Origin of the sequence: Pseudomonas sp. GLN_2, assembly GCF_043106005.1 — a bacterium.
Taxonomy (GTDB): Bacteria; Pseudomonadota; Gammaproteobacteria; order Pseudomonadales; family Pseudomonadaceae; genus Aquipseudomonas; species Aquipseudomonas alloputida.
On the sequence record NZ_JBICMC010000048.1, the window covers coordinates 1 to 41,982 of the forward strand.

35 protein-coding genes are annotated in these 41,982 nt (G+C 62.7%); 13 read left to right on the forward strand and 22 right to left on the reverse strand.

Annotated features, from left to right (window positions below; translation table 11 throughout):
* The 3 genes from preA to hydA form a co-directional block, all read right to left on the reverse strand.
* A partial coding sequence (gene preA, locus ACF8Q6_RS13000; RefSeq protein ID WP_392498907.1) for an NAD-dependent dihydropyrimidine dehydrogenase subunit PreA occupies positions 1 to 1,262 on the reverse strand: 1,262 nt, incomplete at its 3' end.
* Positions 1,263 to 2,630: an NAD(P)-dependent oxidoreductase gene (locus tag ACF8Q6_RS13005; protein WP_392490199.1), complete on the reverse strand. Its 1,368-nt coding sequence runs from the start codon at positions 2,628 to 2,630 to the stop codon at positions 1,263 to 1,265. It abuts the gene before it with no gap.
* Between the two features lie 181 nt (positions 2,631 to 2,811).
* The gene (gene hydA, locus ACF8Q6_RS13010; protein WP_392493524.1) at positions 2,812 to 4,251 is read right to left on the reverse strand and encodes a dihydropyrimidinase; all 1,440 of its coding nucleotides are present in this window, start codon (positions 4,249 to 4,251) and stop codon (positions 2,812 to 2,814) included.
* A gap of 343 nt (positions 4,252 to 4,594) precedes the next feature.
* Between hydA and ACF8Q6_RS13015 the strand changes: the two genes are divergently transcribed.
* Entirely contained in the window at positions 4,595 to 6,085 is a 1,491-nt protein-coding gene (locus ACF8Q6_RS13015; RefSeq protein WP_392493526.1) for an NCS1 family nucleobase:cation symporter-1, read from the forward strand.
* Between the two features lie 49 nt (positions 6,086 to 6,134).
* Positions 6,135 to 7,418: a Zn-dependent hydrolase gene (locus tag ACF8Q6_RS13020; RefSeq protein ID WP_392493527.1), complete on the forward strand. Its 1,284-nt coding sequence runs from the start codon at positions 6,135 to 6,137 to the stop codon at positions 7,416 to 7,418.
* Here ACF8Q6_RS13020 and ACF8Q6_RS13025 read toward each other — a convergent pair.
* The 3 genes from ACF8Q6_RS13025 to nhaB form a co-directional block, all read right to left on the reverse strand.
* Entirely contained in the window at positions 7,415 to 8,374 is a 960-nt protein-coding gene (locus tag ACF8Q6_RS13025) for a ribonuclease Z (RefSeq protein ID WP_392493528.1), read from the reverse strand. The two genes, ACF8Q6_RS13020 and ACF8Q6_RS13025, sit on opposite strands and share 4 nt — an antisense overlap.
* Before the next feature lie 87 nt (positions 8,375 to 8,461).
* Complete coding sequence (locus ACF8Q6_RS13030) at positions 8,462 to 9,007, reverse strand: lipocalin family protein (RefSeq protein ID WP_003251256.1); 546 nt, start codon at positions 9,005 to 9,007, stop codon at positions 8,462 to 8,464.
* Between the two features lie 146 nt (positions 9,008 to 9,153).
* On the reverse strand, positions 9,154 to 10,656 hold the full coding sequence (gene nhaB / locus ACF8Q6_RS13035) for a sodium/proton antiporter NhaB (RefSeq protein WP_003251254.1): 1,503 nt from the start codon (positions 10,654 to 10,656) through the stop codon (positions 9,154 to 9,156).
* 150 nt (positions 10,657 to 10,806) lie between these two features.
* Here nhaB and ACF8Q6_RS13040 point away from each other — a divergent pair, with 150 nt between their 5' ends.
* On the forward strand, positions 10,807 to 11,619 hold the full coding sequence (locus tag ACF8Q6_RS13040; protein ID WP_004576977.1) for a crotonase/enoyl-CoA hydratase family protein: 813 nt from the start codon (positions 10,807 to 10,809) through the stop codon (positions 11,617 to 11,619).
* Positions 11,620 to 11,655: 36 nt separating this feature from the next.
* On the forward strand, positions 11,656 to 12,486 hold the full coding sequence (nudC, locus tag ACF8Q6_RS13045; RefSeq protein ID WP_392493530.1) for an NAD(+) diphosphatase: 831 nt from the start codon (positions 11,656 to 11,658) through the stop codon (positions 12,484 to 12,486).
* 68 nt (positions 12,487 to 12,554) lie between these two features.
* On the opposite strand, the gene ACF8Q6_RS13050 is transcribed toward nudC, so the two are convergent.
* The 12 genes from ACF8Q6_RS13050 to ACF8Q6_RS13105 all read right to left on the reverse strand — a co-directional run bounded on the left by ACF8Q6_RS13050 (position 12,555) and on the right by ACF8Q6_RS13105 (position 27,081).
* On the reverse strand, positions 12,555 to 13,334 hold the full coding sequence (locus tag ACF8Q6_RS13050; protein ID WP_012051814.1) for a TSUP family transporter: 780 nt from the start codon (positions 13,332 to 13,334) through the stop codon (positions 12,555 to 12,557).
* Positions 13,335 to 13,467: 133 nt separating this feature from the next.
* Positions 13,468 to 14,331, reverse strand: coding sequence for an RHS repeat-associated core domain-containing protein (locus tag ACF8Q6_RS13055; RefSeq protein WP_392493532.1), 864 nt, complete (start codon positions 14,329 to 14,331; stop codon positions 13,468 to 13,470).
* A gap of 202 nt (positions 14,332 to 14,533) precedes the next feature.
* On the reverse strand, positions 14,534 to 15,364 hold the full coding sequence (locus ACF8Q6_RS13060) for an alpha/beta fold hydrolase (protein ID WP_161775005.1): 831 nt from the start codon (positions 15,362 to 15,364) through the stop codon (positions 14,534 to 14,536).
* Between the two features lie 173 nt (positions 15,365 to 15,537).
* The gene (locus ACF8Q6_RS13065; RefSeq protein ID WP_392492726.1) at positions 15,538 to 16,827 is read right to left on the reverse strand and encodes an NAD(P)/FAD-dependent oxidoreductase; all 1,290 of its coding nucleotides are present in this window, start codon (positions 16,825 to 16,827) and stop codon (positions 15,538 to 15,540) included.
* 146 nt (positions 16,828 to 16,973) lie between these two features.
* Positions 16,974 to 18,935 (reverse strand): DNA topoisomerase III, encoded by a 1,962-nt coding sequence (locus tag ACF8Q6_RS13070; RefSeq protein WP_392492727.1) that lies wholly within the window; start codon positions 18,933 to 18,935, stop codon positions 16,974 to 16,976.
* Between the two features lie 210 nt (positions 18,936 to 19,145).
* Positions 19,146 to 19,574, reverse strand: a complete 429-nt coding sequence (locus ACF8Q6_RS13075) for a GNAT family N-acetyltransferase (protein ID WP_003251237.1) — start codon at positions 19,572 to 19,574, stop codon at positions 19,146 to 19,148.
* A complete protein-coding gene (locus ACF8Q6_RS13080; protein ID WP_012051819.1) occupies positions 19,567 to 20,733 on the reverse strand; it encodes a cupin domain-containing protein in 1,167 nt (388 codons plus the stop codon). Before ACF8Q6_RS13080 ends, ACF8Q6_RS13075 begins: the two co-directional genes overlap by 8 nt.
* 82 nt (positions 20,734 to 20,815) lie before the next feature.
* The gene (purB, locus tag ACF8Q6_RS13085; RefSeq protein WP_392491633.1) at positions 20,816 to 22,186 is read right to left on the reverse strand and encodes an adenylosuccinate lyase; all 1,371 of its coding nucleotides are present in this window, start codon (positions 22,184 to 22,186) and stop codon (positions 20,816 to 20,818) included.
* 215 nt (positions 22,187 to 22,401) lie between these two features.
* Entirely contained in the window at positions 22,402 to 23,028 is a 627-nt protein-coding gene (gene hflD / locus ACF8Q6_RS13090) for a high frequency lysogenization protein HflD (RefSeq protein WP_003251232.1), read from the reverse strand.
* Entirely contained in the window at positions 23,025 to 24,149 is a 1,125-nt protein-coding gene (mnmA, locus tag ACF8Q6_RS13095; RefSeq protein WP_003251230.1) for a tRNA 2-thiouridine(34) synthase MnmA, read from the reverse strand. The genes hflD and mnmA overlap by 4 nt, the downstream gene beginning before the upstream one ends.
* Before the next feature lie 59 nt (positions 24,150 to 24,208).
* Positions 24,209 to 24,649 (reverse strand): NUDIX hydrolase, encoded by a 441-nt coding sequence (locus ACF8Q6_RS13100; RefSeq protein ID WP_003251227.1) that lies wholly within the window; start codon positions 24,647 to 24,649, stop codon positions 24,209 to 24,211.
* 206 nt (positions 24,650 to 24,855) lie between these two features.
* Positions 24,856 to 27,081: an NADP-dependent isocitrate dehydrogenase gene (locus tag ACF8Q6_RS13105; protein ID WP_014755961.1), complete on the reverse strand. Its 2,226-nt coding sequence runs from the start codon at positions 27,079 to 27,081 to the stop codon at positions 24,856 to 24,858.
* A gap of 414 nt (positions 27,082 to 27,495) precedes the next feature.
* Between ACF8Q6_RS13105 and icd the strand changes: the two genes are divergently transcribed.
* The gene (icd, locus tag ACF8Q6_RS13110) at positions 27,496 to 28,752 is read left to right on the forward strand and encodes an NADP-dependent isocitrate dehydrogenase (protein WP_161775001.1); all 1,257 of its coding nucleotides are present in this window, start codon (positions 27,496 to 27,498) and stop codon (positions 28,750 to 28,752) included.
* Between the two features lie 71 nt (positions 28,753 to 28,823).
* Here icd and cspD read toward each other — a convergent pair whose 3' ends face one another.
* A complete protein-coding gene (gene cspD / locus ACF8Q6_RS13115; protein WP_012051825.1) occupies positions 28,824 to 29,090 on the reverse strand; it encodes a cold shock domain-containing protein CspD in 267 nt (88 codons plus the stop codon).
* A 230-nt stretch (positions 29,091 to 29,320) separates the two neighbouring features.
* Here cspD and clpS point away from each other — a divergent pair, with 230 nt between their 5' ends.
* Positions 29,321 to 29,683: an ATP-dependent Clp protease adapter ClpS gene (gene clpS, locus ACF8Q6_RS13120; protein ID WP_003251220.1), complete on the forward strand. Its 363-nt coding sequence runs from the start codon at positions 29,321 to 29,323 to the stop codon at positions 29,681 to 29,683.
* A 30-nt stretch (positions 29,684 to 29,713) separates the two neighbouring features.
* Positions 29,714 to 31,984, forward strand: a complete 2,271-nt coding sequence (gene clpA, locus ACF8Q6_RS13125; protein ID WP_064491929.1) for an ATP-dependent Clp protease ATP-binding subunit ClpA — start codon at positions 29,714 to 29,716, stop codon at positions 31,982 to 31,984.
* An 86-nt stretch (positions 31,985 to 32,070) separates the two neighbouring features.
* Here clpA and infA read toward each other — a convergent pair whose 3' ends face one another.
* From infA to aat, 3 genes are all read right to left on the reverse strand, one after another.
* Positions 32,071 to 32,289 carry a translation initiation factor IF-1 gene (gene infA, locus ACF8Q6_RS13130; protein WP_002553999.1) on the reverse strand — a complete coding sequence of 73 codons (219 nt, stop codon included), beginning with the start codon at positions 32,287 to 32,289 and terminating at the stop codon, positions 32,071 to 32,073.
* A gap of 101 nt (positions 32,290 to 32,390) precedes the next feature.
* Positions 32,391 to 33,098: an arginyltransferase gene (locus ACF8Q6_RS13135; RefSeq protein ID WP_003251215.1), complete on the reverse strand. Its 708-nt coding sequence runs from the start codon at positions 33,096 to 33,098 to the stop codon at positions 32,391 to 32,393.
* A 56-nt stretch (positions 33,099 to 33,154) separates the two neighbouring features.
* The gene (gene aat, locus ACF8Q6_RS13140) at positions 33,155 to 33,835 is read right to left on the reverse strand and encodes a leucyl/phenylalanyl-tRNA--protein transferase (RefSeq protein ID WP_003251213.1); all 681 of its coding nucleotides are present in this window, start codon (positions 33,833 to 33,835) and stop codon (positions 33,155 to 33,157) included.
* Positions 33,836 to 34,242: 407 nt separating this feature from the next.
* On the opposite strand from aat, the gene ACF8Q6_RS13145 reads away from it, so the two are divergent.
* The 6 genes from ACF8Q6_RS13145 (at position 34,243) to cysG (ending at position 41,839) form a co-directional block, all read left to right on the forward strand.
* Complete coding sequence (locus ACF8Q6_RS13145) at positions 34,243 to 36,741, forward strand: DNA translocase FtsK (RefSeq protein ID WP_167398634.1); 2,499 nt, start codon at positions 34,243 to 34,245, stop codon at positions 36,739 to 36,741.
* Positions 36,742 to 36,803: 62 nt separating this feature from the next.
* Positions 36,804 to 37,427 (forward strand): outer membrane lipoprotein chaperone LolA, encoded by a 624-nt coding sequence (gene lolA, locus ACF8Q6_RS13150; RefSeq protein WP_003251209.1) that lies wholly within the window; start codon positions 36,804 to 36,806, stop codon positions 37,425 to 37,427.
* 12 nt (positions 37,428 to 37,439) lie between these two features.
* Complete coding sequence (locus ACF8Q6_RS13155; protein WP_010954809.1) at positions 37,440 to 38,765, forward strand: replication-associated recombination protein A; 1,326 nt, start codon at positions 37,440 to 37,442, stop codon at positions 38,763 to 38,765.
* A complete protein-coding gene (gene crcB / locus ACF8Q6_RS13160) occupies positions 38,762 to 39,136 on the forward strand; it encodes a fluoride efflux transporter CrcB (protein WP_003251205.1) in 375 nt (124 codons plus the stop codon). The genes ACF8Q6_RS13155 and crcB overlap by 4 nt, the downstream gene beginning before the upstream one ends.
* A 30-nt stretch (positions 39,137 to 39,166) precedes the next feature.
* A complete protein-coding gene (gene serS / locus ACF8Q6_RS13165; protein ID WP_010954808.1) occupies positions 39,167 to 40,447 on the forward strand; it encodes a serine--tRNA ligase in 1,281 nt (426 codons plus the stop codon).
* Positions 40,448 to 41,839, forward strand: a complete 1,392-nt coding sequence (gene cysG, locus ACF8Q6_RS13170; protein WP_392492679.1) for a siroheme synthase CysG — start codon at positions 40,448 to 40,450, stop codon at positions 41,837 to 41,839. It abuts the gene before it with no gap.
* Positions 41,840 to 41,982 lie beyond the last annotated feature (143 nt).

The window sequence follows — 41,982 nt, forward strand, 5'->3', positions numbered from 1 at the left end:
CGGTAGGGGTTACGCGGATCCTGCGTCCAGTTCAGGTATGGCTTGCCGGTGTCCTGTGCCTCCATTTCGATGCAGTTTTCCACCGGGCAGGTGATCTGGCACAGGTTGCAGCCTACGCACTCCTCTTCGATCACACTGTAGGCATGCGTGCCGTCAGCCTTCAGCGTGCTGGCAATCGCCTGGTGCGAGGTGTCCTCGCACGCAATGTGGCAGCGCCCGCAGCCAATGCACGCCTCCTGGTCAATGTGCGCGACCGACTTGTAGTTGATGTCCAGGTATTTCCAGTCGGTGGTATGCCCCACCGCCTGCCCGCGGAACGCTTCGATAGTGGGGTGCCCATGCTGGTCCATCCAGCGTGCCAGGCCGTCCTGCATGTCCTCGACGATACGGAAGCCATGCAGCATCGCCGCCGTGCACACCTGCACGGCGCCACTGCCCAGGGCCATGAACTCGGCGGCGTCACGCCAGTTGCCGATGCCGCCAATGCCACAAATCGGCAAGCCCCGCGTTTCCGGGTCGCGGGCGATTTCCGCCACCATGTTCAAGGCGATCGGCTTCACTGCCGAACCGCAGTAACCGCCATGGGTGCTCTGGTCTCCGACAATCGGGTGGGCCACCATGCGGTCCAGGTCGACGCTGGTGATCGAGTTGATGGTGTTGATCAACGACACCGCATCGGCCCCGCCCCGGTGCGCGGCACGGGCCGACTGGCGGATATCGGTGATGTTCGGCGTAAGCTTCACGATCACCGGCAGCGCGCAGTACGTCTTGCACCAGCGGGTGACCATTTCCACATATTCCGGCACCTGGCCGACGGCCGCCCCCATGCCGCGCTCCGGCATTCCGTGCGGGCAACCGAAGTTCAGCTCGATGCCATCAGCCCCGGTGGCTTCCACCAGCGGCAGGATGAACTTCCACGATTCCTCTATGCACGGCACCATCAGCGACACGATCAGTGCGCGGTCGGGCCAGTCCTTCTTCACCTGGGTGATTTCACGCAGGTTGATTTCCAGAGAGCGGTCGGTGATCAACTCGATATTGTTGATCCCCTGTACCTGACGGTTGGGGCCATAGTGCGCCGAGTAGCGCGACGACACGTTGACCGCCGCAGGGTCTTCGCCCAGGGTCTTCCAGACCACGCCGCCCCAGCCGGCCTCGAAGGCGCGGACCACGTTGTAGGCCTTGTCGGTTGGCGGTGCGGAGGCCAGCCAGAAGGGGTTGGGTGCCTTGATGCCGGCAAATACGATAGACAAGTCGGCCATTTACGCTGCCTCCACGTTGAGCATGAGTTGGGCATGGATGGCTTCGGCGGCCAGCTTGCCGTGTTGCACGGCCTGCACGGTAAGGTCCTGCCCCAGCGCGGTGCAGTCGCCGCCTGCGTACACGCCCGGCAGGCTGGTCTGCAGGTGTTCGTCCACGCGGATGCGCTCACCCTCGCGGGCCAGTTGCGCAGCCACCGGGTCGCCGAGGCTGGCATCGTCAAAGCGTTGGCCAATGGCCTTGAAAATGGCGTCCGCAGCCAGCTCGAAGGTTTCGCCGGTATCGCGCAGGCGGCCTTCCGCCAGCTCGGTGCGGGCAAAACGCATGCCGCGGACCTTGCCGGTGTCATCCAGCAGCACGGCATCAGGGCGGGCCCAAGTGTGCAGGCGCACCTGGTTGGCTTTGGCAATGTCCTGCTCGTGGCCGGTAGCGCCCATGTCGGCGTGGCCACGGCGGTACACCAGGTTGACGTCGCGGGCCCCCAGACGGCTCATCTGCACAGCCATGTCGATGGCCGTGTTGCCAGCACCGATCACCAGGCAGCGGTCGGCCAACGGTAGCTGGCTCAGGTCATCGGCCTGGCGTAGCTCGCGGATGTATTCGGTGGCGGCGAGCACGCCGGGTGCTTCCTCGTGGGGCAGCCCTAGCTGGCGCACGGCATTCAGGCCGAGGCCCAGGAACACCGCGTCGTACTGATCGCGCAGTTCGCCCAGGCTGAGGTTGCTACCCAAGCGCTGGCCATGGCGGACTTCGATACCGCCAATCCCCAACAAGAAATCCACTTCACGCTGGGCATAGTCGTCTACCAGCTTGTAGCGGGCGATGCCGTACTCGTTGAGGCCACCGGCTTTGTCGCAGGCCTCGAACACCACCACGTCATGGCCGTGCATGGCCAGGCGGTGGGCGCAGGACAGCCCTGCCGGGCCGGCGCCGACCACGGCGATACGCTTGCCGGTGGTTGCCGAGCGCTTGAATGGGTGTGCGCTGAACTGGGCGTTGTCCAAGGCGTAACGCTGCAACTGGCCGATCAGCACCGGCGCGCATTCCTGGGCATTGTTGCGCACGCAGGCTTGCTGACACAGGATTTCGGTGGGGCACACGCGGGCGCAACTACCGCCCAGAATGTTGGCCGAAAGAATGCGCTCGGCGGCGCCTTGCAGGTTTTCGTCACTGATGCGGTGTATGAACGAGGGGATGTCGATCTCGCTGGGGCAAGCGTTGACGCAGGGGGCGTCGTAGCAGTACAGGCAGCGTGCACTTTCCAGGGCGGCCTGGCGCGCGGTGAGGGGTGGGGCCAGGTCGCTGAAGCGCTCGGCCAACTGGTCGGCGCCGGCCCGGGGGCGCGGCAAGTGGTTCAGGGCGTTGGTCACGGTTGTAGCCTCTCTATTTTTTTTGGTGCAGGCGACAGGTATTGCGGTCGATTCTGGGGCCGCTCCCACAGGCGATCGCGGTCCTTGCGGGAGCAACTGTCTTGCTCAATTTCTAAAAGCTGGCGCGATCCCTGTGGGAGCGGCCTTGCGTCGCGATGGGCTGCACAGCAGCCCAGTGGCTTCAGCGCTGTACAGGCATCGGCCGCTGATGCTCGGCCCGGCGCCCCAGCACCTCATACACCGACGGGTACGCCGGCCGTTCCACATACCGCCCCGCGCCCGGCTCGGCGCGCAGGTCGCCATCGGCCCAGAGCACCTTGCCCTGGCTGATGGTGTGGCTTGGGATGCCGCGCACGGTGCGGCCTTCGAAAATGTTGAAGTCCACCTGCTGGTGGTGGGTTTTGGCGGAGATGGTGCGGGTGCCCTGCGGGTCCCACAGCACCAGATCGGCATCGGCACCCACGCGGATAGCGCCCTTGCGCGGGAACAGGTTGAAGATTTTCGCCGTGTTGGTAGAGGTCAGCGCGACGAATTCGTGCATCGACAGACGCCCGCTGTTGACCCCGGCATCCCACAGTACTGCCATGCGATCTTCGATGCCGGCGGTGCCGTTGGGTATGCGGCTGAAGTCGTCGCGGCCCATGGCTTTCTGCTCGGCGCAGAAGCAGCAGTGGTCGGTGGCGGTGGTGTGCAGGTTGCCTGACTGCAAGCCGCGCCACAGCGCCTCCTGGTGCTCGCGTGGGCGGAACGGCGGGCTCATCACATAACCGGCGGCGGTGGCCCAGTCCGGGTCACGGTAGACACTGTCGTCCAGCAGCAGGTGGCCGGGCAGCACCTCGCCATACACCGGCTGGCCCTTGCCCCGGGCATAGGCGATTTCATCCAGTGCCTCGCGGCTGGAAATGTGCACCAGGTACAACGGCGTGCCGAGGGTTTCGGCAATGCGGATGGCGCGGCTGGCCGCTTCGCCTTCCACCTGCGAGGGGCGCGACAGCGGGTGGGCTTCCGGCCCGGTCATGCCCTGGGCGAGCAGTTTTTTCTGCAGGTGGTACACCAGCTCGCCGTTTTCAGCATGCACGGTGGGCACCGCACCCAGTTGCAGGCAACGCTCGAAGCTGGCCACCAGGGTATCGTCGGCGGCCATGATCGCATTTTTGTAGGCCATGAAATGCTTGAAGCTGTTCACCCCGTGCTTGGCCACCAGCTCGCCCATCTCTTCGGCCACCTGCTCGCTCCACCAGGTGATGGCGACGTGGAAGCCATAGTCGCTGGCGCTTTTCTGCGCCCAGCCACGCCACGTGTGGAAGGCCTCCAGCAACGACTGCTGCGGGTTGGGAATGACGAAGTCGATGATCGAGGTGGTGCCGCCAGCCAGGCCCGCAGCGGTGCCGCTGAAGAAGTCCTCACTGGCCACCGTGCCCATGAACGGCAACTGCATGTGGGTGTGCGGATCGATGCCCCCGGGCATCAGGTACTGGCCGCTGCCTTCGAGGATCTCGCAGTCGGTGGGCGGTTCGAGGTTTTGCCCGATGGCACGGATCAGGCCATCGGCACACAGGACATCGGCGGGATAACGCTCTTCGTGGGTAACCACGGTGGCGCCTCGGATCAACAGGGACATGCCGTTTTCCTCGCAGGCTGACCGGTCTTGGCCGGTTCTTTGCATTGTCGTGGATGCAGGCGGGCAGGGCGGTCAATCCTGTCAGGCCTGACAAGATTCGAGGCTAGATGCTGATTCTGGATTCAGCAAGAAAATTTTCCCATTAAATTTGTGGTTTTTAAGTTGTTGATATAAATAGAAAAAAATTAACGCGCGAATGGGCGACGGGGTTTTCCGGGTATTTGACTAACTTGACAAGATGAAAATCTGGTCGAGATTTCTAAGCACAATTCCGCGTGCGAACTCCGGTCATCGAATCAGCCTGATGAGCGAAAAAATAGAAAAAAAAACTGGAGAAGGGCCTATGCAACAGAGCAGATCGGAAGTGGTCGAGCAAGATGGCCTGTTCGAGCTGTCCGAGGGCAGCGACGTTCTCGACAGCCCGCGCTACAACCCCGACATAGCACCGACCAAGGTGCACCAGCGCACCTGGAACAAATGGCACATCACCGCCCTGTGGGTGGGGATGTCCATCTGCGTACCCACCTACACCCTCGGCGGTGTCCTTACCGCCTACTTCGGCCTCAGTGTTGGCGAAGCGCTGCTGGCGATCCTGCTGGCCAACGTTATCGTGCTGATACCGCTTACCCTCAATGCCTTTCCCGGTACCAAGTACGGCATTCCGTTTCCGGTGCTGCTGCGTTCGTCGTTCGGCATTCTTGGCTCCAACGTACCGTGCCTGATCCGCGCGGTGGTGGCCTGTGGGTGGTTCGGTATCCAGACCATGTTCGGCGGGCTGGCCATTCACCTGTTCCTGGGTTCGGTGTTCGACGGCTGGAAGGCGCTGGGCGGGACAGGCGAGGTGATTGGCTTCATGATCTTCTGGTGCCTGAACCTGTGGGTGGTGCTGCGCGGCGCCGAGTCGATCAAGTGGCTGGAAACGCTGTCGGCACCGCTGCTGGTGGCGGTGGGCGTCGGTCTGCTGTTCTGGGCCTTGCCGCACATGTCGATGACCGAACTGTTGGCACAGCCGCCCAAGCGCCCGGAAGGGGCGAGCGTGGTCAGTTACTTCTGCGCCGGGCTTACGGCCATGGTCGGCTTCTGGGCCACACTGTCGCTGAACATTCCCGACTTCAGCCGCTACGCCCGCAGCCAGAAGGATCAGATTCTCGGGCAGATCTTCGGCCTGCCGCTGACCATGTTCCTGTTTGCTGCGCTGGGTGTGGTGCTGACCGCCGCTTCGGCGTCGCTGGTGGGCGAGACGGTGTCCGACCCGGTCAGCCTGATCGGCAAGATTCAAAGCCCGTTCTGGGTGGCCCTGGCCATGGCGCTGATCGTGATTGCCACGCTGTCGACCAACACCGCGGCGAACATCGTGTCGCCCACCAATGACTTCCAGAACATTGCCCCACGCCTGATCGGCCGAAGCCGCGCGGTATGGCTGACCGGCTTTATCGGCCTGGCGCTGATGGGGCATGAACTGCTGAAGAAACTGGGCCTGATTGTCTCCGACCTTAGCCTGGAAAGCGTGTATTCCAACTGGTTGCTGGGCTATTCCAGCTTGTTGGGGCCCATTGCCGGCATCATGGTGGTGGACTACTTCCTGATCCATCGGCAGAAGCTGGACCTGGCCGGGCTATACCGCGACGACGTGTATCCCGCGTGGAACTGGGCCGGTTTTGCCGCCTTCGCCTTGCCAGTAGGGCTGACGGTAATGGCGATTGGCAACAGCAGTTTCAGCTGGTTCTACGACTATGGCTGGTTCACCGGCTCGTTGCTGGGCGGTGCACTGTACGCCGCGCTTGGCGGTTTGGCGGCACGCAACCCGGTGCGGTTGGTCAAACCCTTGCCTTGAGGCCTCGAAGAGGCCCGTACAAACAATAAGAAGCCTGAAGGAGAAGCCCGTGACCCCCGTCAAAGAGATCCTGAAGACCAACGCCCGTCACGTCGACAGCACCCGCCTGTGGCAGTCGCTGATGGACCTGGCCCGGCTCGGCGCCACCGCCAAGGGGGGTGTCTGCCGCCTGGCCTTGACCGACCTCGACCGCCAGGCCCGCGATCTGTTCGTGCAGTGGTGCGAGGCGGCCGGTTGCTCGGTCAGCATCGACGCTGTCGGCAACATATTCGCCCGCCGTCCGGGCCGTAACCCCAAGCTGCCGCCGGTGATGACCGGTAGCCATATCGACACCCAGCCCACCGGCGGCAAGTTCGATGGCTGCTTCGGGGTGATGGCCGGGCTGGAGGTGATCCGTACCCTCAACGACCTGGGCGTGGAAACCGACGCGCCGCTCGAAGTGGTGGTGTGGACCAACGAAGAAGGTTCGCGTTTTGCGCCGTGCATGATGGGTTCAGGGGTGTTCGCCGGCAAGTTCACCCTGGAAGACACCCTGGCCAAGCGCGATGCCCAGGGTGTCAGCGTTGGCGAAGCGTTGAACACCATTGGCTACGCCGGTCCGCGTGCCGTGTCGGGGCACCCGGTGGGGGCGTATTTCGAAGCGCATATCGAGCAGGGTCCTATCCTTGAGGACCAGGCCAAGACCATCGGCGTGGTCCTCGGCGCCCTGGGCCAGAAGTGGTTCGACCTGACCCTGCGCGGTGTTGAAGCCCATGCCGGCCCTACGCCGATGCACCTGCGCAAGGACGCCCTGGTGGGGGCAGCCGCTGTGGTAGAGGCGGTCAACCGCACGGCGCTTGCCCATCAGCCCCACGCCTGTGGCACGGTGGGTTGCCTTCAGGCGTACCCGGGCTCGCGTAACGTGATCCCGGGCGAAGTGCGCATGACTCTCGACTTCCGCCACCTGGAGGGCGAGCAGTTGAATGCGATGATTGCCGATGTGCGCGGGGTGATCGAGGCGACCTGTACCAAGCATGGCCTGAGCCATGAGCTGGTGCCCACGGCAGACTTCCCGGCACTTTACTTCGACAAAGGCTGTGTCGACGCCGTGCGCGAGTCGGCCAAGGCGCTGGGCCTGCCGCACATGGACATCGTCAGTGGCGCGGGGCATGACGCGATCTTCCTGGCCGAGCTGGGGCCGGCGGGGATGATTTTCGTGCCGTGCGAAAACGGCATCAGCCATAACGAGATCGAGAACGCCACGCCCGATGACCTGGCGGCGGGCTGCGCGGTGTTGTTGCGGGCGATGCTGGCGGCGTCGGAGGCAATTGCCAACGGGCGCCTGGCGGCCTAGGCACTGGCCTCAAGACGGCCGTTACGGCCAAGGTGATAGCGCTGCAGGTCCTGCGCCAGGGTCAACTGCCCGCTGTAATGGGCGAGGGCCTCGTCGCGCACGGTGTCGATGTGCGGGCTGCGTCGCGGGTCGTTCTGGTAGCGGGCGCTGAAATGCGTCAGTACCAGGTTGCGCACGCCAGCGGCCTCGGCGAAGCGTGCCACCTCAGCGGCGGTGCTGTGGCCGAACGTGCCCCCGGTGCGTTCGACCACCGCCTGGGTGAAGGTGGCTTCGTGCACCAGTACATCCGCACCCCTGGCGACGGCTGCCAGCAGCGCTGGTTTGTCGTTGTCCCCGCACACGATCACCCGCTGGGGCGGACGCGAAGGGCGCAGGTAGTCGTTGCCGTTCAGCAGTTGCCCATTGAACGTCACGGTCAACCCCTTGGCCAGCTCGCCCCACAGCGGACCACGCGGTATGCCCTCGGCGTCCAGGCGCTGGATGTCCAGGCGTGGCTCAGGGTTGATTTCAGTGAATACGAAACCCACGCTGGGCACCCGGTGCGACAGTTGCACGGTGGTCACCTGCAGTGTCGCGTTGCGCCATGCGATCAGCTCTTCCACGGGCAACAGGCGCAGCTCGAACGGCAGGAAGGTGTCGCTGGCAACCAGGCCCTGGCGTACCCAGTCGTGCAGTGCAGCGGGCAGGATCACTTCCAGCGGCTGGGTGCGCCCGCTCATGCCCGCGCTGGCCAGCAGGCCGGGCAGGCCGAAGCAATGGTCACCATGCACGTGGGTGATGAAGATCGCGCACAGGTCGCGGATCGAAAGCGGGGTGTGCAGCAGGCGGTGCTGGGTGCCTTCGCCGCAATCGACCAGATACCAGTGGCTGCCACTGGCTTCGATCACGGCCGTGGCGCTGACATTACGTGCCTTGGTGGGCACCCCGGCGGAGGTGCCGAGGAACAGCAGGTCCATGCTCAGGCTCCTGTTTCAGGCCAGAAGCGGCCAAGGTGATACGGGGCGCACACCTTAGCCGGATTGCCACCCGCCGTCGACGGCCTGCTAGTTATCCTGTCGCCAGATGAGCTTGCTGGTGTCATACCCTTGCTCTCGGGCGATTGTCAGCAGTTGCTCGCGCTGCTGGTCGGTGACCGCTGGCGTGCGCGACAGCAGCCACAGGTACTCGCGGTTGGGGTGGCCGACCAGTGCCACGCGGTAGTCCTTGTCGTGGTACAGCACCCAGTACTCGCCCTTGGTCAGGCCCGGTGCCAGGCGGCTGAACCAGTTGTCGAAGCGCACCCACAGCTTGTCGGTGCTGCCCGGTTGCTGAGCCTCGGCGATGCCCTTGGCTTCATTCCACTGGCCGTCCTTTTCCTGGCAGCGGTTGGTTACATCGATACGGCCGTCCTCGCGCAAGCCGTAGCGCGCCTCGGACTTCACACAGTTACGCTGGAAGAACATCGGCAGTCGCGCCAGTTCGTACCAGGTACCCTGATAGCGTTGCAGGTCCACCTGCTGGGTACGCGGCGGTGCCGGGTGATCGTTGCCGGCGCAGCCGAGCAGGGCCAGGGTCATGCAGGAAAGCAGCAGTGTAGTGCGCAGCGCCATGGGTGACCTCCTTGGAGCGGATGGGGCGTACCTGTGTTTCGACGCCTGTGCGGGGAAAAAGTTGTAGGCGATATTGCCTGCGGGTAAACCCGTGCAGGAGCGGGTTTACCCGCGAAAGGGCCCGCACAGGTCCGCACAGGCCTGCCTCACAGCCAGTACGTCACCGCCCACCATCCCAACCCGCCCATCACCACGGTATAGGGCAGCGCCATCCACACCATCCGCCCATACGACAGCCGGATCAGCGGCGCAATGGCCGAGGTCAGCAGGAACAGGAACGCCGCCTGCCCGTTAGGCGTCGCCACGCTTGGCAGGTTGGTGCCGGTGTTGATCGCCACCGCCAGTGTTTCGAAATGCTCGCGGCTCATGCTGCCGTTGAGAAATGCCTGCTTCACTTCGGTAATGTAGATGGTGGCAACGAACACATTGTCGCTGATCGCCGACAGCAAACCGTTGGCCAGATACAGCATGCCCGGTTGCTGTTCGGCCGGCAGCGTCAGCACCCAGCTGATCAATGGGCTGAACAATTGTTGCTGATGAATCACCGCGACCACGGCAAAGAACACCACCAACAGCGAAGTGAATGGCATGGCGTCCTGGAAGGCGCGGCCCAGGCGGTGCTCGTCGGTGATGCCGGTGAAGGCCGTGATCAGTACGATCACCATCAGGCCGATCAGGCCGACCTCGGCCACATGCAGCCCCAGGCAGATGATCAAAATCAGGGCAGCGAGCCCTTGTACCCACAGCGCGATGCGCTGGGCCTGGGTACGTGCGGCATCGTCCTCGGCGGCATAGGCAGCCAGTACCTGGCGCACTGTCTCAGGCATCAGCGTGCCGTAGCCGAACAGGCGCAGCTTCTCCAGCAACACGCAGGTCAGCAGGCCGGCACCCAGCACCGGTATCGACACGGGCGCCACCTTGAGGAAGAAGTCAGCGAAGTGCCAGCCCATCTCGTGGCCGATCAGCAGGTTCTGCGGCTCGCCCACCAGCGTGCATACGCCACCCAGGGCGGTACCCACTGCGCCGTGCATCAGCAAGCTGCGCAGGAACGCGCGGAACTGGTTCAGGTCGTCACGGTGTAACTGCGCCACTTGCTGGTCGCTGTCCAGTGCGCTGTCTTCACGCGGGTTGGCGCCGGACGCCACGCGATGGTAGACCGCATAAAAGCCGACCGCGGCGCTGATGATCACGGCCGTCACCGTCAACGCATCGAGAAACGCCGAAAGGAATGCCGACAGTACGCAGAACAGTAGCGACAGCATGGCTTTCGAGCGCACACCCAGCAGAATGCGCGAGAACAGGAACAGCAGCAGTTCCTTCATGAAATGGATACCGGCGACCATGAACATCAGTAGCAGGATTACCGGGAAGTTGTGCTGCAGTTCTTCGTACAGTGCCTGCGGCGTGGTCATCTGCAACAGCAGGGCTTCGATCAGCAACAATCCCCCGGGCATCAGCGGGTAGCACTTCAGCGCCATGCCCAGGGTGAAGATGAACTCGATTACCAGCGCCCACCCGGCTGCAGCCGGGCCAATGGTTGCCAGTAGAAGCGGATTGAGCACCAGGAACAGGCAGATGACCGCTTTGTACCAAAGCGGCGACTGGCCCAGGAAACCGTGAGCGAGGGCGCCGGTCAGGGAGCGCGACATGAATATGTATCCTTATGATTCAGCGATGGCGCACGGTGCCGGATCATCGCGCCTTAGGCAAGGCATACAGTCCCGTTTTTGGCACAAGTACGGTCATCGGCATGAGTTAACATCCGGACCATGAACTTTTCGCCCGCAGGAGTGCCGCCCGTGACCGAGTACAGTGCATTAAAGGTCGAACTGACCGACAGCGTCGCCCATGTTCAGATCAATCGCCCAGAGAAGGTCAACGCGATGAATGCGGCCTTCTGGGAGGAAATCGTCGACATCTTCCAGTGGATCGATGACACCGATGCCGTGCGCGCGGTGGTGATCAGCGGCGCTGGCAAGCACTTTTCCGCCGGTATCGACCTGATGATGCTGGCCTCGCTGGCTGGGCAGATGGGCAAGGACGTGGGCCGCAATGCACGCTTCCTGCGCAAGACCATCCAGCGGCTGCAGGCCTCGTTCACCGCTGTGGACACGTGCCGCAAACCCGTACTGGCGGCCGTGCAAGGCTACTGCATCGGCGGCGCCATCGACCTCATCTCGGCGTGCGACATGCGCTACTGCAGCAGTGACGCGCAGTTCTCGATCAAGGAAATCGACATGGGTATGGCGGCCGATGTCGGCACATTGCAACGTTTGCCACGCATCATTGGCGACGGCATCATGCGGGAGCTGGCGTTTACCGGGCGCAATGTCGAGGCCGACGAGGCGCTGCGCATCGGCCTGGTCAACCGAGTCTATGATGATCAGGCCGCACTGATGGACGGCGTCTTTGCCATCGCCCGCGAGATTGCCGCAAAATCGCCGATCGCTGTGGCCGGCACCAAGGAAATGCTCAGCTACATGCGTGACCATCGCATCGACGATGGCCTGGACTACATTGCCACCTGGAACGCCGCAATGCTGCAGTCCGAAGACCTGCGCGTGGCGGTGGCGGCGCACATGAGCAAACAGAAACCGACGTTCGCCGACTGATCGGGCCGGGGGACGCGCAGTAAAGGAACCCCCGACATGTCAGCACGCTGGACTACCGCAGTACTCGACCCACAGATGACCGGGGGGCTGGCCGTGGCCCGCAGCCCTGAAGGGTTTCTGGTGGACGCCAACGGCGCGCTGTTCCCCCGCGACTGGCTCAAGCGCCAGGACCTCGACGTGCTGTGCGAGCACGGCATCGGTCACTTTGACGGCCAGCCGGTGTTCCTGCTGGAGCTGCGCAGCGCCACTGATGTGCCGGGCTGCAGCTGGCGCGGCCTGCGTGCGTTCATGCTCGAAGGCGACTTCGACACCTACAAGGTGCTGGGTTATGCCGCACAAATCGGTACCTGGGCGCGCGAGCATCGCTTCTGCGGCAGTTGCGGCCAGGCGATGACGCAAATTCGCTGGGAGCGGGCGATGTATTGCCAGCCCTGCGACCTGCGCAGCTATCCGCGCATTTCACCCAGCATGATCGTGCTGGTGACCCGCGGTGATGAAATCCTGCTGGCGCGTTCGCCACGCTTCGTCACCGGGGTGTACAGCACCTTGGCAGGTTTCGCCGAACCGGGTGAATCGGCTGAAGACTGCCTGGTGCGCGAAGTGCGCGAAGAAGTGGCGGTGGAGGTGCAGAACATCCAGTACGTCGGCAGCCAGTGCTGGCCGTTTCCGCATTCGATGATGTTGGGTTTCCATGCCGAGTATGCCGGGGGCGAGATTGTCATGCAGCCGGACGAGATCGAGGACGCCAAGTGGTTCAGCGTCCACGACCTGCCGCCGCTGCCGGCCGGGCGGTCCATTGCCCGTTACCTGATCGATCTGTATGTTGCGCGGCGGCTGGGCTGTGATATCCCTGCTTTCCCGTCCTAGCTGCAGTGAACAATGTGCTCCGACTAGGCGCAGGGCGCAGGCAATGGTCATTCCATTGCCAAAGTCCCTCAGGCCTGCCCGAACCAGTGTTGCCACGCTAAGCGCACGGTCAACGCCAGCACCACGGTGATGAACACCGGGCGGATGAACTTGCTGCCGCCGCTGATCGCCGTGCGTGCGCCGAAAAAGGCGCCGACCATCACCGACAGGCCCATGCACAGGCCGACGATATAGTCCACCTGCCCGGAAATGATGAACACCGTCAGCGCCGCGATGTTGCTGACGAAGTTCATGCTGCGCGCCACGCCGCTGGCGCGTACCAGGTCGATGGGGTACAGCAGCAGGGTACTGACCGTCCAGAACGCCCCGGTACCCGGGCCGGCTACGCCGTCGTAGAAGCCCAGGGTGAAGCCTTGCGGCACTTGCCACTTTTTCTTGATCGGTGCATCGGCATCCAGCGGCGCCTTGGGCGTGCCGCCGAACAACAGGTAGATGCCACAGGCGAAGACGATCACTGGCAGCATCTTGTTCAGCCATTCGGCTGGCATGTAGTGGGCGATGACGGCGCCGAGCAACGCCCCGGTCAGGGTGGCGAACAACGCCGGGCGCCACTGCGCCGGATGGAACAGTTTGCGTTTATAGTAAGTGAAACTTGCGGTGGCCGAGCCGAAGGTGGAACTGAGCTTGTTGGTGCCCAGCACCAGGTGTGGTGGCATGCCGGCGGTGAGCAGGGCCGGGGTGGTGAGCAGGCCGCCGCCACCGGCGATGGCGTCGATGAAACCGGCGACGAAGGCGACCAGCGCCAGGATGAGTAGGGTTAGGGGTTCTACGGTGAGTTCGAAGGGCATGGGGTTTGGGCGCAGGGAGAAAGGCAAAAGGTGAGCAAAGGTCGCTCTGAGGCTGAGATGGTAATACTCACCGGTTAGGCTTGCCAGTGCCAGGTGTTTGCGAGATTGCCCTTGCGCTTTAACCTCTGGCAGTTCACTTGGTTTTACCCCTCACGTTCGATTGTTCGGGCTGAAATGAAAAATTCGCAGGGGGTGATGGTAGCTTATGAATGACGACTGCCTCTTCTGGAGGGGTATATACTTTTTCAATGAGTTTTGCGGTTTTATTGATCTTCTTCATATAAATGGTGGTTATGTTGTCTGCTTGCGCCTCATCGTTGAGCAGATACCTGGCATCGTTATTAGGCTCCCAATTTTCTAGCGTCTCTTTGTATTTGATTAGGTTTGCAGCTTTCTCTAAATGTTTTCCTTGGGTGTGTGGGCTATCATACCACTTGGGGAATTTGGCCAGCGCAGGGAAGGTTTCAGTAGCCTTGACAGCATCGTTGTAGTACGGGTTTTCATTGTTCGGTGAGAGCGTCGAGGTGTCGCGTTTTATCTTGAAGAAATCCAAAATTCCCCTCAGCATCTGGCCGGATGGGTCCAGATTGTTCGTTGGGTCGCCCTCGCAATAGGCATATGCATTTCGCCCCCCCTTGCCAAAAGGGCTGAGGCTGTCAGGCGAATAAAAGCGCATGAGATAAGGGCTATATGCACGGTGGCCGTTGCCAAGGAGGTACAGTTTCGTGAAGCGATCACAACGTTGCCCGGTGTATCCCAGGATATGCTCAATGTGGCTGTGCCCATAAGCGCTGTAGGTCAGACTTTGAATGCGGTCACGATGTAAGCTGTTGGTTATGGAGTTCTGCGCATTTACTGCCGTTATCAGCGTTTCGGCAGCGCGCTCCGCGAGTGGAGTGCCTGTGGCTGAAAACAGTGTAATAGATTGGTTGATGCCAACTGCTGTTGATAACTGGTCGATATTATAGAATAAGTGCTGCTTTAGGTTCTGTTGCATGATCAGCCTGCCGGCAATGTAATGTATTGATGCTACCTTCGGATAATTTAGCCATGCGTGCAACTGGTATATTTGCCAGTTGCATGCAGGCACTCTATATGTGTTGCCAGTGCCGACCCTTTCGCGGGCAAGCCCGCGCCTACGAAGATGGCGTAATCCCGGATCGGGTTTACCCGCGAAAGGGCCGGTACAGGCGAAAACATCAACTACGGATAAACGCCAGCAAATCCGCATTGATCACATCAGCATGGGTGGTTGGCATGCCATGCGGGTAGCCTTTGTAGGTTTTCAGCGTGCCATTGGGCAACAGCCTGGCCGACAGTACCCCGGAATTTTCATAGGGCACGATCTGGTCATCGTCGCCGTGCATCACCAGCACCGGCTGCTGGATGCCCTTCAGGTCCTCGGTGAAATCGGTCTGGGAAAACGCCACGATGCCATCGTAATGGGCCTTTGCACTGCCGATCATGCCTTGGCGCCACCAGTTGCCGATGATGCCTTCGCTGGCTTCGACCCCAGGGCGGTTGTAGCCGTAGAACGGCCCTGTTGGCACATCCCGGTAGAACTGCGCCCGGTTGCTGGCAACCTGGGCCTGGAAGCCGTCGAATACCGACTTGGGCAGGCCACCGGGGTTGCCGGGGGTTTGTACCATCAAGGGGGGTACGGCTGCGATCAGCACGGCCTTGGCCACCTTGTCTTCAGGGTACCGGGCCATGTAGCGCACCACCTCCCCACCGCCGGTCGAGTGGCCGACATGCACGGCACCCTGGGTGCCCAGGTGGGCGACCACGGCGGCTACGTCGTCGGCATAGTGGTCCATGTCGTGGCCGTCCCATACCTGGCTGGAGCGGCCATGACCTCGCCGGTCGTGGGCGACCACGCGGTAGCCTTCAGCGAGGAAGAACAGCATCTGCGCGTCCCAGTCATCGGCACTGAGCGGCCAGCCGTGGTGGAAGTGGATCACCGGTGCATCGCGCGGGCCCCAGTCCTTGTAGAAGATCTGTACGCCGTCCTTCGTGGTTACATAGCTCATGGTCGTGTCTCCTGGGTGCAGGAAGCGAAGGGAGCTATTGAGAATAGGAGGGATTTTGGCGGGTATCAGGAAGTTGTGTTGCCTGTGTGGGCCTCTTCGCGGGTGAACCCGCTCCTACACTGTGAGGTCCCTTTCACCCGCGAAGAGGCCCGCACAGGCAACACTGATGCCCTTCAGACACGGTCGCGCATGCGGTACCAGGCCTTTGCCGCAGCTTCCAAAGGCGCAGCCAGCAGGTCGCCGCCGGGGAAGCGGCCGTTGTCGATGCCTTGGTACAGCGCCAACAGGTCTTCATCGCCGAGAATGGCATCGCTGACCGCACGCGCCGCCGCCAGGGTCGGCAGAACGCCATGGCCGGAGAAACCCTGCAGCCAGTAGCGCTGGCCCTCGCGGCCGACGTCCGGGGTGCGCTTGATGCTGCAATCGATGTGGCCGCCCCAGGCATAGTCGATGGCCACCCCGGCCAGTTGCGGGAACACCCGCTCCAGGTACGGGCGGGTGGCGCTGGCGACGTCCTTGGGAATGCCGCCCAGGTAGGTGCAGCCACCGCCGAACAGCAGGCGGTGGTCTGGGGTGAGGCGGAAGTAGTCGGGTACGAACTGGTTGTCGATCACGCAACTGTTGCGAGGTAGTAACGAATGGGCCAAGTCGGCATCCAGAGGCGCAGTGGCGACCTGATAGGAACCGACTGGCAACAGGCGACGCGACAGGCTGCGGTCAAGGCGGTCGATGTAGGCGTTGCAGGCCAGCACCAATACCTGGCAGCGAACTTCGCCACGGTCGGTACGGGCGACATAGCCGTCGCGAGCCTGCTGGTAGCTGAGCACCTGGCTCTGTTCGTAGATTTGCCCGCCGGCAGCCTCAATGGTACTGGCCAGGCCCTGTGCCAGTTTCAGCGGGTTGAGGTGGGCACCTTTGGCGTCGTACAGCGCGGCCTGGTAGCGCGGGCTGTCGATCCATTGCGGCAACTCGTCCCGGCCGATCAGGCGCAGGGCGTCGTAACCCCATTTATGCTCGGCATCATGCAGGGCCTCTTCGAGCATTTTTACCCGGCGCGGCAATACTGCAGTCCACAGGCTGCCCGGCCGGTAGTCGATGTCGAAGCCGTGGCGCTGGGGCAGTTCGCGCATCTCGTCGGCGGCCCAGCACATGCTGGCCCATAGCCGTTGGGTGCGTTCGATGCCAAGGGCCTGCTCCAGCGGCGGCATGTCGCACGACCAGCCCAACAGCGCCTGGCCACCGTTGCGTCCGGAGGCCGCCCAGGCTACCCGGCTGGCTTCCAGCAGTGTTACGCGCTTGCCGGCCTGGGTCAGCCGCAGGGCAGTGTGCAGGCCGCTGAAACCGGCGCCGATGATCAGCACATCGGTGTCGTGAGTGCCTTGCAGGGTAGGGCGTAATGGGATGTTGGCGGGGTAGGTCTGGGCGTAGTAACTGGCGACGTGCTGGGCGGATTGTTTGAACATGCCGGATTTTCCGTGAAAATTATTATGTTTATTTTCATGAAAAGTTAGCAGTTAAATTTCACGCTGCCAATGTGTCGGTTGGGTTTTGTGGTTTGCCTTTGGTTAATGTGTTGCCTGGGCTGGCCTCTTCGCGGGTGAACCCGCTCCTACAGGGGCGCTCGCTTTTTCCGCGCCTGGCGTGGCTTGCTCGGGGTCGCCTTGCTTCCAGTCGCTTTGCTCTTCCCGCCACCGCGACGTTTCTTTTTCCAGGGCGGGGCCGCCCCGGCCGCTGGCCCGCTGATGGTCATGCGCATGCCGCTGCAACGCTCCACCAGCTTGCCCATCCACGCCGACTGCCGGGCAACGAACTCTTCCAGGGGCATCTCGCCGCTTTGCACCATGTCCAGCGCCTGCTCCCAGATCGCCGTGGTGCCGGGATCAGCAATGGCGCGGGGAACGGCGTCGATCAGGCTGAAGGCCGCAGGTGTGGCCGACAGCGCCTTGCCGTTCTTCACCAGGTAACCGCGGTCGAGCAGACCCTGGATAATGCTGGCGCGGGTGGCCTCGGTGCCGATGCCGGTGGTTTCCTTGAGTTTCTGCTTCAGCCGAGGGTCATCCACCAGCTTGGCCACGTTTTTCATCGCCTTGATCAGGTCGCCTTCGGTAAAAGGTTTGGGTGGCTGGGTCCACAGGTCTTTCAGTTGCAGGCCGTGTACGTTGCAGTCCTGGCCTTCGCGAAGCGCCGGCAGCACCTGGGCCGGTGGTGCCTCGCGGCCTTTGGCCGGGGTGAGCGCCTCGGGCAAGGCGCGGCGCCAGCCCGGCTCGACGATCTGCTTGCCTACAGCACGCAGCGCATGACCGGCGCAGTCGAAGTCGGCCTGGGTGCGGTCGTACTCATGGTTGGGCAGGAACTGCGCCAGATAGCGGGCGCGGATCAGGGTATACACGGCCTTGTGCTTGGCCGGCAGGCGTGAGGGGTCGCTGGCGGCGGCGGTGGGGATGATGCCATGGTGAGCGCTGACTTTGGCGTCGTTCCACGCCCGCGAGCGGCGTTGCGACTCCAGGTAGGGCTGCAGCGGCGCCAGGCTGGCATCGGCCCGTTGCAGGGCGGCGAGGATGGCGGGTGCCTCGGCGTGCTGGCTTTGTGGCAAATAGCCGCAATCGCTGCGCGGGTAGGTGATCAGCTTGTGTGTTTCGTACAGTGCCTGGGCAATGTCGAGGGTTTCCTGGGCGCCGAGGCCGAACTTTTTCGAGCACAGCTCCTGCAGGGTGCCAAGGTCGAAGGGCAGCGGTGCTGCTTCGCGCACACGCTCGGTCGCTACCTTTACCGCTCGGGCAGTGCCGGCATGGCCGATGTCGGTGGCGGCCCGCTGTGCCAGGTCTTGCTTCAGGCAGCGGCCTTGGTCATCGCAGGCGTCTTCGGGGGCGCGCCATTGGGCATTGAAGTGTTGGCCGGCGTGTTCCAGCTGGACGTCGATGGCCCAGAACGGCACCGGCACGAAGTTGGCGATGCTGCGGTCGCGGTCGACCACCAGGCGCAAGGTCGGCGTTTGCACGCGGCCTACCGGCAGCACGCCCTGGTAGCCGGATTGGCGGCCCAGCAAGGTGAACAGCCGGCTCATGTTCATGCCGATCAGCCAGTCGGCACGCGAGCGGCCCAGCGCCGAGTGGTACAGGTTGAACGTCTCGTGGCCTGGCAGCAGGCGCGCCAGGGCCTTGCGGATGGAAGCGTCATCCAGCGCCGACAGCCACAGGCGCTGCACCGGGCCTCGGTAGCGGCAGTGCTCGACCAGCTCGCGGGCAATCATTTCGCCTTCGCGGTCGGCGTCGGTGGCAATCACCAGCTCCCGCGCTTCACCGAGCAGGCGCTTGACCGCCTTGAACTGGCTGGCGGTCTTGGGCTTTACCAGCATCTTCCACTTGTCTGGAATGATCGGCAGGTCGGCCAGGTTCCAGCGCTTGTAACGTTCGTCGTAGCTGTCGGGCGGGGCGGTTTCCAGCAGGTGGCCGATGCACCAGGTTACGCAGATGTCGGTGCCTTGCCAGCAGCCGTCGCCTTTGCGGTTGGCGCCGAGCACTTTGGCGATGTCTTTTGCCTGGGAGGGTTTTTCGCAGAGAAACAGGCGCATGGCCGGGGACGCTTCATCGGGGTGGTGGGCCATAGGATGCGCAAGCGGGGGCGCAGAGGCAAGTTTTATCTGGATGGATGTACAGGTTTTTTGTCAGCGGGGATGTATATGGCCAGTGCCGGCCTCTTCGCGGGTAAACCCGCTCCTACAGGGACGCGTGGTACTTGTAGGAGCGGGTTTACCCGCGAAGAGGCCGGCACAGCTGATGGATCAGGCGCGCGAGTCGCGCACCATGTCGACATGCGGGATGCCAGCTTCGAGGAATTCCTCGCTGACTACGCGAAAGCCCAGCCGCTCATAGAACGGCGTGGCGTGTACCTGGGCGCTGAGCATCTGCTGTTTCAGGTCGCGGTTCTGCGCTTCGACGATGACCGCATTGACCAACGCATCGCCCACCTTCAGGCCGCGCCAGTCCTTGAGCACCGAGATGCGCCCGATGGTGCCGTCGGCCAGCAGGCGCGCAGTACCGATCGGATAGTCGCCTTCCAGGGCCAGGAAGTGCAGGGCATCCTGGTCTTCAGAATCGAACTCCAGCTCTGGCGGAATGTGCTGCTCGGCGACGAACACGGCTTCACGGATACGGCGGATGTCGGCGTTGTCTTTGTGCCAATCGGCGAGGCGAACGCTGATCTTATTCATTGGCGAATCCCAGGCTCCCTTGTTTGACCAGCTGCTGTACCAGCATAAGGCCATCTTCGTCCTGCAGCCACTCGGCCAGGTTGTCGATGTGCAGGGCGTCGGCCGCACATACCAGCTTCAGCAGCTCTCGCAGTTTGCCGGGCAGTGGGCAACTACGGCCGCTGGCGAACAGCAGCAGGTCGTCTTCGAATTCCGACCAGGCCAGACGTGCGCTGGGGTTGCGGATCAGGATGGCGCCCTGCTCAAGGGCGTCGATCAGCTCTTCCTCGCTCAGCTCTTCGCCAACGATCTGCTCGGGGTAGCGCGGCTCGGTCATGAACTGGCCGAACCAGGTCAGCAGCAGGTCCTTGTCGCCCATGTGCTTGTCGAGCAGCGCCTTGAGGCGGTCGAGGGCATCGTGCTGGATCTGGTGCGGGTCGCTGACCGGCTGGGCGTCGGCGTCGCTGTAGCGCTCTTCGTCGGGCAGGAACTGGCCGAGGAAGTCGGTGAAGTGGGTCAGCACTTCGGCAGCGCTCGGTGCGCGGAAGCCGACCGAGTAGGTCAGGCAGTCATCCACGGCTACGCCGTAGTGAGCCAGGCGCGGTGGCAGGTAGAGCATGTCGCCGGGCTCCAGGGTCCACTCTTCACTCTGCTCGAACTCGGCCAGGATACGCAGGTCGGCGTGCTCCAGCAGCGGGCTGTCACTGCTGCACATCTGGCCGATCTTCCAGTTGCGCTGGCCGTGGCCCTGCAGCAGGAACACGTCGTAGTTGTCGAAGTGCGGGCCGACGCTGCCACCCGGGGCGGCGAAGCTGATCATCACGTCATCGATACGCCAGCTGGGCAGGAAGCGGAAGTTTTCCAGCAGTTCGGCCACTTCCGGAACGAACTGGTCAACGGCCTGTACCAGCAGGGTCCAGTCTTTTTCCGGCAGTTCGGCGAAGGTGTCTTCGCTGAACGGGCCGCGGCGCAGTTCCCACGGGTGCGCGCCGTGCTCCAGCACGATACGCGATTCGACTTCGTCTTCCAGGGCCAGGCCGGCGAGCTCATCGGGGTCGATCGGGCTGATGAAGTCCGGGAAGGCCTGGCGTACCAGCAGCGGCTTCTTCTGCCAGTAGTCGCGCATGAATTCGCGGGCCGAGATGCCGCCGAGCAGCTGCAGTGGAGTATCAGGATTCATGTTCAACCTATTGAAAAAAACGTAATTTTCGTACGGGAATAAAAACGCCCGGCCAGGCCGGGCGTTGTACGCGACGCTGAGCTTAGATGCGTTTGGCCTGGGCCGCCGCGTTACCGATGTAGGTAGCGGGGGTCAGCTGCTTGAGCTCGGCCTTGGCTTCGGCTGGCATGTCCAGGCCGTCGATGAAGGTCAGCAGCGCTTCTGGGGTGATGCCCTTGCCACGGGTCAGCTCTTTGAGCTTCTCGTAGGGGTTTTCGATGTTGAAGCGGCGCATCACGGTCTGAATCGGCTCGGCCAGCACTTCCCAGCAAGCGTCCAGGTCGGCGGCGATGCGAGCTTCGTTGACTTCCAGCTTGCCGATGCCTTTCAGGCTGGCCTCGAAGGCGATCACGCTGTGGGCAAAGCCCACGCCCAGGTTGCGCAGCACGGTGGAGTCGGTCAGGTCACGCTGCCAGCGCGAGATCGGCAGCTTGCTGGCCAGGTGCTGGAACAGCGCATTGGCGATACCCAGGTTGCCTTCGGAGTTTTCGAAGTCGATCGGGTTGACCTTGTGCGGCATGGTCGACGAACCGATTTCGCCGGCAACGGTCTTCTGCTTGAAGTAACCCAGCGAAATGTAGCCCCACACATCACGGTCGAAGTCGATCAGGATGGTGTTGAAGCGGGCGATGGCGTCGAACAGCTCGGCGATGTAGTCGTGCGGCTCGATCTGGGTGGTGTACGGGTTGAACTGCAGGCCCAGTTCGTCTTCGATGAAGGCGCGGGCGTTCTCTTCCCAGTCGATCTGCGAGTAGGCCGACAGGTGGGCGTTGTAGTTGCCCACGGCGCCGTTGATCTTGCCCAGCAGTGGCACGGCGGCAACCTGGGCGATCTGGCGCTCCAGGCGGTACACGACGTTGGCCAGTTCTTTACCCAGGGTGGTCGGCGAAGCCGGCTGACCATGGGTACGCGACAGCATTGGTACTTCGGCGTGGGCGTGGGCCAGGGCGCGGATGGCGTCGGCGACCTGGCGCATCAGCGGCAACAGCACTTCGTCACGGCCGGCGCGCAGCATCAGGGCGTGGGACAGGTTGTTGATGTCCTCGCTGGTGCAGGCGAAGTGGATGAACTCGCTGACCTTGGCCAGCTCAGGCAGCTTGGCGGCCTGCTCCTTGAGGAGGTATTCAATGGCCTTGACGTCGTGGTTGGTGGTGCGCTCGATTTCCTTGACGCGCTCGGCGTGCTCCAGCTTGAAATCGTTGGCCAGGCTGTCCAGCAGGGCGGTGGCTTCGGCGGAGAACGCCGGCACTTCGCCGATTTGCGGGTGGGCGGCCAGGCGCTGCAGCCAGCGCACTTCGACCAGGGCGCGGAAACGGATCAGGCCGAATTCGCTGAAAATGGGGCGCAAGGCCTGGGTTTTGCCGGCATAACGGCCGTCTACAGGGGAAACCGCAGTGAGCGAAGAAAGCTGCATGGGGTGTTCTCGGACAGTCAGGCTTTTGGAAGGGCGCATATCATACATGAAAAATGCGCCTGGGTCGGGTGGCTGACCAAAGGTCGGCCCAATTTGGATCTGGTGGCAGACCCTGTGGGAGCAGGCGTGCCCGCGAACACCGGCGTAGCCGGTGCCATACACCGCGTCGCCTGCTTCGCGGGCACGCCCGCTCCCACAAAGGGCAGCCCAGCCCGTCAGGTGGGGCTGCGCATCATGTCGTACAGTTCGTTCAGCAACTTGCGCCGGCTGAACACCAGCTGCCAACGGTGCCCGCCCAGCTGCCGCCACAGTCGCGCGGCGCGGATGCCGGCCAGCAGCAGGGCGCGGATCTTCGAGGCATTATTGGGCTGCTGCAGGAAGCGCATGTCGCCATGCACCTGGATGCGCTGGCGCAGAGTGCTCAGGGTGTCCTGGTACAAGGCTCCACTGGAAGCGATGACGTTTTCGTGAACCAGGCCGAAATGCTCGGCCTGCGACTGGATTTGCGGCAGGCGGTTGCCGATGGTGTCCAGCAGGTCACCTCGCTTGTTCAGCTGGCGTTCCAGGCCCAGCATCGACAGGGCGTAGCGCAGTGGCTCGCGCTGCAGGCTGTTGGGGTCGCGCTCGAGGGCGCCGATCAGCGCTCGGTAGCCGTCGCGCAGGTTCAGGTCGTCACCGCCGAACACCTCCAGGGTGTCCTTGGGGTCACGCACCAGCAGGCTGCCCAGCATGCAGCCGATATTGGCTTCACTGGCCTGGCCGGTGCGGGCGATACGGTCGACAAGCACGGCGGCCTGGAACACACCGCCCAGCGCGATCAACTGCTCCTGCAGGTTGCTCATGCGCGCGGGCTCCACGGCTCGGCAGCCTCGATCACGCCGCCGCCCAGGCACACTTCGCCGTCGTAGAACACCACGGACTGGCCCGGCGTCACGGCGCGCTGAGGCTCGTCGAACACGGCGCGGTAGCCGCTGGCGGTGCGTTCCAGGGTGCATCGCTGGTCGCTCTGGCGATAGCGCACCTTGGCAGTCAGCTGGCGTGGGCTGCCGAGGTCGACCGGGTTGACCCAGAAAATGTCCGAGGCCAGCAGGGCGCGGGAGAACAGCCATGGGTGCTCGTTGCCCTGGCCGACCACCAGCACGTTGCGGGCCAGGTCCTTGTGCAGCACGTACCACGGCTCGTCACTGGCATCTTTCAGGCCGCCAATGCCCAGGCCCTGGCGCTGGCCGATGGTGTGGTACATCAGGCCATGGTGGCGGCCGATCACTTCACCTTCGGTGGTTTCAATGTCGCCCGGCTGGGCCGGCAGGTACTGCTTGAGGAAGTCGCTGAAGCGGCGCTCGCCAATGAAACAGATGCCGGTGGAATCTTTCTTCTTGGCGGTGGCCAGGCCGTGTTTTTCGGCGATGGCGCGTACTTCGGGCTTTTCCAGTTCGCCGACCGGGAACAGCGTGCGGGCGATTTCCTGGCCGCCGACGGCGTGCAGGAAGTAGCTCTGGTCCTTGTTCGGGTCCAGGCCCTTGAGCAGTTCGGTGAGCGCGCCAGTATCGCGGCGGCGCACATAGTGGCCGGTGGCGATCAGGTCGGCACCCAGCGACAGGGCGTAGTCGAGGAACGCCTTGAACTTGATTTCGCGGTTGCAGAGGATGTCGGGGTTGGGTGTGCGGCCGGCCTTGTATTCCTCAAGGAAGTGCTCGAACACGTTGTCCCAGTATTCGGCGGCGAAGTTGGCGGTGTGCAGCTTGATGCCGATACGGTCGCACACGGCCTGGGCGTCGGCCAGGTCTTCACGGGCGGTGCAGTATTCGGTGCCGTCGTCCTCTTCCCAGTTCTTCATGAACAGCCCTTCCACCTGGTAGCCCTGCTCGATGAGCAGAAGGGCTGAGACGGAAGAGTCCACGCCGCCGGACATGCCGACGATGACGCGGGTCTTGGCGGGGTCTTTAAGTGCTGGGCTGGTCATGGGTACCGGTGTGTATCAAGGGGGAAAAACGCCGATTCTATCAAACCCGCGGCGCCGCGTCAGTCGCGTAGCAGGTCGAGGCTGTGCAGCGGGCCTTTGAGGTAGTCATCCAGGCAGCGCGGCACCAGCTCGCTGCGCCAGCGAGTGGGGTCGGCCAGCAGTTCGTCGCGGGTCAGCCACACGGCGCGGACGATGTCGCTGTCCAGTGCCAGGTCGGCGTGATGGCGCACGGGGCGGGCGGCGAAGCAGATGCGCTGGTAGGTCACGCCGTTGCTGGGGGCGGTGTACAGGTAGATGCCGACCACGCCGGTCAGCTCGACTTCCCAGGCAGTTTCCTCCAGGGTTTCGCGCAGGGCGGCCTGGGGCAGGGTCTCGTTGGGCTCGAGGTGGCCGGCCGGCTGGTTGAAGACGTGCTGGTTGGCTTTGAACTCCTCGACGAAGAGGAACTTGCCTTCGTGCTCGACGATGGTCGCTACGGTGATGTGGGGTTGCCAGGTCATTTGCCATGTCCTTTCAGAGTGCCGGGACCGCCTTGCGGTCCTTCGCGGGCAAGCCCGCTCCCACAAGGTGCAGCGCAGGTCTCACAAACTGCACCTCTCCTGTAGGAGCGGGCTTGCCCGCGAAGGGCCGCAGAGCGGCCCCATTTTCCCAGAAAGCACAAACCCCGGTGCGTGGCCGGGGTTTGTGCTGTTACTTCAAGCGAACCTTACAGGGCAGCGATGGCGCTGTTCAGGGTCTGGCTTGGGCGCATCACCTTGGCGGTCAACTCGGCATCCGGGGCGTAGTAGCCGCCGATGTCGGCTGGCTTGCCCTGAACGGCGTTGAGCTCGGCGACGATGGTCGCTTCGTTCTCGGCCAGGGTTTTTGCCAGTGGTGCGAAGCGTGCCTGCAGGGCAGCGTCGTCCGTCTGAGCAGCCAGGGCTTCGGCCCAGTACAGGGTCAGGTAGAAGTGGCTGCCGCGGTTGTCGATACCGCCGACTTTGCGCGACGGCGACTTGTTGGTGTCGAGGAACTTGCCGGTAGCCTGGTCCAGGGTGTTGGCCAGAACCTTGGCGCGCGGGTTGTCGTAGGTGTTGCCCAGGTGCTCCAGGGAAGCGGCCAGGGCCAGGAATTCACCCAGCGAGTCCCAACGCAGGAAGTTCTCTTCAACCAGCTGTTGCACGTGCTTCGGAGCCGAGCCGCCGGCGCCGGTTTCGAACAGGCCACCGCCGTTCATCAGCGGCACGATCGACAGCATCTTGGCGCTGGTGCCCAGTTCCATGATCGGGAACAGGTCGGTCAGGTAGTCACGCAGCACGTTGCCGGTCACCGAGATGGTGTCCTTGCCTTCGCGGATGCGGGCCAGGGAGAACTTGATCGCGTCGACCGGCGCCAGGATGCGGATGTCCAGGCCGGTGGTGTCGTGATCCTTCAGGTACTTCTGCACTTTCTCGATCATGACGCCGTCGTGGGCGCGAGCCGGGTCCAGCCAGAACACCGCCGGGGTGTTGCTCAGGCGGGCACGGTTGACGGCCAGCTTGACCCAGTCCTGGATCGGCGCGTCCTTGGTCTGGCACATACGGAAGATGTCACCGGCTTCGACGTTCTGCTCCAGCACGACGTTGCCCTTGCCATCGACTACGCGAACCACGCCATCAGCCTTGATCTGGAAGGTCTTGTCGTGGGAGCCATACTCTTCGGCTTTCTGCGCCATCAGGCCAACGTTCGGTACGCTGCCCATGGTGGTTGGATCGAAGGCTCCATTGACCTTGCAGTCTTCAATGGTGGCCTGGTAGATGCCGGCGTAGCAGCGGTCCGGGATCACGGCCTTGGCGTCTTGCAGTTCGCCTGCGGTGTTCCACATCTTGCCCGAGTCACGGATCATGGCCGGCATCGAGGCGTCGACGATCACGTCGCTCGGCACGTGCAGGTTGGTGATGCCTTTGTCGGAGTTGACCATGGCCAGGGCCGGGCGCTCTGCGTACAGGGCCTGGATATCGGCTTCGATCTCGGCCTGCTTGTCGGCTGGCAGGTCCTTGATGCGGGCGTACAGGTCGCCGATACCGTTGTTGGCGTTGAAGCCTACTTCGGCCAGGGCAGCGGCGTGCTTGGTCAGCACGTCGTTGTAGAATTCTTCGACGATGACGCCGAACATGATCGGGTCGGAGACCTTCATCATGGTGGCTTTCAGGTGCACCGACAGCAGCACGCCAGCGGCCTTGGCATCGGCGATCTGCTCGGCGATGAAGGCTTTCAGGGCCTTGCGGCTCATGGTGGCGCAGTCGATGACTTCAGCGGCTTTGACGGCGGTTTTTTCTTTCAGCACGGTGGTGCTGCCGTCTTTGCCGACCAGCTCGATGCGCAGGCTGTCGTCAGCTTCGATCAGCGCGGCTTTTTCGCTGCCGTAGAAGTCGCCCTGGGTCATGTGGGCAACGTGCGACTTGGAGTCGGCGGCCCAGGCACCCATCTTGTGTGGGTGCTTGCGGGCGTAGTTCTTGACCGACAGCGGCGCGCGGCGGTCGGAGTTGCCTTCGCGCAGCACCGGGTTCACGGCGGAACCCTTGATGCGGTCGTAGCGGGCACGGGATTCTTTTTCTTCCGCGGTGGCCGGCTCGTCGGCGTAGTCAGGGATGTTGAAGCCCTTGCCTTGCAGTTCCTTGATCGCGGCTTTGAGCTGCGGTACCGAGGCGCTGATGTTTGGCAGCTTGATGATGTTGGCTTCAGGGGTGGTAGCCAGCTGGCCCAGTTCCGCCAGGTGATCGCCTACTTGCTTCTCTGCGCCCAGTTGCTCCGGGAAGGCGGCAAGGATACGGCCAGCCAGGGAGATGTCGCGAGTTTCGACAGCGATGTCAGCCGAAGCGGTGAACGCTTCGATGATCGGCAGCAGCGAGTAAGTGGCGAGGGCGGGGGCTTCGTCGGTGAAGGTATAGATGATCTTGGAACGGGTGGGCATGCGGGTTAACTCTCTGTGTGCTGAGCGTGCTCGAGTCTCGTGGTGCGCAGGGTAGGCGCATCGCCCTGGCAGCGCCATGAGCGGAAAGTCGAGAGGCTGCGAGCGGTGATGGTGGATGCATCAGTCGAGCGTCAAGTGCTGAGCTGCGGTAACAACCCAGGCTTTATGGCCATTCATGGCCTAGGGCGGTCCGCATTTTCCTGGGATTCGCCCCGATGACCCTTCGGTCGCGGCGGAGTATACCAAACCATTCGGGCTAATCAGCAAGGCCAAGTGATATCGGCCCATTTATAAGACCAAAGACTAAGCGGCAATGCGGCGGGTTGTCGCATGCCTTGCAGGTCGGCAGATGTGGTTTAGGCTCAGTGGATCGCACGATGTCCAAACCACACCCGACAGCGGAGTAGTGCAAGCATGGGATACCAGAAAATCAAGGTTCCGACCGACGGCACCAAAATTACCGTCAATGCAGACCATTCGCTTAACGTGCCTGATCATCCGATCATTCCTTACATCGAAGGCGACGGGATCGGCGTTGATGTCTCGCCGGTGATGATCAAGGTGGTCGATGCCGCCGTGGAGAAGGCCTACGGCGGCAAGCGCAAGATTGCCTGGATGGAGGTGTACGCTGGCGAGAAAGCCACCCAGGTGTATGACCAGGATACCTGGCTGCCGCAGGAAACCCTCGATGCCGTGCGTGATTACGTGGTATCGATCAAGGGCCCGCTGACCACACCGGTCGGTGGCGGCATCCGCTCGCTCAACGTAGCCCTGCGCCAGCAACTGGACCTGTATGTGTGCCTGCGGCCGGTGCTGTGGTTCCAGGGTGTGCCGAGCCCGGTGAAAAAGCCGGGCGACGTCGACATGGTGATCTTCCGCGAGAACTCCGAAGACATCTATGCCGGCATCGAGTGGAAGGCCGGCTCGCCCGAGGCGAACAAGGTGATCAAGTTTCTCAAGGAGGAAATGGGGGTCACCAAGATCCGCTTCGACCAGGATTGCGGTATCGGCGTCAAGCCGGTGTCGAAGGAAGGTACCAAGCGTCTGGTGCGCAAGGCCCTGCAATATGTGGTGGATAACGACCGCGAATCACTGACCCTGGTGCACAAGGGCAACATCATGAAATTCACCGAGGGTGCCTTCAAGGACTGGGGGTACGAGGTGGCGCGTGACGAGTTCGGCGCTGAGCTGCTCGATGGCGGCCCTTGGATGAAGTTCAAGAACCCCAAGACCGGTCGCGAGGTCATCGTCAAGGACGCCATCGCCGACGCCATGCTGCAGCAGATCCTGCTGCGCCCGGCCGAGTACGACGTGATCGCCACCCTCAACCTCAACGGTGACTACCTGTCCGATGCCCTGGCGGCGGAAGTGGGCGGTATCGGCATTGCCCCGGGCGCCAACCTGTCCGACACCGTGGCTATGTTCGAGGCCACTCACGGCACGGCGCCCAAGTATGCCGGGCAGGACAAGGTCAACCCGGGCTCGGTGATCCTCTCGGCAGAGATGATGCTGCGCCACATGGGTTGGACCGAAGCCGCCGACCTGATCATCAAGGGCACCAATGGCGCCATTGCGGCCAAGACCGTGACCTACGATTTCGAGCGGTTGATGGAAGGCGCCAAGCTGGTAAGCAGCTCAGGCTTTGGCGATGAAATGATCAAACACATGTAAGGCAACAGAAAACCGGCCGTCTCCTGTAAAGAGGCGGCCGGTTTTTTCGTCTATCGGCACAGCGCAGGCAGTCAGGCTTTTGCAGTTTCGCTTTGCGGCTCACCCACGGGTCTGGCAGCCTCTGCCGCGGCGGCCGCAGCATCTTTGATTTCAACGGCGTGCAAGCCTTTGGGGCCCTGGACGATGTCGAATACCACGGCCTGGCCAGCCTTCAGGGTCTTGTATCCGTCCATTCGGATGGCGGAATAATGGGCGAACAGGTCATCGGATTTACCTTCCTCATTGATGAATCCATAGCCCTTGGCATTGTTGAACCACTTGACTTTACCGCTTGCCATCCCTATGTCCCTCTGCAAAGGACTCCATCACTGGAGTATCATCCACTTCATCCGCATACGAACCTTGCGAAAAATCTGGTTGACTGCGCGGATCTTTATCGACCACGGTGGGTTCTTATTGGTTGTAACACCGTTTTGCCGATAGTCAAGGTCACGCGGCGCCTGCGCTGGCGGTGGCCTGTGCAGTCAACCTGCAACCTTAACCTGACGCTCATGATGAAATTCTTTCCATGCATGCACCTAGTGAGATTCGACTAACATTCAATCAGGATCGCCCGCAATCGAATGAGGACGACGGCTCAGGTCTTGCAGTTCAGGAAGCCAAGCCGATCCTGCAGGCGCCACCGATGTACAAGGTGGTTTTGTTCAACGATGACTACACACCAATGGATTTCGTCGTCGAAGTGCTCGAGACGTTCTTCAGTCTGAACCGCGAGCTGGCGACCAAGATCATGCTGACCGTCCATACCGAGGGGCGGGCAGTGTGCGGATTGTTTACCCGTGACATCGCCGAAACAAAGGCCATGCAGGTCAACCAATACGCCAGGGAAAGCCAGCATCCGCTACTCTGTGAAATCGAGAAGGACGGTTAATCGCCGACCACTTGGGTATGAGGTGAAGCTATGTTAAACCGCGAGCTCGAAGTCACCCTCAATCTTGCCTTCAAGGAGGCCCGTTCGAAGCGTCATGAGTTCATGACCGTCGAGCATCTGCTGCTGGCACTCCTTGACAATGAGGCTGCCGCGACCGTTCTGCGCGCCTGTGGCGCCAATCTCGACAAGCTCAAGCATGACCTGCAAGAGTTCATCGACTCCACCACGCCGTTGATCCCTGTCAACGACGAAGACCGTGAAACCCAGCCGACCCTGGGCTTCCAGCGCGTGCTGCAGCGTGCCGTGTTCCACGTGCAAAGCTCTGGCAAGCGCGAAGTGACCGGCGCCAACGTGCTGGTGGCGATCTTCAGCGAACAGGAAAGCCAGGCCGTGTTCCTGCTCAAGCAGCAGAGCGTGGCCCGTATCGATGTGGTCAACTACATCGCCCATGGCATCTCCAAGGTGCCAGGGCATGGTGCGCAATCTGAAAGCGACCAGGACATGCAGGACGAAGAGGGCGGTGAAACCTCCTCTTCGAGCAACCCGCTGGACGCCTACGCCAGTAACCTGAACGAGCTGGCCCGTGCCGGCCGTATCGACCCGCTGGTCGGTCGCGAGCAGGAAGTGGAACGCGTGGCCCAAATCCTGGCCCGTCGGCGCAAGAACAACCCGCTGCTGGTGGGTGAGGCTGGCGTGGGCAAGACGGCCATCGCCGAAGGCCTGGCCAAGCGCATCGTCGATGGTCAGGTGCCTGACCTGCTGGCACAGAGCGTGGTGTACTCCCTCGATCTGGGCGCCTTGCTGGCCGGTACCAAATACCGTGGTGACTTCGAGAAGCGCTTCAAGGCCCTGCTCGGTGAGCTGCGCAAGCGTCCGCAGGCCATCCTGTTCATCGACGAAATTCACACCATCATCGGTGCCGGTGCGGCGTCGGGCGGGGTGATGGATGCCTCCAACCTGCTCAAGCCGCTGCTGTCGTCGGGTGAAATCCGCTGCATCGGTTCGACCACGTTCCAGGAGTTTCGCGGCATCTTCGAGAAGGACCGTGCCCTGGCGCGTCGCTTCCAGAAGGTGGACGTCAGCGAGCCATCGGTCGAAGACACCGTGGGCATTCTGCGCGGCCTGAAAGGGCGTTTCGAAAGCCACCACAACATCGAGTACAGCGACGAAGCCCTGCGCGCCGCCGCCGAACTGGCTTCGCGCTACATCAACGACCGGCACATGCCTGACAAGGCCATCGATGTGATCGACGAGGCTGGGGCCTACCAGCGCCTGCAGCCAGAGGCCAGTCGCGTCAAGCGCATTGATGTGCCGCAAGTGGAGGACATCGTCGCCAAGATTGCGCGGATTCCGCCAAAGCACGTCACCAGTTCCGACAAGGAGCTGCTGCGTAACCTTGAGCGCGACCTGAAACTGACCGTGTTTGGCCAGGACCAGGCAATCGACTCGCTGGCCACCGCGATCAAGCTGTCCCGTGCAGGCCTCAAGTCGCCAGACAAGCCGGTGGGTTCGTTCCTGTTCGCTGGCCCTACCGGCGTCGGCAAGACCGAAGCGGCGCGGCAGCTGGCCAAGGCGCTGGGTGTGGAGTTGGTGCGTTTCGACATGTCTGAGTACATGGAGCGCCACACCGTGTCGCGTTTGATTGGTGCGCCGCCGGGTTATGTTGGTTTCGACCAGGGTGGCTTGTTGACCGAGGCGATCACCAAACAGCCGCACTGCGTATTGTTGCTCGACGAAATCGAGAAGGCCCACCCGGAAGTCTTCAATCTGCTGCTGCAGGTGATGGATCACGGTACGCTGACTGACAACAACGGGCGCAAGGCCGACTTCCGTAACGTGATCCTGATCATGACCACCAACGCCGGTGCAGAAACCGCGGCGCGGGCGTCGATCGGCTTCACTCATCAGGACCACGCGTCCGATGCCATGGAAGTGATCCGCAAGAGCTTCACGCCAGAGTTCCGCAACCGTCTGGATACCATCATCCAGTTTGGCCGCCTGAGCACGGAGACGATCAAAAGCATCGTCGACAAGTTCCTTATCGAGTTGCAGGCGCAACTGGAAGACAAGCGTGTGCTGCTGGAAGTCAGCGATGAGGCGCGCGGTTGGCTGGCGGTTTCGGGCTATGACGTGCAGATGGGCGCGCGGCCAATGGCGCGGCTGATCCAGGACAAGATCAAGCGGCCGCTGGCCGAGGAGATCCTGTTTGGCGAGCTGGCCGAGCATGGTGGCGTGGTGCATGTCGACCTGCGCGATGGCGAACTGGTGTTCGACTTCGAAACCACCGCTGAGGTCGCGTGATGTGCAGGGGCTGCCTTGCAGCCCCTTGCAATTTCGTAAGACACAAAAAAGCCCGGCACGTGGCCGGGCTTTTTCATGGCTTGAGTTTAGCGCGCACGGTAGGTGATGCGGCCCTTGCTCAGGTCGTACGGCGTCAGTTCGACGCGGACCTTGTCGCCAGTGAGAATACGGATGTAGTTCTTGCGCATCTTTCCGGAGATGTGCGCGGTTACGACGTGCCCGTTTTCCAACTCCACGCGGAACATGGTGTTGGGCAGGGTGTCGACGACAGTACCTTCCATTTCGAAGCTGTCTTCTTTCGACATGCAGTTGAGCCCTCGGATCCAGTGTTAGCCCGACGCATATCCGCACCGGGCAAAAAAGTGGCGTGGATTATGCCGGAAAACTGCGTGTCAAGCCAATGCTTTCAGTTGAGGGTGACCCAGCGCTGGTTTATCAGCAGCTCGATTGGTCGGTACTGCGTCTTGTAGTTCATCTTCTTGCAGTTCTTGATCCAGTAGCCTAGGTAAACCGCCTCCAGGTTCTGGCGCAGCGCTTCGGTGATCTGCCAGAGAATGGCGAAACGGCCAAGGCTGCGGCGCTCCTCGTCCGGCTCGTAGAAGGTGTATACCGCTGACAGGCCATTGGGCAGCAGGTCGCACACTGCCACCGCCATCAACCGGCCTTCCAGGCGAAATTCGTAGAACCAGCAGAACGGCAGGTCGCGTACCAGGAAGGTGGAAAACTGATCGCGGCTGGGCGGGTACATGTCGCCATCGGCGTGGCGCGTTTCGATATAGCGCCGGTACAGCTCGAAGTACTCTTCCTTGAACGCCGGGCGCGCTGCGGTTACGGTCAGGTCGGCGTTACGTTTGAGTATGCGACGCTGCTGGCGGTTGGGGATGAAGCGCGCCGCCGGGATGCGCGCCGGCACGCAGGCGTTGCAGTTCTGGCAGTGTGGGCGGTACAGGTGGTCGCCACTGCGGCGAAAGCCCATTTCCGACAAATCGGCGTACACGTGCACGTCCATCGGCTGGCTGGGGTCGAGGAACAGCGTGGTCGCCTGCTCCTCCGGCAGGTAGCTGCAGGAGTGGGGCTGAGTGGCATAGAACTTCAACCGCGCCAACTCTGTCATGATCAACCCCTTCGGTGAGACGTTGTTTTAAGTGTAAGCCAGCTACGGGAACTCGCCTAGGCAACCCATGAAGCACTGTTGGGTTGGTCAAGGTGGCGTGCCAGGTAGCTGGCGAACTCGGCACGGCTGATGGCGTGGGCGCCCAGGCTATGCAGGTGATTGGTCGGCATCTGGCAGTCGATAAGCACGAAGCCGGCGTCTCGCAGGTGGTTGACCAAGGTCACGAAGCCGACCTTGGAGGCGTTGTCGGCGCGGCTGAACATCGATTCGCCAAAGAACAGCTGGCCCATGGCGAGGCCGTACAGGCCCCCGACCAGTTCGCCGTCCTGGCGAACTTCGACCGAATGGGCGATGCCACGGCGGTGCAGTTCGCAGTAGGCGTTGCGCATGGTGTCGGTGATCCAGGTACCGTCAGCGTAGTCGCGAGGCGCGGCGCAGGCGGCGATCACGGCCGGGAAGTCGGTGTCGAAGCTGACCTGGTAGCGGCCTTGGCGCATCAGCTTGGCCAGCGAGCGTGACACATGTAGTTGGTCAGGCAACAACACCGTGCGCGGGTCGGGTGACCACCACAGGATCGGTTGGCCGTCCTGGTACCACGGGAAGCAGCCATGGCGATACGCCTGCACCAGGCGCTCGGGGCTCAGGTCACCGCCGGCGGCCAGTAGGCCGTTGGGGTCGTGCAGCGCCTTTTCCAGGGGCGGGAAGGTCAGCGAGTCGCGGGTCAGCCAGGTGAGCATGGTCTATCGTGCGGTGGGGGAGGGGAGAGGGCAGCATGGCTTGGGTCAAAAGCGGGGTCAATCTCTTTGGGTGCCTCAAAGCCTGCGCGGTAATCTGCACAAGCTACCCCCTACAGGGAGGTGAGGCCGTTTTGCGGCAATTCAGGGCAATTTCCTACACATTCATCAAACCGCAGGCACCATCCGCTACATTTGCTGTCGCACCTGTGCAAAAACACAGCATAAGCCTTTGTCACAAAAGAAAATGCATGCTCAAATTGCAGCTATATGAATTCGCCCCCGGCCAAACCCCCATACGGCGTGCCGCCATGGCGGCTGGCGGGCAGTAATGTTAAAAGTAGTGGTTCGTTGGTCGCGCAGCGGCCGATCACTATTGGACGCGCACCACGCGCAGGAATAGACGCGTTTTGAAGAAATCCACCGCAACTCCAGCTCCATTGCCTGTGCCACTGTGGCGGCAGCAGCTGCATTATCGCCTCAAGGAAGGTGCGTTGATCGCTGTCGGCGCGCTGTGCCTGTACCTGTGGATGGCGCTGCTGACCTACGATACGTCGGACCCGGGCTTCAGCCACACCAGCAACGTCGACCAGGTGCAGAATGCGGCCGGGCGTGCCGGTGCCTACTTCGCCGACATCCTGTTCATGGTGCTGGGTTACTTCGCCTATATTTTCCCGCTGCTGCTGGCGGTCAAGACCTGGCAGATTTTCCGCGAACGCCACCAGCCGTGGGATTGGAGCGGCTGGCTGTTCTCCTGGCGGCTGATTGGCCTGGTGTTCCTGGTGCTGTCGGGGGCAGCGCTGGCGCATATCCACTTCCACCCGCCCGCCAGCCTGCCGTTCTCCGCCGGTGGTGCACTGGGCGAAAGCCTGGGCGACCTGGCGCGCAACCTGCTGAACGTGCAGGGCAGCACGCTGATGTTCATTGCCCTGTTCCTGTTCGGCCTGACCGTCTTCACCGACCTGTCGTGGTTCAAGGTGATGGACCTGACCGGCAAGATCACCCTCGACCTGTTCGAACTGGTGCAGGGGGCTGCCACCCGCTGGTGGGAAGCGCGCAACGAGCGCAAGCGCCTCGAGGCACAGCTGCGCGAGGATGAACCGGTGTTCAAGGCCGCGCCGATGGCTGCCGAGAAACGCGAGCCGGCCAAACCGTCACTGCGCGAGCGCATCCTCAAGCGTGAAGAGCCACCCGCTCAGCCGGTCGAGCCACGTGAGCCAACCCTTGCACGCGAACCGATTGTGCCGCCACGTGAAACGGCGCCTGAGGCATTGGCGCCGCGTGAAACCGTGGTGCCCCGTCAGCAGCACGCAGCGCCCACCATTGTGCCGCCGTCAGCCGCCAAGGCGCCGGAGCCGAGCAAGCGGGCGATGAAGGAAAAGCAGGCGCCGCTGTTTGTCGACAGCGCCGTGGAAGGCACCTTGCCCTCGATTTCCATCCTCGACCCGGCCGAACAGAAAAAGATCGAGTATTCGCCAGAATCCCTGGCCGGCGTCGGTCAGTTGCTGGAAATCAAGCTCAAGGAGTTCGGTGTGGAAGTGGCGGTGGATTCCATCCACCCCGGCCCGGTGATTACCCGTTATGAAATCCAGCCGGCCGCCGGCGTGAAGGTCAGCCGCATCGCCAACCTGGCCAAGGACCTGGCGCGTTCGCTGGCCGTGACCAGTGTGCGAGTGGTTGAGGTCATCCCTGGCAAGACCACGGTAGGTATCGAGATACCCAACGAAAACCGCCAGATGGTGCGCTTCTCCGAAGTGCTGGCCACGCCGCAGTACGACGAGCAGAAATCGCCCGTCACGCTGGCGCTGGGCCACGACATTGGCGGCAAGCCGGTGATCACCGACCTGGCCAAGATGCCGCACCTGTTGGTGGCCGGTACTACCGGCTCCGGTAAGTCGGTGGGTGTGAACGCGATGATTTTGTCGATCCTGTTCAAGTCCAGCCCGGAAGACGCGCGGCTGATCATGATCGACCCGAAAATGCTTGAACTGTCGATCTACGAAGGCATCCCGCACTTATTGTGCCCGGTGGTGACCGACATGAAGGACGCCGCCAACGCCCTGCGCTGGAGCGTTGCCGAAATGGAGCGGCGCTACAAACTGATGGCGGCCATGGGCGTGCGTAACCTGGCCGGTTTCAACCGCAAGATCAAGGACGCCCAGGAAGCGGGCGAAATCATCCATGACCCGCTGTATCGCCGTGAGAGCATGGACGATGAGCCGCCTGCGCTGAAAACCCTTCCCACCATCGTGGTGGTGGTGGACGAATTCGCCGACATGATGATGATCGTCGGCAAGAAGGTCGAAGAGCTGATCGCCCGTATCGCGCAGAAGGCACGGGCGGCCGGTATTCACCTGATCCTCGCCACCCAGCGCCCGTCGGTGGACGTGATCACCGGCCTGATCAAGGCCAACATCCCGACCCGTATGGCGTTCCAGGTGTCGAGCAAGATCGACTCGCGTACCATCATCGACCAGGGCGGTGCCGAACAGCTGCTGGGCCATGGCGACATGCTGTACATGCCGCCGGGCACCAGCCTGCCGATCCGGGTGCACGGCGCATTCGTGTCCGACGACGAAGTGCACCGCACGGTCGAGGCGTGGAAGCTGCGTGGCGCCCCGGATTACAACGACGACATCCTCAACGGCGTCGAAGAAGCCGGTAGCGGCTTTGATGGCGGCGGCGGTGGCGAGGGTGACGATGCCGAAACCGACGCCCTGTATGATGAGGCGGTGCAATTCGTGCTCGAGAGCCGTCGCGCCTCCATTTCTGCCGTGCAACGCAAGCTGAAGATCGGCTACAACCGTGCCGCGCGCATGATCGAGTCGATGGAGATGGCCGGCGTTGTCACCCCGATGAACAGCAACGGCTCGCGGGAAGTGATAGCCCCGGGCGGCCCGCGCGACTGATGAACACCCTGCCGGGTGCCAACGGTGGCGCCCGGCCTTTTCAACGCTCAATGAGGATTCCCATGCGCGCGATTCGCATGCTGTTGGTTTCTGCCCTTACCTTGGGCTCGGTTACTGCTTATGCCGGTGAGCAAGACGTACAACGCCTGACCCAGTTGCTGGAAAAGTCGCAGACCATCGAGGCCAACTTCTCCCAGCTGACCCTGGGCGCCGATGGCACCAGCCTGCAGGAAACCTCGGGCAAGATGACGGTCAAGCGCCCCGGCCTGTTCTACTGGCACACCGATGCACCGCAGGAGCAGGTGGTGGTGTCGGACGGCAAGAACGTCACCCTGTGGGACCCGGACCTGGAGCAGGCCACCATCAAGAAGCTCGACGTGCGCCTGAACCAGACCCCGGCGCTGCTGCTGTCGGGTGATGTGTCGAAGATCAGCCAGAGCTTCGACATCGCCTCGAAGGAGCAGGGTGAAGTGATGGACTTCACCCTCAAGCCAAAGACCAAGGACACGTTGTTCGACTCGCTGCGCGTGTCGTTCCGCAAAGGCCTGATCAATGACATGCAGCTGATCGACAGCGTCGGCCAGCGCACCAACATCCTGTTCAATGGCGTCAAGGCCAACCAGGCGGTGCCGGACAGCAAGTTCAAGTTCGACATCCCCAAAGGCGCGGACGTGATCAAGGAGTAACCAGAGCTCGCCATGGACCTGTTTCGAAGCGAACCTGTCGCCCAGCCCCTGGCCGCCCGTCTGCGCCCGTCCAGCCTGGATGAGTACGTCGGCCAGGAGCACCTGCTGGCGCGCGGTAAACCGCTGCGCGAAGCGCTGGAACAAGGTGCGCTGCACTCGATGATCTTCTGGGGGCCGCCCGGGGTCGGCAAAACCACGCTGGCGCGGTTGCTGGCGCAGTTCTGTGATGCGCACTTCGAAACGGTGTCGGCGGTGCTGGCCGGGGTGAAAGAGATCCGCCAGGCGGTGGAGGTCGCCAAACAGCAGGCTGGCCAATATGGCCGTCGCACCATCCTGTTCGTTGACGAGGTGCACCGCTTCAACAAGTCGCAGCAGGACGCTTTTTTGCCCTATGTCGAGGACGGCACCCTGCTGTTCATCGGTGCCACCACCGAAAACCCGTCGTTCGAGCTGAACAACGCGCTGCTGTCGCGGGCGCGGGTGTATGTGCTCAAGAGCCTGGACGAAGCGGCCCTGCGCAAGCTGGTCAACCGTGCGCTGACGGAAGAGCGTGGCCTGGGCAAGCGCAACCTGCGGGTGGGTGACGACGCCTTCAAGATGCTGATGGCCGCCGCCGACGGCGATGGCCGGCGCATGCTCAACTTCCTTGAGAACGCCTCGGACCTGGCTGAAGACGGCAGCGAGATCGACGTCGAGATGCTACAGAGCCTGCTGGGTGACAGTCGCCGCCGCTTCGACAAGGGTGGCGAGGCGTTTTACGACCAGATATCCGCACTGCACAAGTCGGTGCGCGGCTCCAACCCCGATGGCGCCCTGTACTGGTTTGCACGCATGCTCGACGGCGGCTGCGATCCGTTGTACATCGCCCGCCGCGTGGTGCGCATGGCCAGCGAGGACATCGGCAACGCCGACCCGCGTGCGCTTAGCCTGTGCCTGGCAGCCTGGGATGTGCAGGAGCGCCTTGGCAGCCCCGAGGGCGAGTTGGCGGTGGCACAGGCCATCACCTACCTGGCCTGTGCACCCAAGAGCAACGCGGTGTACGTGGGGTTCAAGACCGCCCTGCGTGAAGCGGCCGAGCATGGTTCGCTGGAGGTGCCGTTGCACCTGCGCAATGCCCCGACCAAGCTGATGAAGCAGTTGGGCTATGGCGACGAGTACCGCTATGCACACGATGAACCTGACGCCTACGCCGCTGGTGAGGATTACTTCCCCGACGAGCTGGAACCGCGCCAGTACTATCAGCCGGTGCCCCGTGGCCTGGAACTGAAAATTGGCGAGAAGCTGCGCCATCTGGCCGACCTCGACCGCAACAGCCCCCGCCAGCGGAGAAAACCGTGATTGCACTCATCGCCGCGGTCAGCGCGGGTGGTATTGCTGGCACCTTGTTGCGCTTTGCTACCACCAACTGGGTAGCGGCCCACTGGCCACGGCACTTCTATGCCGGTACGCTGGCGGTCAATCTGGTTGGCTGTCTGCTGATCGGCTTGCTCTATGGCTTGTTCTTGCACAAGCCGCTGGCGCCGGTCGAATTGCGCGCCGGCCTGATTGTCGGCTTCCTCGGTGGCCTGACGACCTTTTCCTCCTTCTCGCTCGATACCGTGCGCCTGATGGAAAGCGGGCAAGTGCCCCTTGCCTTGGGCTATACCAGTATCAGCGTAGTGGGCGGGCTGCTCGCAACCTGGGCTGGCCTGTCCCTGACCCGATTCTGAACCAACACCTACACATAACGAGAGAACGATATGCTCGATTCCAAACTGTTACGCGGCCAACTTCAGGAAGTGGCGGATCGCCTGGCCTCCCGTGGCTTCAGCCTGGATGTCGCGCGCATCGAATCATTGGAAGAGCGCCGCAAGGCGGTGCAGACCCGCACCGAACAACTGCAGGCTGAGCGCAACGCCCGTTCCAAGTCCATCGGCCAGGCCAAGGCCAAGGGCGAAGACATCGCCCCGCTGATGGCGGACGTCGAGCGCATGGCCAACGAACTGGCCGCCGGCAAGGCTGAGCTGGACGCCATTCAGGCCGAGCTGGATGGCATCCTGCTGACCATCCCCAACCTGCCGGACGCCAGCGTGCCGGTCGGCGCCAGTGAAGACGACAACGTCGAAGTGCGCCGTTGGGGCACGCCGAAGGCGTTCGACTTCGAAATCAAGGACCATGTGGCCCTTGGTGAAATCAGCGGTGGCCTGGACTTCGAAGCGGCTGCCAAGCTGTCCGGCGCCCGTTTTGCTGTGCTGCGTGGTCCGGTTGCCCGTCTGCACCGCGCCCTGGCGCAGTTCATGATCAACCTGCACACCGGCGAACATGGCTACGAGGAACACTACACCCCGTACATGGTGCAGGCGCCGGCGCTGCAGGGCACTGGCCAGTTGCCGAAGTTCGAGGAAGACCTGTTCAAGATCACCCGCGAAGGCGAGGCTGACTTCTACCTGATCCCGACCGCCGAAGTGTCGCTGACCAACCTGGTGGCGGGTGAAATCCTCGACGCCAAGCAGCTGCCGCTCAAACTGGTTGCCCACACCCCTTGCTTCCGCAGCGAAGCCGGCGCTTCTGGCCGTGACACCCGCGGCATGATCCGCCAGCACCAGTTCGACAAAGTCGAGATGGTGCAGGTGGTAGAGCCGTCCAAGTCGATGGAAGCCCTGGAAGGCCTGACCGCCAACGCCGAGCGCGTGCTGCAGTTGCTTGAGTTGCCATACCGCGTGCTGGCCCTGTGCACTGGCGACATGGGCTTTGGTGCGGTGAAAACCTACGACCTGGAAGTGTGGGTGCCAAGCCAGGACAAGTACCGCGAAATCAGCTCGTGCTCCAACTGCGGCGACTTCCAGGCGCGCCGCATGCAGGCTCGCTGGCGCAACCCGGAAACCGGCAAGCCAGAGCTGGTACACACGCTCAACGGCTCCGGTCTGGCCGTAGGCCGTACCCTGGTGGCTGTGCTGGAAAACTACCAGCAGGCCGACGGTTCGATCCTGGTGCCGGAAGTGCTGAAGCCTTACATGGGCGGCGTCGAGGTCATCCGCTAAATGGATTACCTGCCGCTGTTCCACAAGCTGCAGGGCGGCCGCGTGCTGGTCGTCGGTGGCGGTGAGATCGCCTTGCGCAAGGCGCGCCTGCTGGCCGATGCCGGCGGCGTGCTGCGCGTGGTGGCGCCGGACGTCGACGGCCAGTTGGCCGCGTTGGCCCGGGAAGGTAGCGGTGAGGTGCTGGTGCGTGGCTATCAGGCAGCCGACCTGGTCGGTTGCCGGCTGGTGATCGCGGCCACCGACGACCCTGGGCTGAATGCCCAGGTGTCGGCTGATGCGCAGGCCCTTAGCGTCCCGGTCAATGTGGTGGATGCGCCAGCCCTGTGTACGGTGATCTTCCCGGCGATCGTAGACCGCTCGCCGCTGGTAATTGCGGTTTCCAGCGGCGGTGACGCCCCGGTACTGGCGCGCCTGATTCGAGCCAAGCTCGAGGCTTGGATCCCTTCGGCCTATGGTGAGTTGGCCGGGCTGGCGGCACGCTTCCGGCACAAGGTCAAATCCCTGTACCCGGACGTCAACCAGCGTCGCGGCTTCTGGGAAACCGTGTTCCAGGGGCCGATCGCCGAGCGTCAGCTGGCCGGGCAGGGTGCTGAAGCCGAACGTCTGTTGCAGGCGATGGTGGACGGCGCACCGGTGCAGCAGGGCGGTGAGGTGTACTTGGTTGGTGCAGGCCCGGGTGATCCGGACTTGCTGACTTTCCGTGCCTTGCGCCTGATGCAGCAGGCCGACGTGGTGCTGTACGACCGCCTGGTCGCACCCGCCATCATCGATATGTGTCGTCGTGATGCCGAGCGCATCTATGTAGGCAAGCGCCGCGCTGATCATTCAGTGCCGCAGGACCAGATCAACCGCCTGTTGGTCGATCTGGCTCGGCAGGGCAAGCGGGTGCTGCGCCTGAAGGGTGGCGACCCGTTCATCTTCGGCCGGGGTGGCGAAGAGATCGAAGAGCTGGCCGAGCACGGCATTCCGTTCCAGGTGGTGCCGGGCATTACGGCGGCCAGCGGCTGCTCGGCGTATGGCGGCATTCCGCTGACTCACCGCGACTATGCCCAGTCGGTGCGCTTCGTCACCGGGCACCTCAAGGATGGCACCAGCAACCTGCCATGGAATGACCTGGTGGCGCCGGCGCAGACCTTGGTGTTCTACATGGGCTTGGTGGGCTTGCCGACCATCTGTGCCGAGCTGATTCGCCACGGGCGTGCCGCGAGTACCCCGGCGGCGTTGGTGCAGCAGGGGACCACGCGTAATCAGCGCGTGTTCACCGGCACCTTGGCGGACTTGCCAGACCTGGTGGCCCAGCATGAGGTGCATGCGCCGACCCTGGTGATTGTGGGGGAAGTGGTGCAGTTGCGTGACAAGCTGGCCTGGTTCGAAGGTTCGCAGAACAGCTGAAATCGTTGGGGCCGCTTTGCGGCCCATCGCACATGCCCCAGGCATTGCAAGGTCCTTGTGGGGGCAACTGTCTTGCTCAATTTCTAAAAGCTGGCGCGATTGGTGTGGGAGCGGCCTTGCGTCGCGAAAGGGCTGCACAGCAG

Excerpts from the sequence above, each read along its gene's own strand:
- hflD (WP_003251232.1), bottom strand. The coding sequence starts at position 23,028 with ATGAGCAACCTGCAGGAGCAGTTGATCGCGCTGGGCGGTGTGTTCCAG.
- ACF8Q6_RS13065 (WP_392492726.1), bottom strand. The coding sequence starts at position 16,827 with ATGTTCAAACAATCCGCCCAGCACGTCGCCAGTTACTACGCCCAGACC.
- lolA (WP_003251209.1), top strand. The coding sequence starts at position 36,804 with ATGCGCGCGATTCGCATGCTGTTGGTTTCTGCCCTTACCTTGGGCTCG.
- aat (WP_003251213.1), bottom strand. The coding sequence starts at position 33,835 with ATGCTCACCTGGCTGACCCGCGACTCGCTGACCTTCCCGCCCCTGGAA.
- purB (WP_392491633.1), bottom strand. The coding sequence starts at position 22,186 with ATGCAGCTTTCTTCGCTCACTGCGGTTTCCCCTGTAGACGGCCGTTAT.
- ACF8Q6_RS13070 (WP_392492727.1), bottom strand. The coding sequence starts at position 18,935 with ATGCGCCTGTTTCTCTGCGAAAAACCCTCCCAGGCAAAAGACATCGCC.
- ACF8Q6_RS13015 (WP_392493526.1), top strand. The coding sequence starts at position 4,595 with ATGCAACAGAGCAGATCGGAAGTGGTCGAGCAAGATGGCCTGTTCGAG.
- clpS (WP_003251220.1), top strand. The coding sequence starts at position 29,321 with ATGCATGCACCTAGTGAGATTCGACTAACATTCAATCAGGATCGCCCG.
- ACF8Q6_RS13080 (WP_012051819.1), bottom strand. The coding sequence starts at position 20,733 with ATGAATCCTGATACTCCACTGCAGCTGCTCGGCGGCATCTCGGCCCGC.
- nhaB (WP_003251254.1), bottom strand. The coding sequence starts at position 10,656 with ATGTCGCGCTCCCTGACCGGCGCCCTCGCTCACGGTTTCCTGGGCCAG.
- ACF8Q6_RS13060 (WP_161775005.1), bottom strand. The coding sequence starts at position 15,364 with ATGAGCTATGTAACCACGAAGGACGGCGTACAGATCTTCTACAAGGAC.
- icd (WP_161775001.1), top strand. The coding sequence starts at position 27,496 with ATGGGATACCAGAAAATCAAGGTTCCGACCGACGGCACCAAAATTACC.
- nudC (WP_392493530.1), top strand. The coding sequence starts at position 11,656 with ATGTCAGCACGCTGGACTACCGCAGTACTCGACCCACAGATGACCGGG.
- mnmA (WP_003251230.1), bottom strand. The coding sequence starts at position 24,149 with ATGACCAGCCCAGCACTTAAAGACCCCGCCAAGACCCGCGTCATCGTC.
- serS (WP_010954808.1), top strand. The coding sequence starts at position 39,167 with ATGCTCGATTCCAAACTGTTACGCGGCCAACTTCAGGAAGTGGCGGAT.
- ACF8Q6_RS13030 (WP_003251256.1), bottom strand. The coding sequence starts at position 9,007 with ATGGCGCTGCGCACTACACTGCTGCTTTCCTGCATGACCCTGGCCCTG.
- ACF8Q6_RS13025 (WP_392493528.1), bottom strand. The coding sequence starts at position 8,374 with ATGGACCTGCTGTTCCTCGGCACCTCCGCCGGGGTGCCCACCAAGGCA.
- ACF8Q6_RS13105 (WP_014755961.1), bottom strand. The coding sequence starts at position 27,081 with ATGCCCACCCGTTCCAAGATCATCTATACCTTCACCGACGAAGCCCCC.
- ACF8Q6_RS13135 (WP_003251215.1), bottom strand. The coding sequence starts at position 33,098 with ATGACAGAGTTGGCGCGGTTGAAGTTCTATGCCACTCAGCCCCACTCC.
- ACF8Q6_RS13050 (WP_012051814.1), bottom strand. The coding sequence starts at position 13,334 with ATGCCCTTCGAACTCACCGTAGAACCCCTAACCCTACTCATCCTGGCG.
- cspD (WP_012051825.1), bottom strand. The coding sequence starts at position 29,090 with ATGGCAAGCGGTAAAGTCAAGTGGTTCAACAATGCCAAGGGCTATGGA.
- ACF8Q6_RS13100 (WP_003251227.1), bottom strand. The coding sequence starts at position 24,649 with ATGACCTGGCAACCCCACATCACCGTAGCGACCATCGTCGAGCACGAA.
- ACF8Q6_RS13155 (WP_010954809.1), top strand. The coding sequence starts at position 37,440 with ATGGACCTGTTTCGAAGCGAACCTGTCGCCCAGCCCCTGGCCGCCCGT.
- cysG (WP_392492679.1), top strand. The coding sequence starts at position 40,448 with ATGGATTACCTGCCGCTGTTCCACAAGCTGCAGGGCGGCCGCGTGCTG.
- hydA (WP_392493524.1), bottom strand. The coding sequence starts at position 4,251 with ATGTCCCTGTTGATCCGAGGCGCCACCGTGGTTACCCACGAAGAGCGT.
- infA (WP_002553999.1), bottom strand. The coding sequence starts at position 32,289 with ATGTCGAAAGAAGACAGCTTCGAAATGGAAGGTACTGTCGTCGACACC.
- clpA (WP_064491929.1), top strand. The coding sequence starts at position 29,714 with ATGTTAAACCGCGAGCTCGAAGTCACCCTCAATCTTGCCTTCAAGGAG.
- ACF8Q6_RS13055 (WP_392493532.1), bottom strand. The coding sequence starts at position 14,331 with ATGCAACAGAACCTAAAGCAGCACTTATTCTATAATATCGACCAGTTA.
- ACF8Q6_RS13075 (WP_003251237.1), bottom strand. The coding sequence starts at position 19,574 with ATGAATAAGATCAGCGTTCGCCTCGCCGATTGGCACAAAGACAACGCC.